Genomic DNA, 56,621 nt, shown 5'->3' with positions numbered 1-56,621 from the left:
GCTTATGGAAATCAAAGACCATACTATCTGCAAGCTTTATATTTTTAAATTTCTGTTGATAGGATTTCAATACCTCAATAACGTTGTCTGTAAATTGTAAAGTATTGCTTTCAAAGCTGTAATTATTAAAGAAAGTATACATTCCCCCCATAGCAGAGTCTGCATGGATATAAATTGGATCTATGCCATAGGTGCATTCCATTTCTACTGCTATATGCTTAATCCCCTTAATGTCATCAACCCCAAATGTATCAGTAGTTCCCATTGTGGCAAGTACATAAAGCGGAACACCGCCTTTTGCAATAATATGCTCCATTTTTTCTTTTAAATCTTCTAGATTGATTGAATGATCAGCATTAACTTTCACTCGAATCATGTTTTCTATGCCAATCCCAGTTGCTTCTACAGATTTAAGCAGACTGTAGTGCGATAGCTCTGAACAGAAACAATAGAGATTTTGCGGTACACCCTTTTGATTAGAAAACGGCTCGTAACGGGCAATGGCAAGACGCAAGGAGTTAAAGACAGCCCCTTGTCCTCCCCATGTTGTATATCCTGCGCTGATGCTTTCATCATATCCGATAAGTTTGGATAGCATTGCAGCTACTTCGACTTCTGCTTTTGCTGCTGCTGGTCCCTCCACATCCCATAGATTATTACCATTAACTAGAACCATCACCAGATTACCAAGGATACTAGCAATATTTGGAAGGGGAGCTGCATTGGCTACATAGTTTCGATTGACGAACCTGTGCCCTTCTACTAATTTTAGAAGCTCCTGAACCACTTCCTCCATCGACACTCCTGTATTCGGAACAGACGCCTTTTGAATAACGCGATTATAGTAATCCTCTGTATACTCAGGCATTTCTCCTAGCGTTAATTTGTTAGGATCTTTTAATTCATCTATTTTTGTTAAAATCGACTTAAAGAAGGACAATAATTCCTCTCTTTGAAAGTCATTCCCGTCCATACTAGGATATAATTTTTGAATTTCCTTCATTATTTTACCTCCTAATGTCTAAATAATTATAGAAATTACTGATTGCAAGTTTATGTTTTAGGTAGAAAGGGGGAATGTTAGCTATAAGAACAAATTAAGACAAGCGCAAGTAATTTTCTCATAAGAAAAAGATCCCCTCCTTTATAAACAGATCAGAATGCTCTCTTTAATCTGTTTACTAAAAGGGGATCATCCCATATTAGATAAATTATGGAGAAGCCTTATATTTTCATTCGGTAAGGCGACTATTGTCAATCTGCTACCTTGACCTTTTATTCTGGCATTTTAACTCGCTTTTACTTCCTTGGCTTTAACATCATCATTCTCTTTTAGTAGTTCGCCTACTACGTTTTTGTGGTTTATAAGATTTCTTGCTTTCTCAACAAGGTTTTGTATCGTATGAAGTTCCTCATCATTAATCTCAATTAGTTCCTCAAACATCTCCACCGATTCTCGTGAGATAGATGCAATCTCAACGATTGTTGTCATGATCTGTTGTGAAGCAGTAGATAATTCTTCTGCGTTTGCAGAAGAGTTCTCGTTGTTTTCAGCAATAATTTTTGTAGTGGATAGTATCTTTTCGAACATATTTCCAACCTCTAAAATGTCTGCATTCGTATCTTTAAATTCTTCGGTCCCCTGGTTCATTGACTTAACCACTATAGCTGTTTCTTCTTGTATATTTTTCACGATATGTGATACTTCTGAAGTAGATTGGCGAGTTTGTTCCGCTAATTTTCTTACCTCATCTGCAACAACAGCAAATCCTTTACCATTTTCGCCTGCTCGAGCAGCTTCTATCGCTGCATTCAGCGCCAGCAGATTAATTTGTTCAGAGATCTCTGTAATCACTTTAACAATACTGCTGATTTCATAAGATTTTTCTCCAAGTTTGTTTATTGCATTAGAGGTTGTATTTACTGTTTGATTAAATTGATCCATCTTTACCAAGGAATCTTTTAGTTTCTCATTTCCTTGCTGCGTTAATTCTAGCGTAGTAATGGATTGTTCTGAAATCTGATTAGATCTAACTGATAAATTTTCTATCGCTTGTGTCATTTCTTCCATGGAGGCAGCACTTTCTTCTGTGGCTACTAATTGTTTCTCTAATCCTCTGCCTACCTCGTCAATTGCTGCTCTGACAATATCAGCTTGTTCAGAAGCATATTCACCTGTTTCCGCAAGATTTACGCCTTTTTCATTCACATCTTTTGATAACGATAGCAGTTCCTTTTCTATATGGCTGAAGTTCTCAAGCTGCTGCTCATTCCCAGTGCGATTCAAAATAATTTCATCGCTACTGCCTGAAGTGTTAAATTGTGCACGACGTTTCAGTGCAACATATTGGTAAACAAAATAACCTAAAACTATCAATAGAATGACTATTATTCCTATCAAGTAAAATTCCATGATAAATTAAACTCCTACTTTCTGTTTCAATCAGAATTATATTTTATAGTTCTCTTATAATAATGTATGTTCCATCAGCTACATTCGCAGGAATGGCTTGCAGTTTGCTATTGTCTTTATACATATGAACAATATGATTACCTTCGATATCTTGGTATTTTTTCATGTTGTGATATTTTTCCATCACACGAATCGATTTAGGGTTTGTCGCTTCGCCCACAACTGCCTTCAGCCCCTGCTTCGCTGCTTTTGTAATCAATCTATTTCCTAATTGCTTAATTACTTCATGACGCTCATGTTCAGCTATCACGCCCAACATAAATAGGTGCAACATTTCCCCATTGGAGATATCTTTTCCGCTACGTCTTTTATAGTCTTCGATAAAGCGTTTATCTACGTCTTCCAGTACGTGGAGAATAACATTCATATCATAGAAAGAACCTTCGAATACATCCTCTCCGATAATTTCGGGTGCATTGGTATCACCGGCAAGTACACCTACAACATGATTATCAGTGTCTAGAGCGACCGCACAATATCCTTGATCTACAGTTGAATCCAAATAATCCTTGGTAAAAGCATAGAAATCTTTATACTCTATACTTAATTGTCCAACCATCGGTTCCTGAACCCATTTCCCTGCAACATCTACACCAATAAATGTACGGGCAAGACATTCGGCAGCTTTTTGAATCATTTCTGTTTGATTCTTTGTTAAAATTTCATATGTATACAATTCCTGTGTTGCTTGCATGTTTTAATCTCCCTTTTAACTGCAAATTTGGCGAACCGGATGTTACATAGAATGATTTACTTTATCCATAAACCTTCCCGTGAATTCAATTCTTTCAAGGGCATTCCTAATTTGCACTTGAGCAATTTTAGAAGAAGGTTTTATTACAATTGTATCTTTAAAACCTAAAGTAGAATAGAATTGCATTGTTTGTTCCAACTGCGGTACAACCTTCGAAGGTACAGGTGTTTGATGAGTTCCATCGACAACAAAAGTATAATCTTTTCTAGATACTTTATTGATCGTTTCCTGCAAATCGACCATATATCCTTCTGCATCTTCCTCCCTCATTAATCCATGCACCTGGACATGTACTTCTTTGGAATTTGCATCAATCGCCATCTTATACTTCTTTTTATCTACTACTATCATTTCGTTCGCTCCTTTTTCTATAGGCCTGATAAAAGTATAATTACCGCTTAAGTGTGAAAAAAGCTATCCTAATATAGACAAGGATAGCCAATGATATAATTTCATACTTGGCAACCCGACTATCATCATCCATACGGATATTAGACTCGTAGCTTTGCGTCCCTATCTTTCGATAAGTTTGCCTAATAATTTTGGTTTATAGTTCTAAATACACCTCACCACAACTTCACGTTCCCTTTCGCATTATAAATTACTCATATTTTCTTGTCTAATTTATAACTAATCCCCCTAATTATAGGTATATTAATTCATCAACCACCACTTAAGGATGATTTCGAAAGGTCTTATATACTATACATTAAAACAACCTGCCTCCCTTATATCGGTCAACTACAGACAATTTAAATAGAAATTGTTAAATGTTTAAAGATGTTCACGATATAGCATCCAGCTAGTTCAAAAGAATAAGAGAGTCCTCATACAAACATTTAATCAACATTCCAAATATAATTGTTAACCAAAAAATCTCACCTTTGTTTCTCAATCTCAATTGACTGGGTACTACTCGATTAGCTTTTTTCAAAACGGAAAAAAATGAGCTTTGCCTCTTGTAAAGCTGTACACTTAGTAACTGCCTATATGTCTTATTCCTACCACTCATTACTTTTACTAATATAAGAATGTTTTTATAGTGCACCACTTTAATTTTAAATGGGTGTCATGTAGTACTGAATTTAAAAAAGGCGTACCACGAAGGAACGCCTTTCAGCCACTATATATTATTCAGATTGATCTCTATCTTCTTCTCTATCATCAGTATCTTGCTCATGGTCTTGTTCCTGTTCTTGCTCTTGTTCCTCCATTTGCTCATCATCAGCTGGATCTTCATCGTCACCATCATTACATGCCGCCAACGTAAGAACTGAAACCATTCCCAATGCTACCATCCATTTTTTCAGCATTGAAACCTCTCCCTTTAAGAAATTAAGGTACATAAGTAAGATACCAGAGGACTGTTAAGAAGAGGTCAATTCATTGTAAACAGGCTGTTAATGAGAACGATCATTATTGACGCTAATCGACATGAAAGAGGCAGTTATTTAACAATTTTAGTGAGCTACAGATTAATCTGTAGCTTTTTAATTGAACTGAAACACCTAGCTCTCTTGTTATAAGAGCCTTTAAAATTGCCTAGGTTGGTCGATATATATATCGTGCATATTAATTTAATCAGAAAGGAATATCTTGGTTTGGGAGCCTTAATAGTTTTGAGTAGCTAATTAATATGTAGAGCTTTTTTTATTAGAAAGGAATTTAAATCGTGAAAATCAAAACAAAACTTCTTGGTATAATTTCAATTTTAATATTTTCCTTATCACTAATTGGAGTTTCATCCATTTTCATCAATTCTTCCATTACAGAGAAGAATGATATCTTAAAGGATAAAATGGAGTTTCAAAACAAAATCAAGCACGTCCAATATAGGTTAGCTGGCCTATCGAATGATGAAAGAGGTTTTATCATCACTGGCGAAAAGGATTTCGCTGACGGAATGGAAGAGAAATCCGAAGATATCTTCTCAACTTTAGATCAATTGGAATCACTCATCCACAATAAGGATTATTTGACGAACGTAAATGATATTCGGAATAACTTCTCAGAGTTTTGGAGTATGAATCAGGAGGTAGTATCTCAATTTGCCTCCAATCCCGAACAAGCAGAATCACTTCATTTAGGAGAAGAAAGAACATTACGGAAGGAATTACTAGATCCATCCGTAAATGAGTTAGTCGATCGATTGAATAATGATGTGAATGATTTAGAAGCAGATATTCATAGATATGGAACTGTAAGTGGATGGTTCATTAGTACAGTGACAATAATCTCCATTATTTTAGGAATCCTTTTAAGCTTGCTTCTGTTGAGATCCATCTTGGTACCTCTAAGAAGTCTAAATAGACAGCTTGAGGATATCGCACAGGGTGATGCGGACCTGACTCAAAAAGTCGCAGTTAAAAATAAAGATGAATTTGGTCAGCTTGCCTCATCCTTTAATGCTTTTGTTCACTCACTAGCAGGTATCGTAAAGCAGATCAGCAGTTCATCTCAACAGGTCGCGGCCGCATCAGAAGAATTATCGGCAACCTCCGAACAGTCTAGAGCTACCTCGGATCAAATCTCACAATCAATGAAGGAAATTGCTTTAACTAGTACAAATCAAAGTAACATGACAGAACAGAGCTCCGGATCCATAACAGAGATTTTAGAGAGCCTTTCCAATGTAGCTGACAACACAAACAGCATTTCTGAAAATGCCTCCTTTATGAAGGATAAAGCAGAGCTGGGTGCCTCTTCCGTAAATATGATGTCAGAACAAATGACTGTCATCCATCATTCTGTTAAAGAAGCTGGGAGCGGATTAGAGTCATTAGTGAGAAGCACAACAGAAATAAGTCACATGTCCTCTCTCATCACAGACATCTCGGAACAAACCAATCTCCTTGCATTAAATGCAGCCATTGAAGCTGCACGAGCCGGTGAACAAGGAAAAGGTTTTGCAGTAGTTGCAGATGAAGTCCGAAAGCTGGCTGATGAAACAAATCAATCCGCCAATCACATTAAGCATTTAGTTTCCACAATAGAAAAAGACTCAAAAGAGACCGTAAACAACATCCAGAACGTACAGCAAAATGTAAATTCAGGAATGAATTATGCTAACGAAAGCCAGCAGAAGTTTAACCAAATACTTAATCTTGTAGGACAAGTAACAGCTCAGATTCAAGAAGTAGCAGCCGCCACCCAGCAGTTAACTGCAGGTGTAGAAGTAGTGCAGCATAGCCTCTCAACTCTTGAAACAGGATCAAAAGAAACAGCCTCCAGCTCAAAGGCTATTGCCTCAGCAACAGAGGAGCAATTAAGTTCTATGGAAGACATCTCGAATGCGGCTGTTTCCCTTTCGGATTTAGCCGAAGAGTTACAGACGATTGTTAATCGGTTTACGTATTAAAAAAATCCCTCAGATAATCTGAGGGATTTTTTTTTTTACCACGGGGTTTCCTTTAATTTCAACATTTCAAGAGTTACTTGTTATTACGTAAAAATTCATCATTAGTAACATCAGTAATAAACATATGCCCCGGCGCATGCGTAATCACTAATGGAATCTTTGAATGAATCGCTGCAGATTGAGGCGTTACGCCACATTCCCAAAATACAGGTATCTCTCCTTCTCCGAACTCCGTAAATTCTCCAAAATCAGGCTTGCTGATATCGTTAATACCTATTTCTTTTGGATCTCCTACATGAATTGGAGATCCATGCATGTTCGGAAACTGTGCAGTGACATCAATTGCCTTTTGAACTAGCTCATTTTTAATCGGTCTCATGGAGACTACGACAGGCCCACTAAATTCACCTGCTTGCTTTGTTTGACGATTTGTTATGTACATCGCCACATTTTTATTCTGCTCAATATGTTTTAAAGGAACGCCTTCCTTTAGTAATGCACTTTCAAAGGTAAAGCTGCAGCCTATTAAGAACGATACAAAGTCCTCCCGCCAGATATCTTTAAGATCCTGACGCTTCTCTGTTAGTTTGCCGTTCTCATAAACAAAGTAAAGCGGGATATCACTTCGAATATCTGAACCAGCAGCAAGAGCAGACTCAACCACACCTGGTTCTAATACATCAATAATCGGACAAGACTTCGGGTTTCGGTTAGCAAACAGCAGAAAATCAAAAGCATGCTCCTTTGGTACAATTGCTAAATTGGCCTGAACATAATCACTACCTAAGCCAGAAGTATGGGTATTGTGTTCACCGTTTCGAATTTTTTCTCTAATGGTGCTTGGATTCATTTGTAATTCCCCCTGTCTGTCTATTTAATTCCAGAAATAACTTACTAACCTAGAATATATAGCTTTGTATCCTATTATCTCGGACGTTCTAATTCTTTATATTTCTCCATATATTTACCGCTATTAGCTACAAATGAATGGTAAAGTGCTTTAATTGCTAAATTTTTCTCTAAGCCCATTTCAGCTTTCAGCCTTTTTAACTCCTCATGTAACTCACTCTGTTGATTAATTAATTTTGTCATAGTTGTTTTACTGTATTTCATCTGAACACATCCTTAATTCAGTACCTTTATAATTACAACTTTTAAATAGTTAAATTCGGGATAGTTGTGCGGTACCGTAAAATCTTCTGGCAATTGGTGTTCTTCTAGGATTCTGTATCGTGTGTTAGTTTCCGTAAATGCTTTATCGATAAATGATTTGAACTTTTTCATATTGAAGCTTGCGTTATTTGTGGAAGCAATAATTATTCCACCCTGGTTTGTAATTTTCAATGCATCTTTCAGCAGCTTAGGATAATCCTTTGCAGTACTGAATGTTATTTTCTTTGTCCGCGCAAAGCTTGGCGGATCTAAAACGACAACATCAAATTTCAAATCATGCCGGTCCGCATATCGGAAGTAATCAAAGACATCCATCACCTTGATGTCCTGTGCTTCATAATCGATTTCGTTGACTGCAAATTGCTCAATCGTCTTTGGCAGGCTCCGTTTTGCTACATCCACACTTGTTGTCTTTGTTGCACCACCAAGAACTGCTGCTACAGAGAACGCACCCGTATAAGAGAATGTATTTAAAACCGTTTTCCCTTCTGAATAATGGTCACGTAATGCTTTTCGTACATTACGTTGATCTAGGAATATCCCTGTCATCGCGCCATCATTTAAATCAACCGCATATTTCATTCCGTTTTCCAAGACGATTAAAGGAAATACTCCCTTCTCACCTGAGACATAATCATCTTGTTCCACGTATTGGCCATTGGTGTTAAAGCGTAACTTTTCATATAGACCACGAACTTCTGCCACTTCATTCAATGCTTGGTATATATCTTCACGGAAAGAATAAATACCTTCACTATACCAACTCACCATATAAAAGCCGTCATAGAAATCAATGATCAACCCGCCGATACCGTCTCCTTCTCCATTAAATACACGGAAAGCAGTTGTATCTTCGGTATCGTATAAGTTCTTCCGCTTTTCAACAGCTTCACTCATTTTCTTAACAAAAAACTTTGTATCGATTTTCTCTTGTTCCTTACTAGTTAAAACCCAACCTATCCCTTTATTTTGCAGACCATAGTAGGCTGTAGCAATGTATTTGCGGTTGGAGTCAACTAAGCGCAAAATGCTACCCTCATCTACTGTCACTCCCGAAGTTTCAATCGCTTCTTTTGTGAGCAGCGGATAGCCATTCTTTATATCTTTAACCGACTTCGGTTTTACTTTTACTTCTACTACCTGTCTCATTTAGTCATCCTTAATGTTTATGATTTCTTCTTATTATGCCATTTTTTCATAGGATAAGCGAAGTAGTAAAAAAAAGGGAGTAGCAATTAGCTACTCCCCCAATAATATATCTACTACAAACCAACCTGATCGGCACCGTATGTCGCGTGCTCTGTGCTGAATCCTTCAAAAATCAATTGATCAATTAAACCCTGTCTGGAAAAAGAAGTATAATCAAGGTAGTTTTGAGCAGCCTTAGCTGCTTGTTCTTGCCAATCAACTGTGATGTTTTCTGCACCGTATGTTGCATCTTCTGTGCTGAAACCTTCAAATTCTAATTGTTCAATCAAACCTGATTTAGAGAATGCAGTATAACTAATATAGTCTTGAGCTGACTTAACCGCTTGCTCTTGCCAATCAACCGTGATATTTTCTACACCGTATGTTGCATCTTCTGTGCTGAATCCCTCAAACTCTAATTGTTCAATCAATCCCGACTTAGAGAATGCAGTATAATTCACATAGCTTTCAGCGCTATTTACCGCCTGCTCTTGAGAAACAGTTACGCTGGCTTCTTTAGCTTCCTGTTCTTCTTTCTCTTTCTGTGCTCGTTGCTCTGCTTCCTTAGCTTCCTGTTCTTCTTTCTCTTTCTGCGCTTGTTCCTCTGCTTCCTTGGCTTCTTGCTCTTTCTGCGCTTGTTCTTCTGCTTTCTTAGCTTCTTGTTCTTTCTGTGCTTGTTCTTCTGCTTCGTTAGCTTCTTGTTCTTTCTGTGCTTCTTCCTCTGCTTCTTCTTCCTTTACAGCCGTTTCTTCAGCCGCTGAGGAAGCTTTTGCTTTAACATCTTCAGAAGCAGGCGTCTCTTCAATTATTGATCCCCCAATAATCGATACGACTATAAGTGCAATCAGACAGCCACCTGATTTCGCAAAGTTCTTACGCCTGTTCCCTTTTCCTTTTCCTAAGGCTAAGACAAAAAAGAATACCATACCGGCTAAAGCTAGTAACGTTAAAATGACTAAGAATGATTCCAATGTTAACTCTCCCCTTATCCCCTATAAAAAAACAGCTTTCTAGTACATGTTTATCAACCTTTGTTCCCCTACTATCATACCATGACTAAAGGCGTGTTTTTATCAAATAATGTGTGTTATTTAAATATGTAGTGAGAATTCTTGGTTAAATTCTGTAACGGATGCCGAGCAACTTAAGAAAGGAGCGCTGATTCAAATCAGCGCTCCTTCTTTTATTACCTTTATTTTTTAAGCTTAACAGGTTTACCACTTCTCGCAGACTCCAAAGCAGCATACGTCACCTCATGCGTTAGATATGCATCACGATAATCAGAGCGGATTTGCGAAGTGTCACCAGTACGAACGGCATGAATAAATGCCTCATTTTCCCGAATATATGGATTGTCCGTATCCTTATACATTGTCTTTATGCCTTCTTGATCTATTTCTAGTTTATCTCCCTGCCAATCTAGCATACCTTTATCTGTATAAAGCTTGAGCCCAACATCTCCCATGCCACCGGGAAGGATACACGTATTCGACAGGTTAGCTACCACGCCATTTTGCAGCCGTAAACATACTGTACCAATGTCCGGCACCGTAACATTATCGTGCTTGTTATGCTGTACTTGATTGCCATACATCGCGTAAACTTCTTCAACCTCACCGCAGACGTATCTTAGTAAATCCACAATATGCGTTGTTTGTTCGATAAATTGACCGCCAGACTTCTCTTAATCTCTCCACCAGCCCACCATGGGCATCTCGCCCATCCATTTACCTAATACCATACCAAGCGCTTGGCCATTTACGTTTTCTTTTAGATATTGAACCGAATCACTGTATCGAAAATGATACCCAACAGACGTAATCAAAGAACTTTCATTCATACGCTCTAACACCTTGGCTGGGATCTTGTCCTCTGTCCCCAGCGGCTTTTCGATGAGGAAAGGAATACCGCGCTCAAGAAGCTCTAATTCAATCTCTCCCCGAACCATTGGCGGCGTAACGATATAAACCGCATCAAGCTCCTCTACGTCCAGCATTTCCATACACTGAACATACCCATTTGCACCCTCATAATCAGACGCCATATCTGCTGCTTTCTCTTTGCTTGTTCCGCAAATAGCCTGAACCTGAACCCCATCCATCTTTGATAGAATATCCGCATGCTTGCGGCTAAACCAACCTGTTCCAATCATTCCAATTTTGAGTGTCATGTTTGTCTCTCCCTTGTTTGTTGGAAGTGAGCTTAAAAAAGAAATGATAATGCTTATGTTACAGCAGCAATGGAGATAGAAAAGAAAAAGCCTCCCAAAAGTCCATTGACAATTGAGAGGCTTCTTAGATTTAAATGGATTATTTAAATAATCCATTTAAAATTTATTTTAGGCTTCAAAGTGTAGCAAAGGGGGGTAAGGACGGCCTTACATCATACCGCCCATGCCACCCATACCGCCCATATCAGGCATGCCGCCGCCAGCGTTTTCTTCTGGCTTGTCAGCTACTACTGCTTCAGTAGTTAGGAACATAGCTGCTACGGATGCTGCGTTTTGAAGTGCGGAGCGTGTTACTTTAGTTGGGTCAACGATACCTGTTTCAAGCATGTTTACCCATTCACCTGTTGCTGCGTTGAAGCCGATGCCGACGTCTTCTTTTTTAAGACGTTCGATGATGACGGATCCTTCAAGGCCTGCGTTGTGTGCGATTTGGCGAACTGGTTCTTCGATTGCACGAAGGACGATTTTCGCACCAGTTGCTTCGTCGCCAGTTAGTTCAAGACCTGCAACGTTGTTGTAGATGTTGACTAGAGCTGTACCACCACCAGCTACGATACCTTCTTCTACTGCTGCGCGAGTAGAGTTAAGGGCGTCTTCGATGCGTAGTTTGCGTTCTTTCAATTCTGTTTCAGTAGCAGCACCGACTTTGATTACTGCAACACCGCCAGAAAGCTTCGCTAGGCGCTCTTGAAGTTTTTCTTTGTCGAATTCAGAAGTAGTTTCTTCTACTTGTGCACGGATTTGTGCGACGCGGGAAGAAATGTTTTCTGGGTTGCCGTTACCTTCAACGATAGTTGTGTTTTCTTTTGTGACAACAACTTTAGAAGCGCGGCCAAGCTGTGTGATTTGCGTGTTTTTCAGATCAAGACCTAGGTCTTCTGTGATCACTTCACCACCAGTTAGTGTCGCGATATCTTCCAGCATTGCTTTACGACGGTCACCGAAGCCAGGAGCTTTAACAGCAACAGCGTTGAATGTACCGCGTAGTTTGTTCACAACAAGTGTTGCAAGTGCTTCGCCTTCTACGTCTTCCGCGATCATCAATAGTGGCTTGCCTTGCTGTACAACTTGCTCAAGCACAGGAAGTACTTCCTGGATGCTGGAGATTTTCTTATCTGTAATCAAGATGTATGGATCTTCAAGAACTGCTTCCATTTTATCTTGGTCAGAAACCATGTACGGGGAAGCATAGCCGCGATCGAATTGCATACCTTCTACAACTTCAAGCTCTGTGTTGAAGCCGCGGGATTCTTCGATTGTGATAACGCCGTCGTTGCCAACGCGCTCCATTGCTTCTGCGATTAGTTTACCAACTTCTTCGTCAGCTGCAGAGATTGCCGCTACTTGTGCGATGGACTCTTTGCCTTCGATTGGTTTGGAGATTTCTTTAAGCTGCTTGATCGCAACGTCAACAGCTTTTTCGATACCGCGGCGTACGCCTACTGGGTTCGCACCAGAAGCAACGTTTTTAAGTCCTTCGCGGATCATTGCTTGTGCAAGGACAGTCGCTGTAGTTGTACCGTCACCAGCGATTTCGTTTGTTTTGGAAGCAACTTCAGATACAAGCTGTGCACCCATGTTTTCGAATGCATCTTCCAGTTCGATTTCTTTTGCGATTGTCACACCATCATTCGTGATTAGCGGAGAACCGAATTTCTTATCCAATACGACGTTGCGGCCTTTTGGTCCGAGTGTTACTTTAACTGCATCTGCAAGTGTGTCCACACCGCGAAGCATGGAACGACGAGCGTCTTCAGAGAACTTAATGTCTTTAGCCATTAATAAAAACCTCCTAATATATCTTCTATGTTATATAAATCTGTTCTTCGGATTATCCTAGTACTGCAAGGATGTCGCTTTCGCGAAGAATTAAGTAGTCTTTGCCTTCGTATTTCAATTCTGTACCAGAGTATTTAGAGAAGATAATCAAATCGCCTTCTGCAACTTCCAGCGCAACTCTTTCTCCATTATCGGTTACACGACCGCTACCGACGGCAACAACTTTACCTTCTTGCGGTTTTTCCTTTGCAGATTCAGGAAGCACGATACCAAATGCTGTTTTCTCCTCCTGCTCTACAAGTTCAATTACGACACGATCGCCTAGTGGCTTCAACATGTGAGAAACCCTCCTTATATAATCGATAATTTGATTTTTAGCACTCGGGTTAGTGGAGTGCTAACACAGTTATTATAATAATCAAAACGAAAACGGATTGCAAGCATGACACTCTGATAGTTGTTCGACGAATTACGCTTTTCTCCTGCCAAGGTTTGGAGGAATTAACAGGGCAATTACAATGCGCACCGCTACATACTTCCCTGCTTCTTATGTTAAAATACGTAAGATGCCAACTACATAAGTAAGGCGGAAGGAGTCGTTATATTGCCAGCACGTTATTGGTTCGTCATATTGACATATATTGTGATGCAGCTCTCCTCCATACTGCTTTTGCCTTTCGTTCCTTGGATGGATGATCGAGGATTGGATCTGGCAACTGTTTCATATTGGTGGAGTGTAATCAGCTTCCTTCTCGCTGTCGTTATCGTCTGCATTTTGCTGCGAAAGGACATGCGTACTCCGGCGATGCGAAACGCTACTGGTCCCGGAATGACGATTGTCTGGATCATTATCGGTTTCTTTGGCGCTTATGCCGGACAGGTGATTGCAGGCTTGATCGAGACGTATGCTTTTGGAATCACACAAGGCTCAGAAAATACGTCCAACATCCTGGATGCAGTCCGGGAAGTTCCAGCGTTCGTACTGATTGTCGTCGTTTTCGCACCTGTATTGGAGGAAATCATTTTCCGTAAGATACTATTCGGCGAAATTTATAAGCGAACAAACTTTTTCGTAGCAGTACTTATCTCCGCACTCGTATTCGGTGCCGTACATGGAGATTTCTTGCACCTATTGCAATACTTTGTCATGGGTGTCGTTTTTGCAGCTCTATATGTACAGACAAAACGAATCATCGTACCCATCATCACACACAGCTTAATGAACCTGATGGTTGTCATCATCCAGCTCTATCTCACCCCGGAAAGAATGGAAGAAATGGAAAGAATGCAGAAACAGCTAGAAAATATGCAAATGATCATCTTTGGAGGATAAGAATTTATGATACGCTCGCCATTGCCCGCCGCGATACTCTACCTTGTAATAGGTGTCTTCTTCGTCTATTGGGCCATTCATGACGTACAGGCAGCGAAAGACTGGACGATTTTCAGCATCTTACTTGCAGTGTTCGCTGCATTTGATTTTTACACGTCGTTCCGTTATTTCAGCCTTTACTTCAAAATCAAGAAAATGAACAACAAGAAATGAGGAAAACCAGCCAATCAAGGCTGGTTTTTTCGTTCCCTCATCCCTGTATCGTATGTAAGCTTGCCACTCCACAGATTCAGGATATGCTATATTTTCCGATAATATCTCAAGGCTTTCTCCATCTATATCATGATAACCAGGTCGCTCATGCTGGACGACAAACCCTCTTGCTTCATAAAAAGGTATGCCCTTCTGATTGCCCTTTGCTACAGATACCCACTGCTCCGTGGCGTTAAACTGCTCCTTTTGCTGTTTAGTGAGGGCATCTAGCAATTTCGTTCCTATTCCCTCATTGCGTCGATCAGGATCAAGGTAAAGCACGAACACCTCTCCAACACCTTCCCCGATCATTCCACCTCCGATAGCTCCCAGCACTTCCCCATCTTCGAGCGCAACGATGTATCCGCCCCAATCCCAGCTCGATTCTGATACTTCTTTTAAGATTCTGTCGTGATTATAAAACTCTTCAATAATTCCCTGGATGTATTTTTCCGAATGTGTTTTTTTGTATGTTGCCCAGTAGCCATCACTGCACACTTTAGCTATACCTGCTACATGGTCTGGACTTGCTTGCGTTATATGTATCATAATTTCCTCCTTAGAAAGATCGTGAGTAAATGATGACTACTAAATTCGATACTTCCAGAATATACAAGAAGAATCCAGTTGGCAATAAAAGGATAGGACAGACCTTCGATATAGTCGTCGTTTTACTCCTCCGCTTCGAGCTTCATCATCGCCCCAAAATACTGCTGCGCAGTGGTAAAGCAGATAAAAGCACATAGTTCACTGATTTCTGCTTCTGTAAAATGTTCCTTCAGTATTGCGAAGGATGAATCCGGTACTTCCCCCTTATGATGGCTTTGAAATACTGTCGCAAATCCTACGGCTACAGATGTTTTCTCATCAAACAAGTCCAAATCTGGTTTTCCTTTCGCTTTGCAGTAAGCACATCCATTGTTTTGAGCTAATGTACGCCTTACTTGTTCTTTTAAATATTTGGATAGCTTCCTATCATTCTCTAAGATATCGGCTAGTTCTGACCAGGCGGTCATGATTTCCAAGTTATGTCCTAATAATTTTGTGAAGCTTGTTCTTCCGAAGTTCGACTTTGTGATTCTTGCCATGACTCCTCCTCCTTCGATATATTTAATATAAGTATTCTGGCCGCCCATTTACATATAGATTTTAAGGCGTTGTTCGACTGCAACTTATTCTTTTTAACGAATTCAGGGAGGATATCTTTTAAAAATGAAAATAGATGAAACAGATAGAAAAATTCTAACGGAATTAACGGCAAATAGCAGACTATCCATGAGCGAACTCGGACGACGGATTAATTTATCTTCTCCTTCTGTAAGAGAACGTGTGCAACAATTGGAGTCCTACGGGGTGATCAAAAGATATACACTGGAAATCGACCATGAAAAGCTAGGTCAGCCGGTTCAATGCATCCTGGAAGCAACAATGAAGAACGGGAATTATAGTGGATTTAAAGCACATATCGCAGCATTGGATAATGTGGATTTCTGTTATCGGATTGCGGGCAATGCCTGCTTTATGCTGAAAATGCGTTTCGAGAGTTTTGCGCAGGTCGAGGAATTCATTGATTCCATTGCTTCCTATGCTGTGACTGTGACACACTTCATCTTTTCACAGGTAGAAATGAATACAAACAAAAAAAGAGCAGACTGATAAGTCTGCTCTCTCCCCTACTGAAACAGATTGTCTAGAAAAGCATCTACTTTCCTTAGATCCGTCAGCTTTTCATTACATGCTTGACTGTCCTTGCATATATAGTTTCCTCTATTCACATAGGTCTCTTTCCCGCTCTTGACCCTTGTGACGAACAAGGCAACATCATCCAGGCTGTTACATAATGCACAGATGCCCTGTGTGCTGCTTTCATTAAAGACACCGGAAATGCCTTTGAGCTTGCCTTGATATTCTACGATCAAGTGCTGCTTATGTGCTCGCGTGTCGAACCATCCGATATACGACACTCTTTGATGATCCAGCGCATCCAGATCAGGCATCTGGAGCTTTTTCGCTTTCGGAAACAGCTTCTCCACCGTTTTCTTCGATACCTTCCGAAATGGAATGACATATTGCTTCAGCTCGGATAGAAATGCTTCTGCTGCTTGATCATCTTCCAATTCGAGGAGACGGTTAAGAAGTACTTGCTGCGCTTTTGTCATATCCGGCAGCATCTCTTCTACTTTTGAGAAGGCGTGGAGTTTCACCCCGTCGAGTGTATCTCTATGATTTACCGTAGCATAGGCATTGATAATATGAGACACCTGCCGCGCGATGAAGTTATATTGGTCATTCCGGATGAATGCTTGTTCTGTAGTTTTTCGTTTATCCATTTTCTGTTCGCTCCCTTATCTTTTTCATTGCTTAGATAAGTGCAAAGCCCGGACAGAAAAGGATACAATGGCGATTAGTAAACAGACTCCTCACACAAAGTATCGCCTTTCCTAATAGGCTTTGCATGAGCTGTTACAAATTCTGACGCATGAGCATTCCTCTCAGTTGCCATCAGGTATCACCTCCACTTCCAGAATATACAAGAATGGGAGTCTTGGCAATACATCACACGGCAAGATAACTCGTTTATGACTCTGACAGATAATGATCAGGATTTCTTTATCTTCGGATAACCCTTGCATTTATGCGCAGAATAACCTCGATTAATCATAAAGGAGTGTCCAGAATGAAAGAAATACTGCAGCAAGTAAAAGACAACTTAGAAAGAACGTTTGACTATCCTGATTTAAATGATTTAACTAGCAGTATTGCATTGCTGGAAACAGCTATAGAACAATATGGTGATAAAGGGACTATGCTGCAAGATGCGATTCGTTCTTTAACAAACGCACAAAATGCCAAAAACCAGCTGGAGTACGCGGGTGACATCTCTTCATCGGCATCGTTCGGACAAGCGTACACAGCTATTAATCAAGCTCTATCTTCGTATGACGAATAACAGTCATATCTCAAGCAGCTTCAAGATTGTTCATTTAAATCCTGAACAGCTTAACAGCCATCACCTCAATGCAAGACTGTTCATGGCTTAATACGTACTCCAATGAATGGTGTACTGGATTCTCTGAAAGCTTAGATGCCATAGAAAAAACCTACTGCCTATCGCAGTAGGTTCTATATTTATTTAAGAAGCAATCGGCTTCGTCGGCGTTTTCGGTGCTTGTTTTGGGTAGTGATTTCTTAGGTATGGCATTACCCAGCGATCCAGCCCGTATCGTCCGGCATTAGCTCCTGCGACTAGCAGGAAGATAGTAAGCAAGACCATTTGTGCGTTTGTGCTGACGGTGCCGCTGAACAGGAAGGCGAAGTTCATTGTAATTCCCATTAGAGCTGCGAAGTTGGTAAAGACTCCGAGAATAAGTGCGATTCCGACAAGTATTTCTCCCCACATGACGAGGAAGCTGAACAACCCTGCGTTTGGCAATGCGACCTGTTCCAGGAAGACCGCCCACCAGCCTTGCACTGCTGGATGATCTCCGCCGGCTTGTGCGACTGCGCTTTGCAGGAAGCCACTTGCATCAAAACCACCGCCGGTCAGTTTGCCAAGTCCGCCTGTTAACCAGCTATAACCTAGATAAATCCTAATTACTGCCCAAAGTGCCGCTGCTGCTTTACTATTTCGAATCCATTGTATGATCATTTTCTTCCACACTCCATCCATGAAAATAGTTTGTTAAACATTTCACATATAAGATTGAGATGGATTAGCGCTTTTCCTTCTACACTTGTAGTATAAGCGAAAAGATCAGATTACGCTCACTTTTGTGAACGTTTTCACAAATTCGCAATATTCCTTTTACAGTTTTGTGAACGTAGATAAAATGCTGTTTAAAATGGTTTTCTTTTCCGTGCACTTGCCATATCATTCTCTGACTTGGAGTTAATCTAATGAAGCTATGGACAGAACTCATTCTTCCGACAAGCCTATAGCTAGAATAAAAGAAACGAGGCATAGCCTCGTTCTTTTATTCGTATATGGCCTTACCGATACGTATCATGTGTCGGCACGAACAGATCTTCCTCAGCCTGCCGGACGACAGAGAAATGGTCGACATTATAGTGACCGTGCAGAATCTGATTGTGATGCTGGATGATTTGCTCCGCTGTCAGAACATCAGAACCGGCTGTTGAGTGACCATCTGCTACGAGTGTTACATCCATGCCTTGTACAGTTGCAGTACGAACTGCCGTGTCGATACAATGCTGGGTTTCACAGCCCATGATAACAAGATGGGTAAATCCTTCATCTTTTACAAACTCCAATAATCCTGTTCCGTAGAATGCATTTGTTGCCCGCTTGTCAAAGATGGGCGCTTTCGGCGGTGCTTGAATATCCGGATGAATCTGGAATCCAGCACCCTTCCCTTCGGCAACATCTGTATCCCGGACGAAAAGAATGGCTGCGTCTGCCGTTTGCGCTTTGCCGATGACTAGGTTGATTTTTTCAATCAGGTTCTCTTTGCGATAAACAGGTCTCTCTCCTGCTCCTCCTTCCATTAGTGCCTGCTGTGTATCGATAATCAATAATGCTTGCTTCAATAAAAGCTCCCCTTTAGCTGATTGCTATGACTCTCCTGCTTTGCGACTTGTATGCTGTCTTGGTCTGTTTCATACTGAACCGCCTCCTACTTGAAAATTAACTGTAGTATACATCACTTCCTAGTAAAATGGTGTCTTTTTCCAATCGAAAGATGTTTATTGTCTGCTCAATCCGGTTATCTATACCGTGTAAGAGAACACGTGAGGAGGATTAACATGGCAAAGAATAAATTAGCACTTCATGAAACGTTGGAAGTACACGAAGTACTTACTCTGAAACAGAGCTGCCTGGTGAAATCCTATGCATTACAATCCCTGGCCGAAGATGACACTTTGAGAATGATTCTGGATAATGATGTAACTAGTTCAGAGAAAGCAATCAAGGAATTGCAGGAAGTCCTATCTTAATAAAGGAAGGTGATTGGAATGAGTATCACGGAAAAATTGAAGACAGCAGGAAAAATGCGTGATGAGTTAATTGCGACGGAATTACTGGTTTCAGCTAAAGCCACTGTCAGAACCTATGCGGTTGCACTGACAGAAACTGCATCTCCTGATGTACGAAAAGTTTTAAAGAAACAATTGGATCAAGCAATTGATAATCACGCCAAAATCGCAGACTACATGATCAAAAATGACATGTACTATGCGCATGATGTGGACAAACAATTGAAACATGATAAAGAAAAAATCGAGAAATCTCTCGAATTAGTGAAATAAAATAAACCTAGTGCAGCCAAGGCGCTGTACTAGGTTTTTCTTTATTAAAATTGCAGTTCTTTACTTCTCCATAGATAGGTTTGAATCAGCTGATTCGTATCCTCAAGATCCTTTACCGATACGACCTGTGTTGTCTGGTCAAGATGCTCGATCGGGATATTCAAGACGCCTATCGGAATTTTAGTGGATATCTTTTTGTAACGATGTCTGAATAGGAATTCCAACTGAAATGGAATGTCATGAGCAATGGCCAAATCAACGAGCTGATTTTTCAAAGTCTGATTGATTGGAATTGTTTTGTCTGCCACTTTGATCGCAACGCCGCTTCCTAATTCGATGGCTCCTCGGCTTTTATGCGCAATTCTTTGGCGAGAGACGGATCCGATAAAAAAGGCTGCTTCTCCTTCGAGCTGATAGGTAAGCTGCTTTTTATTATGAAACGGAAAGAAGATGATGGTGATTTCCCCTTCAGCTGTATTCCACTGCTGCAGAAGATTGATTGCAATTGCCGGCGCCACTTTATTATCCAGCCCTTTCCCGACGACTCTTCCGCTTACCTCGTCCCCAAGATATAGGAAATCATCAAAAAGGGTTACATGATCACCAGGCTCAACGCCCATCTCACGCGCATCATTTTCTGAGTTCGCACCGATGTCAATCACAGCTGCATGCTGCCCTGCTTCACCTGCCATGATCACGCCCTGCACTAATCCATACTTCGTTTCCACTTGTACAGTCTGCCCCTGAGCATAGGTGAGTGAGAAATAGTTTGCATCCGCTACAAGCGCACCCGATTCCGTTATCGACGTCACCACGTAAATCTCTTCCTTTACCTCAGCGAGCAAGGTTATCTTCGGCGAATACTTTTCTCCATATTTACGGACAATAAGATTCCCCCGACTGTCAAAGTGCATCTCATCTGCGAACGGTGTAATCTTATCGACGATCTGTGAAACAAATGACTGATTGTACCCTTTGTACTTGGACAGTTCCCGAATCAATTCAAACATGTTGCCTTCCCCTTTCTGTAGGCAGCGGGACAAATACAAAAGCCTCTCGTGCAAGATGCGTCGAGAGGCTTCCTCTATTCATCTTATCTGCCGGCTATGAACCGATGGAATTAGCACAGTATCTGTTGTCAGACCTGCTGCTGAGGTTTCAATGGGCCATATCCCTCCACCTCTCTGGATAAGAAACATATACAGTTTTCAGAAAGTTTACCAGACAACGATTAGATTGTCAATATATCTTATCGGGTTACTCGGATTAACAAATGTAAATTGCTTTAGATTACCATAATATGTGCATAAGAATGATTTAGCACACAATCAAAATTAATGAACCACCTCATTGATTTTATTGGTATATTTATACATATGTATTGCGGGAGGGAGATACTTGAATCCAATACCAGAGAAACATTCTTACAATGATTACTTGAATGAATCAGATGTAATCGACTTCTCACATCCTCTGATCAAAGAGAGGATCAGAGAGCTGATTTCATCTCAAATGTCTGAAATAGAAAAAGTCAGAGCAGTATTCCATTATGTTCGAGATAGTATAGCGCACTCATGGGATATTCAAAGCAAGCGAGTGACTTGCAGAGCATCAGAAGTCCTTACATACAAAGAAGGTATCTGTTATGCAAAATCTAATTTGCTCGCTGCCATGTTAAGATCAGTAGGAGTTCCTACTGGATTTTGCTACCAAAGATTGACGCTATTTGATACACCTGATAAAGGATATTGCATACATGCCCTAAATGGAGTTTATATCAAGGACTTAAATAAGTGGATCCGTTTGGATGCACGCGGAAACAAACCTGGCATACAATCCGAATTCTCTCTGGACGAAGAGCGATTAGCATTCCGGATTAATGAAGAATATGGGGAAATAGATTATCCTATTATCTACGCAACTCCTAATGCAAAGACACTACACACTTTAGAAACAAGCAAAAATGCTCTGAATATGTATAAGAATCGATTACCTGATTTTTTATGATATTGAAAAGGATCATATAAGGAAGGACTGATTATAATGAGTTGGGAAGCCAGACGTGTCATTGCTGTTTTGTTTATTGCTATTCCTCTTTTGATCGCAATTTATCTTTGTTTTAATAGTCATTTATTATTTCAAAATAGCTTTGACATGACCGATGGTGATGTTATAGGCAGGACTCTAATAATCATCTTTACACTTTATCTTTTCACGAAGATAGGCTTCGTTATTTTTAAGAGTGCAGAAAAGCAGCCTTAATACTAAAAACTTCATACAGCATAACTAAACCCTCGAACAATTAAATCGTTCGAGGGTTCTATATATACTACTGATCAATATCACAAGCTGTTTGCTAAACAGAATAATCCGCAGGCATCCAGCTAGCTCCGACTCCGCCTCTGCCAAAATGAATTGCCATAACGGAACTGATTTCATTGCTGATAAAAACTTCAACTTTATCTCCGCATATTTCCAATGCATGCTTTAGCTCAGTAGCAAGATCAATGGAATTCACGTGTGTAATGCGAACCACTTGTTTTCCTGATTGTTCTATATCGTGCCGTAATCTTTCCAGCATCCATTTCAGCAGGCGCTTCTTCGTACGGACTTTGCCCATAACCTCTAATTTCGCGTTTTCAAAACCGATGATCGGCTTAATGTGCAATAAGTTACCGATCCTTGATGCTGTCTTCGAAATACGACCAGTACGTACTAGTGTAGTAAGGTCATTAATCGTAAGATACAGCTGCCCATGCGTTCGGTAATATTCAATTGCATCTAACAATTCATGGATTGACTTACCTTGCTCCATTAGCTCACATACTTTAATAACGATATTCTCTACTCCAATAGAAGCTGTATTCGTATCAATGACGGTGATTTTATCTTCGGCACCCTCGATTGAATCCCTTGCTATACGAGCCGAATTGACGGTACCGCTTACATTTTCTGTACAATGCAGGCTGATAATAGCATCATAACTAGCCAATAATTCTTCATAAAGCGTCGTAAATATTTCTGGTGAAGGCAGGGAAGAAGAATAGGAAGCTCCCTCATCTATAAAACGAAATAATTGTTCATTCGTAATCTCTTTTAAATCAATATAGGACTTATCATCTACGACAACATTTAAATGCGCGTAATATATAAAAGGATATCTTTGTAAATCCTCTTCTCTCAAATTCGTCAGACTATCTGTCACAATTGCAATTTTCATATATTCACCTCTAATTCAGTATAACTTGTAAATCAAATAAAGAAACAAGAAGATTAGGAAATAAGTAATAAAATCAGATAAAAAAATACATACAAATATCACATATTTCCGTTTACTGCTACTTGGGGTAAAAAAAGAATATACGCATCACGGTCTGTAAGTGTATGATCTATAAATAAATTATTAAAAAGGCTTGTTTTCTATACATATAAAATACCCCAAATTCTATTTTTTAACAGAATTTGGGGTATTTAAAACTCTTATAATTCAAAATCCTTCAGCTTTGCAGTTGGTCGAAGAACTTTCTCTGCTTCAAACACATTCAGAGCTTCTCCGTTCCTTACTTTCTTGAACCAATCATGGTTTGCAAGTGCTCCTTTACCTAGTGCAACAACATCGGCTCCCATGCTTTTGACAATATCCTCCGCTCTGGAAATATCGTCCAATTGACCATTCGCGATGATCGCTACATTTGCATATTTTTTGGCAAGTTCAATAAGTGTGATATCGCTTGAGTCAAATGCAGGCTGCCATGCTTCATATTCAGTTACATGGATATAATCAAGACCTGCTTGTCCTAGCTGACTAAAGATGATTTTCGCATCTTCTTCTTTGCCACTCCATTTATACGTGTAGTCGTTAACCTTCGATTGTGAAATTCGAATACCAACTGTGAAAACTTCTCCCACTGCTTCACGGATAGCTTTAGCAACTTCTACTAATAAGCGAACTCGATTTGCTGAGGATCCACCATACTCATCTGTCCGCTGGTTCGTATATTCAGTCAAGAACGCATCTAGTAGATATCCATTTGCACCATGGATTTCCACTCCATCAAATCCCGCTGATTTAGCACGTTGCGCAGCACTGACGAACGATTTAATAATGTCATTGATTTCTTCTTTTGTTACTTCTCGCGGCATAGAAAAAGGGCCTTCTCCAAGATAAAATGTCAGCTGCTCGCCCTTTGGCTGGACAGCTGACGGAGCGACTGTTTCACCTGCAAAGCGATTGCCCTGAGACAAAGGACCACTATGCTGCAACTGCATAAATATCTTCGCTCCCTCCTGATGTACAGAATCAACAACCTTCTTCCATGCTTCAGCTTGTTCGTCATACGCTATGCCAGGCTGATCAAAGTATGTTTGGCTGTATTTATCATCGATATAAGTTCCTTCAGTAAGGATAAGACCAAATCCACCCTTTGCGAAAGATGTGTAGTAAGATACCATTCGGTCTGTGATAATTCCTTCTGATGTAGCACTGATACGAGTCATTGGTGCCACGCTAAGGCGATTCTTTACTTCTGTATTTCCCAGTTTAGCTTTCTGAAATAGAAACTCTGTGTTTTGCATCGTAAAACTCCTTTATGTTATATGTGATTAGTTATTGTGATAACATCCTTTTCTCCCGTACAACCATTTTAAAATACCTTTACCGTTTGGTAAAATAGATATATTAGAACTAATAGTTCAATAAAATTGAACTATTGAAAGGACAGATAACGATGGAATTGCGTCATCTCATTACCCTGAAAACTATCGTTGAAAAAGATGGATTCAAAAAAGCAGCCGATCATCTCGGATATGCGCAGTCTTCCGTAACAAACCATATCAAAGAACTTGAAACAGAATTAGGCAAACCTCTATTTGACAGGCTAGGAAAAAAGGTCGTATTAACTCAATATGGTCATCATTTCCTGCCTTACGCCTCAAGAATCATTGATTTATATTCACAAGCATTGAATACTAACGACGAACCAAACGGCAAGCTTGTTATCGGCATATCAGAATCGTTGACAATCGGCCGGATACCTCCAGTTCTTCTTGCATATAAAACGCTTTATCCAAACGTTAATATATCCCTGAAATCAATTGATAATCACGACGTTACAACCACTTTGCAAAATGGAGATATTGATCTGGCCTTGGTTTTAGAGAAAGATGATTTAACTCTACCTGAACTTTATATGGAGAAATTAAAACGGGAAAAGATGGTGCTAATACGCCCAAACGAGCAAGAAGATTCTGGCACAGTATTGTACACAGAACGTTCTTGCAGCTATAAGTCTGTGTTTGAGCATTATATTAACTACAAACAAATTGATGTGAAGGAAAGCCTCGACTTTCAAAGCATTGAAGCAATTAAACAGTGTGTTAGGAGCGGTCTTGGTATTTCATTGGTTCCTTATTTCTCTGTTAAGGAAGAGCTTAACAACAAAAAATTATCAGGGGAAACAGTATCTTCAGAACATCCGTCCATCTCTACTTTCCTTGCTTATCACAAAGATAAATGGCTCTCCCCAGCTATTGTGAAAATGATTGAATTGATTAGAGCGCATGCTAAAGAGTGGGACTGATGTTTCCTAAGGAAATGAGAACAGCTTCTCGGATAGAATTGAACTTTCACTAATGAAATACAGCCAATAGAAAAAGCTGCCGGTCTCCCGGCAGCTTTTCTTATTCTGGTGCTGTTTCATGTGCCGGAGTAGTCAAATCGACTTCCTCCAGTTTATGCACCTTCGTTTTCTTTTTCACTTTAAATATGATCCAGCAAAGCAGGAATACTGGAATACCAATATAAGACGCAATCAAAGTGCCCCATTCAATTCCATCTGCTGTGAAAGCAGAGAAGCTCTGACCGACAATAACGATGATACATAGCACGAAGGCAAGAATCGGCGCTGCCGGATAGAATTTCGCTGTGTATGGTAAATCCTTGATGTCATTTCCTTGAGCAATATATGCTTTACGGAATCGATAATGACTGACAGCAATACCTACCCAGACGATGAAGCCGGCCATACCTGACACGTTCAATAGCCATGTGTACACGACACCATTTCCGAAGAAGGATGTCAGGAAAGCAACACAGCCAACTGCTGCTGTTGCGATCAATGCGTTCACAGGAACGCCGTTCTTGTTTAGCTTACCAAGGAAAGCTGGCGCTTTTCCTTCTTTCGCCAAGTTCCAAAGCATCCGTGTACTTGCATACATTCCGGAGTTACCGGCAGACAGGACAGCGGTAAGGATTACCGCGTTCATGACAGATGCAGCAAACGCAATACCCGCTTTTTCGAACACAAGCGTGAATGGGCTCAAACGGACATCGTCACTTGCAAGGCTTTCTGTTGTGTACGGAATGAGCATCCCGATAATGAAAATCGCCAAAATGTAGAACAGCAGGATACGCCAGAAAACTGAGCGAATCGCTTTTGGAATCGATTTTCTAGGATTGTCTGCTTCTCCAGCAGCTGCTCCGAGCAGCTCTGTTCCTTGGAAAGAGAAGCCTGCTGCCATGAAGACACCGATCAATGCTAGGAATCCACCATTGAATGGCGCGTCTTCTACAGTGAAGTTGGAGAATCCAGGTGAGTCGCCGCCAAGGATTCCAATAATCATCAATATACCAACAATGATGAAAATGATGACAGTAACGACTTTGATCAAGGCGAACCAATATTCAGATTCACCGAACCCTTTAACAGAAATATAATTCAATAAGAACATGATGATTAGACTGATAGCACTCCATATCCAAGATGGTGTATCCGGGAACCAGAATCCCATGATCAATGTTACGGCAACGAGCTCAGCCGCAATTGTGATGGCCCAGTTGAACCAATAGTTCCAGCCTAAAGCGAATCCGAATGATTCATCGACAAAACGTGATCCATATGTGCTGAAGCTTCCGGATACAGGCATGAATGCTGCCATTTCCGCCAAGCTTGTCATCAAGAAGAAGACCATACAGCCAATCAGCGCATATGCAAGCAATGCTCCTCCTGGTCCTGCACTGCTAATAGCTCCTCCGCTGGCAAGGAATAATCCTGTACCGATTGTACCTCCAAGGGAGATCATTCCTAAATGACGGGCTTTCAGTTCTCTGCGTAAACCCGGTTTTTTCGTGTTGTTACTCACTTTCTTTCCCCTCTCTGTTTCTTTCGTCCGTTGCGCTATAGATACGAAAAAAGGCCATCCCGGATAGTTTGCTCTATCGGAACGGCCTTTACTTATAAACAGCATCATTCTCACAAAGATAGCGCAACACGCCAGCTTTGCGACTGACGTGACAGTCCTGCCCCTATTCGAGTGCAGGCCCAGCCAGTAGGATTGGAGAATCCATCCGGCTTCGGCAGCTGTTCCTTTCCATCCTGATCAACGATATCTCCTGATCTCCCAGTCTGTACTGATAACAGCCGCAACCTCTACCTCATCAAATGATGAGGATTTGTATGCAATTAAAAAACCTTTTTAACTGTACTACACACATCGACTTATTTCAACAAGAAATTTTTTCTACATGAAGAAACACGCGGCAAGCGCGTGTCCCTGTTTTTTTATATAAGCTGTCTCTTGCTGTTTCTGGCTGGCCTGTTATCCCCTTTATTTCGCAAGGATGGCATGATCCAGCGATCGACACCGTACCGGCCAGCATTCGCGCCACCAATGAGCAGCACTAAGCCCAGGATGATAAATACCAAGTTCTGCTGAACCGCACCGCTTAATAGGAATGAGATATTCATCAATATTCCCATAAAAGCTGCAAATCCAGTAAAGGCACCAAGCAGCAGCGCCAAACCGACCAGAGTCTCTCCCCACATGACGAGGAAGCTGAAAACCTCTGCATTCGGAAGGACTATTCCTTCCAGGAAACTTCCCCACCAGCTCTGGATGACACCGGCGTCAGAGCGCGCTAATGCACCTTGGACAAATCCACTGGCATCAAAGTTTCCGCTCATCAGCTTACCTAAGCCGGCTGACAGGAACGTGTATCCAAGATATAACCTGATCACTAGAAAGACGATCGCTGCTCCCTTACTCTGCCGTAAGTCGTTGATCATATGTTTCCCTCTCCTATCGCTGCCAGAGTTGTAAACCGATGTGGTTCGGCACTTCCACAGCTCTAGTATAAAAGGAAATAAATAAGATGGAATATTTATACATGAAACGTAATAAAATAGTAATAATTTTAGAATAATTTAAATATATCTCCTAGATAGGCACTATATAGACAGATGCTGGTTTTTCGTGATTCTTAGGTGACAGGCATAAAGTCCTGACATATTAATTGGTTTTTTACAGCACCGCAAGGCGGTAATAGTAATTTGCCTTCTCTTCTTCTCCTTTTATCGTATAGTAATCAGCCATACGCAAGCTATAATAATGGACACTGTCTCTATCATCAATTGCTTTATAATAGGCAATGCCTTCTGCCCATACTGCTTCAAAATTATCGCAGTCGACGAATTGCTTATGGAGCATGGCGAACGCCCATTGGTGGTCCTTATCCTTCTCTTTCTTACTCCTGGTAAATCCAATCTGGTAGTATTTCATTGCTTCTTGGTGGTGATTAGCACGGAAGAGGGATTCGGTCAGATAGTAGAGGCTCTCCAAGTAATGAGAGCAAGGAGTGGCATGTACAGCTTGATCAAAGCAGTCGGCTGCTTTATCGAATTTTTGCTGTACAAAATAAAGCAATCCAAGATTGTGATGGACCATTGATGCTAAAACAAGAGATGTTTCATCTGCATTATGATAACAGTCGAGTGCATCGTATAAATAGGTCTCGGCTTGTTCGAAGTTTCGTATCTCCAAGTGATTCAGTCCGAGCAGCAGCTTGCATTTCGTAAGGTGATACTGCTGCTTGTAAGATGTTGCATAACGCATTGCTTTATTCGCATTCAGTACTGATAGTGCCGGTATACCAGTGCGGTAATAAGCATGCGCCAGTTTATAATAGAAATCCGCTTTTTCTTTATCCTCTGTTAGATAAAGCTCTGCATGCTCATAATACCTTATTGCGTCTTTCCATCTTTTATTTTTAAACTGAACCTGCCCTTTAAAATAATGGTAGAAATATTCATTTTGTTGAGAAAGGGAATGACCGCCCGCTTCGAACTGATCCAATAGATACCCTGCAGTCAGCAATTGTCCCAGCATCACCTGATAGCGAATAGTGAGCAGATCTGCAGTAATTAACACTTCCTCTAATCCAATGTCTTTCCTCATCGCATCAATTATATCTGCCAGCATTGCTGCTTCCTCTTGTTCTTCCCGTTTCATCACATCATAGAAGTCTTGCAGCAGCTCGCTAAAATCTTTATCTGTGACTGATAAAACCAGGCCCATAGTTACTCCTCCCCCTTATTTATATGATTCTGTTTACTATCCTAATATTAGAAATTTGCTATTTATTTTACTTCTCTATCCGATATTTATTTCCTGCCTATTTCCTAAAAACAAAAAAAGGATTGACGGTATATCACCGCCAATCCTCCTATTTATTTTGTACCATGCTTCTGATTTCTGATAAATTGACTATTCTCGGCAGCTTTACAAGCTGATTATATGATTGATCTTTAACAAACACTTTTGTTGATGAATCTTCCAGCAGGGTGTTCAACACATGCGGCTTGTCATCAAAATAATAATCCAGCTGAAGTTCTTTAATGATGTGTACTTTTTCCTCATCCTGCATGCCATAACAGAATTGCTCATCCTTGATCGGAAAACCAAGAGCACGCATCCATTCCATTGTCCTTTCGCCATGCTCCTTGGGTCTTGAGGTAATATAATAAATCTCATGTCCCTCCCGATCCAGTTCCTGCAATAGCTCGACCGCACCTGGGAAAGGCGGACAAGTAGTATAGTAGATTTCCTCCAAAGTGGAATTCCACATCTCCAAACCCTGTTCATCCGTCAATCCGAATGGTTCATGGATTTCGACACGTTCAAGCTGATGGAACACATCAAGCGGAATGTTCTGATTCAGTTTTTTATTATAAATATGAAAGGCATGCTCCCGCAGATTGATGAGCGTATCATCGATATCAAAGCCAAATTTCATTATCCTATATCCCCTTTATTGTAGCGCGGATAGCCAATGAATTTGAAATCTTGTCCGATTTTAATGATGTCTGTATCAGTCAGTTCCACTGCATCAGCCATTTTAGCGAAACCTGTTCCTTCCAGGAAAGTTGGCGCGTCTTTCCCGCCAACCAATTTTGGAGCAAAGTACAGCACAGCTTTATCAATGAGATGTTCCTCCAAGAAGGACGCATGCATACTGCCTCCTCCTTCGATCAAAACGGATGAAATAAGCTGCTCTCCTAGTGTCTTGACTACTTCCTTCACGTCTGCACGACTTGATCCGCTTGTCCGAAATATTTTTATCCCCTGTGACAATAAAGCTTTTTCTTTCTCCTCATCTGCCTGCTGGCTTGTGAAAATCCAAGTGTCTGCTAATTTATCAGTGACCACTTTGCTATCCATCGGTATGCGCAGAGTGGAGTCCAAAATAATTCGAATTGGATTCCGACCATTCGGTATTCTGGCAGTCAGTTCGGGATCATCTTCTATGACCGTATTCACACCAACAAGAATTGCCATGTTCTCATTGCGCAGCTGATGGACGTCCTGCCTGGAAGCTGCAGATGTAATCCACTTACTATCAAGTGAATGAGTTGCAATTTTGCCGTCTAAGGTGGTACCTGCTTTTAACGTAATAAACGGTTTTTTCTCTACGATGAACTTATTGAATACCTCATTCATCTTGCTGGCCTCTTCTTCCCGGACACCGATGATCACTTCAATACCAGCTTCTTCGAGGATTTTCACTCCGTTTCCTGATACAACTGGATTCGGATCAAGCGTGGCAATGACTACTTTTTTCAAGCCGGCCTCTTTAATGGCTACAGCACATGGTCCTGTGCGTCCATGATGGGAACAAGGCTCGAGCGTGACATAAATCGTCCCGCCCTTTGCTTTTTCTCCCGCCATACGGATAGCATGAATCTCGGCATGCGGTTCACCGGCTTTCAGATGGGTACCGATACCGACAATATGATTGTCGTTCACAATCACCGAGCCTACCAATGGATTCGGATCAGTTTGCCCTTTCATTGCCTTGGCGTTCTGCAAGGCCAAATCCATATAAAATGTATGATCAGTCATTGCTGCAGATCTCCTCATCGCCAAGGTGGCCGGAACGGACGATCTTCGTCTTCAGGTAATTCTCGTTGAACTCTGACACATCTCCCCATAACGCTGAGCGTCCGGAAAGCTGCATACCTGCCTGTTCCATTGCTGCGAGCTTACGCGGGTTATTCGTCATCAGTGTAACAGGTTTCGTGCGCAATACTTTCAGTACTTGGATCGCATCCGTATAGTCACGGGAATCATCCACGAAGCCAAGGCTTTCATTCGCTTCTACTGTGTCATAACCATTTTCCTGCAGGATGTAGGCCATCGCTTTACTGAACAAACCGATTCCTCGTCCTTCGTGATTAGCCAAGTAGAACAACGCTCCTGTGCCATGCTCGACAATTCGCTGCATGGACTGCTTCAGCTGAAAGCCGCAATCACAGCGTTTACTGCCAAAAATATCGCCTGTATGGCAGATGGAATGCATGCGGATCAGCGCATCTTCTGCTTCGGCAAAGTCACCATAAACCAATACACTGGACTGCTGCATTTCCGCCAGGTTCATATCAGATAATTTTTCGATTATTTCTTCATAATCCTTGGCTACTTCATCGCAATTCAGCCAGCAGTACCATTGGAAGGTAACTGTTTCTCCATAAAGGTTAACAGGCAGCTTGATAGGGCCGACAAGATAAATGGCTCCCTCTGCTGTTGGAATAAGTTCAATTTTATCTTTCAAGATCGAAATGGCCTTCGATTCTAGTTTCATTTCTGTCATCATCTTTCTCCTTTTTTATCAGTGTACGTTAAATAACTGGATTTATGTAGGCACCAGTCCGCCAATACCTTCTTCTCAAATTAAGGTGTTTCTCCTTCTTCCATCATAGTATGACAGTCAAGATCTTAGAAGTAGGCACATCAAGGTTATTTAGTATCCAAAAGGTTACTATACACCGAATGACAAGCAGGGAAAATAAAAAGGCTCCACTCCTAGAGGAGGCTGGAACCTTATTCTACACGGTTAACGATGCTACTTTATAAGGCAAAATTTTTTTCAAATCGGCCAAGGTAAGTTCTACCTGATAACCGATTTTGCCAGCACTGAAAATAATGCTTTCGAAATGTGAAGCAGCGACGTCCACGACAGTCCGGAAAACCTTTTTCATCCCAATTGGTGAACAGCCGCCGTGAACATATCCAGTAAGCGGAAGCAATTCCTTCGCCGGCAGCATACGGATCGACTTCTCCCCAACACTCGCGGCAGCCTGCTTTAGGTCCAACTCTTTTTTCACAGGTATGACAAAGACAAAATACTGATTGGATTTGCTGACAGTGACCAGTGTTTTAAACACCTGAGCTGGATTTTGTCCTAATGCCTCTGCCACCTCAGCTCCGCTTATCGCATCTGTATCAGCGTAGCTATAGGATTTGTATGGGATTTTCCTTTGATCCAGCATACGCATGACATTTGTTTTATAGTCCATCATCTCATTCCACCTCCAAGTAACCACTAAGCTTATAAATAATCCGTTTGTCATTTTGAATTTTTAGACACTCATTTTAGCTAAAAACATCTTTACTTCTAAAGGACTTTTCAATGTAATGATTTGCTTGTCCATTTTCAGGTCCATAAGCTTTTGCTGCATCTGGGGACGTTTTTTACTGGGGAACTCCCAAATCCATTTAAGGAACTGCAAATCAATTTTCTCCTTACAATCTGCCTGCATATCAGGACGTGATCGATTACGATACATGAGGCTCCTTTTCAAGACGCGGTACAGACAAAGAGTCCGAGGCATATCCAGAAAAATGATGGTATCGGCTGCTTCCAGCCGGATGTCTAGCGTGCTCTGGTAGTTGCCATCGATAATCCAGCTTTCCTGGTTTACTAATTGTGATTGAATCTGCTTTTGTTCTTCTCGCGGTGTAAGTATCCAATTCGGTTTCCAAAGAATAGCGTCCAAATGCCACACTTCTATATCCAGTATCCTTCCAATATCCATAGCCAAAGTAGACTTGCCAGATCCACTGGAACCGACTAATGCAATTCTCTTCATCGTATGCACGCTGTTACACTCCTGCTAATTCCTTCTCCAGCTCCAATTCTGAAATTACACGAATTCCAGCTCGTCTGAACATAGCTGTCGTGACACCGGCTCCAGACTGCTTCAGGCCTTGGAAAGTACCGTCATAAATCATATTGCTTCCGCAAGATGGGCTGTTTTCCTTTAATACAACCAAATCCACATCCTGCTCATTAGCGATGGCTAGGGCACGTGCTGCACCTTCTATGTACATACTGGTAACATCTGTTCCGGAGTACTCGATGACCCTTGCTTTGCCATCTAACACGTCATACCCATTCCCCCCGACGATCTCAGCTGGTTCCCTTGGGGTTACGAATCCACCTAATAATTCCGGGCACACGCTGATCGCTTTTTTCTGAGCAATCAGCTGCTCCACAATCGTATCGGTGGCTGGGGTTCCATTGTAACGTACTGGTTTTCCTGCCAAACAAGCACTTACCATAATCATACAGATTCCCCCTTACACTTCTGGTTTAGGATCATACTATGAGTATAAAACATTACTGTGCTGCCATTGTTACAGTCATTCCAAACTCTCAGCCGTGTGCTCCTGATTACATTATACCGAAGTATACTGTAAATCAAAAAGGCCTCATCCATAGGATAAGGCCATCTTCATGACAGCAAATCATCTATCTTTTCGGTATATGGTTTGAAATCAACGGAGCCATAGAATTGACCTATCAGCCGAACTGGATCTCCAAAAAAGAAATATTCATATAAAGTCTCCCTTGTGCCAAAAGAAGACATAACAAAGTCCCAAGCAAGCCGAAACAGCTTCACACGATCCTTGCCTAGTTTCGTTTTACTCTGAAGATAATGATTCAATTCTGTTCCTTTTTCTGATTTAAACGCGTGCAACGGCGGGATACTCATCATGCCGCTCGCTCCAAGCTGGTGAATAGTAGGTGCAATTTCAGGATATTTACGTGCAAATAGATTGGATGCCACTTGCAGCGGCTTTAAATCAGGACAAAACGTCCTCCATTGATCAGGTGCTGCACCTGCTTCTGCTTGCTGCAGAAGTGATTGAAGTACCTCCGCTAAAATGACAAGATTAGCTGCTTTTTCCTGAACATGCTGGTACTCTGCAATATTAATTTCCTCTATTAAGGATTGGACGAGGCCAATCGCAAATTCCAGCTTAACAATCCGGCGGATCAACACTTGATGCAAGGTGAAGGCTGCGAAATTGCTTTGGTTCTTAAAGCTGCTTGCTACTGCGACATTATCATAATAGAAAATGCGCTCCCATGGAATAAGTACTTTATCAAACAATACAATTGTATCTATCTCTTCGTACCTGGCACTCAGCGGATAATCGGCTGTACTCTTCCCTCCGGCAAATGACTCTCTTGCCACGAACGTCAAGCCGTCTGCATTACTCGGAATGGCGAATCCAAACCCTCTATCCTGCTCAAAGCCGCCTGATGACAACACTACTAGTTCATCCGTAATGCCGCCTTGCGTTGCCAAAAGCTTTGCTCCTTGAATAATTATTCCCTCAGCATTACGGTCCACGATTTTAGCAGCAATCGGCTCATCACTCTGCTCAAAATAGAAATCGGCTCTGTTCACCTGAGGATCAATGAAAGTATGTGTCATCGTCAAATCATGCTGTCTGACATATTCATAATACCTTCGCAAGTGATCAGGGAAGCAGTTATCCTTTCCTTCCAATAACGAAGCGGAAGATGCGAGTGCCATCAGTACGGTATTCATATAATCTGGACTGCGGCCAACCATTCCATTTGTCTGTTCCGCCCAGCATCTGATCATACCGCTCCGTCTTTTCAAGTCGTCCTTCGTTTCAGGTTTGAGAAAGGAAAGACCATAACGCTCTCCTGTATCACTATCTGTATATGTCAAAACATCTGCGTAAGCAGGATCATGCTGCAAATCGTACAATCCTGCTTGCGTACGCATTACTCCGCGAAATGCACCATGCTTGGAAAGAGGCTTCTTCACAATTGATTTACCATTCAATACTTTGTTGCCTAACGCATCAATACTGGTTAGATAGGCATCTCCAGTTCTGATAGCCAAACCACACCCACCCCTGTCATTTTGTTATCCAAAACGGATAAGCCGTTCTTCTCATGCAGATACTAGAGCTGTTATTCACCCTTTCGTCTTTCTATGACCGTACGTACTACTGCAAGGAAGACGATCAAGATGAAGATACCGAAAGCAAACAGCATCGAAAACATGCAAAACCCCCTCAACGAAGAGTATTCCAATCGTTCACAATTTATTCAAAACAAAGGACTTGATAATGTTTGTGAAGTATTGCACAATATAAATATAAAGAATGTGAAGTTATTCACATAATATAAATCTTAAAAAAGGTGATGATCTACATGGAAAGAATCAATAAAGTAGCTTTAGTTGGTGCGGGATTCGTTGGGAGCAGTTATGCATTCGCATTGCTGAATCAGAATATCGTGGATGAACTAGTGATTATTGATTTAAATGAGAATAAAGCGATGGGCGATGCAATGGATCTGAATCATGGTCAAGCATTCGCCCCTCGCCCGACGAAAATCGGCTATGGCACTTATGCCGACTGCCAGGATGCAGATATTGTCTGCATTTCTGCCGGCGCTAATCAAAAACCCGGAGAAACAAGACTCGATCTTGTGAGCAAAAACGTTAAAATCTTCAAAGGTATTGTGGATGAAGTCATGGCAAGCGGCTTTGATGGCATCTTCCTGATTGCCACAAATCCAGTCGACGTACTGACACATGCAGTTTGGAAATTCAGCGGTCTGCCTAAAGAACGTGTTATCGGCAGCGGTACAACATTGGATTCCAGCCGTCTGCGCTATATGCTTGGCGATTACTTCGGCGTTGCGCCGCATGATGTGCAAGCGCATATGATCGGGGAGCATGGCGATACCGAGCTTCCAGTCTGGAGCCAAGCGACAATTGGCAGTGTTCCGCTTGCAACAATGATGCAGACCGACAGCAAATATAAAGTGGAAGATTTAGATGAGATTTATGTGAATGTACGAGACGCTGCTTATCACGTTATCGAAAAAAAAGGTGCAACTTACTATGGTATTGCGATGAGTCTAGTACGCGTAACACAAGCAATCCTTGGTGATGAAAAAGCAATTCTGCCAGTTACAGCATATCTCGATGGTGAATATGGGGAGAAAGATGTGTATATCGGTGTTCCGACCGTTGTCGGCCGTAAAGGTGCACAGCAGGTTCTGGAGCTGCCATTGAACGAGAAGGAAAAAGATCAGTTCAAACATAGCGCCGGTGTCCTTCGAAATATCGTGGAAACTGCCTTCCAGACTGTGAACTAACCCAAACCCCATCAGAAAAGAGATGAGCATAACATGTGGATGCAAGCGTATGATCCGTTTGGCAATGAGTATGTTAGTGCATTGATCGCCTTTTTACCGATTCTGTTTTTCTTGGTTGGTTTGACCGCATTCAAAATGAAAGGAATACTTGCCGCGGGACTGACGCTGGTTATCAGCTTCGCCGTAGCGGTATTTGTCTTCCAGATGCCCGCACTCAAAGCATTATCTGCTATCGTTCTTGGTATCGGAAACGGTTTATGGCCAATCGGCTATATCGTCATCATGGCAGTGTGGCTGTATAAGCTGGCTGTCAAATCCGGAAAATTCGATGTGATCCGAGGCAGCATCGCAAGTATTTCGCAAGACCATCGCTTACAGCTCTTATTAATTGGTTTTAGTTTCAATGCATTTCTAGAAGGAGCAGCCGGCTTCGGCGTACCGATCGCCATTAGCGCCGCCCTTCTTACACAGCTCGGTTTTAAACCGCTTAAAGCTGCTGGTCTTTGCTTGATTGCCAATGCAGCATCCGGAGCATTCGGTGCCATCGGGATTCCTGTCATTACTGGTGCCCAGCTTGGCGGCATCAGCAGTCTGGAGCTTTCCCGGACACTTGCCTTGATCCTGCCTCCGGTCAGTTTTCTGATTCCGTTCCTGCTCGTTTTTATCCTGAACGGATTCAAAGGAATTAAAGAGACGCTTCCCGCTTTGCTTGTACTGAGCGGAACATATACAATCATCCAAACAGCAACAATGATTTTCATCGGTCCGGAGCTTGCCAATATCGGAGCTGCTCTGATCAGTATGGGAGTACTTGCCCTCTTCCTTCGTAAATGGCAGCCAAAGACTATTTACCGGGAAAAAGAAGCGGAAGTGCAAGAGGAGTCTGCGAAGTATTCACTTGGACAGGTGGTCAAGGCATGGTCACCATTCTATATTCTGACTATCGTCATCGCCTTTTGGAGTGCACCATTCTTCAAGAATTTATTTGCACCAGAAGGTCCGTTAGCAGGCTGGATTGCTTACTTAAAAATGCCATTTCTGCATCAGGAAGTAGTCAAAATTGCACCAATTGCTGTAACGGATACACCGATGGATGCCATCTTGAAGCTCGATTTCGTTTCTGCTACAGGTACTGCTATCCTGGTCGCTGTCATTCTGACTAGTCTGTTCAGCAGAAATATCAACTGGAAATGTGCAGCAAGCGGACTGCAGGAAGCAGCCAAAGAGCTCTGGATTCCAGTTCTTACAATCTGTTTTATCATGGCGTTTGCAAATCTATCAAACTATGCCGGACTAAGTGCTTCCATAGGTTTGGCCTTAGCCAAAACAGGCAGTTTGTTTCCATTATTCAGCCCGATACTTGGCTGGATCGGTGTTTTCATCACTGGCTCTGTAGTCAGCAATAACGCACTGTTCGGTACACTGCAAGTCGTCACCGGCAGCCAAATCGGTACAAGCTCAGCCCTGCTCCTATCCGCCAATACAGCCGGCGGTGTCATGGCCAAGCTCATCTCACCGCAGTCTATCGCGATTGCAACTGCAGCTGTAAAAGAGACAGGTAATGAATCAGCTTTGTTTAGTCAAACAATTAAGTACAGCTTGCTGCTGGCCGGATTCGTATGTGTGCTGACCTTTGTTTTATCTTTATTCTTGTAAAGAAAGGGTGCGCGAATTAGCGCACCCTTTTTATTATGTACCGGAGACTACGTTTGCAGCGGTTAAATTAGAAGCTATCTCCACACACTTTTATATTTTTTCTTATACTTTTCTTCCTCAACTGTCTCAATCAAATCCATTGCTGTTTGCTTGATATCTTCATCATTCAACAGGTCATACAGATGTCTCATATTCTGCAGGATATCAAAACGAATCAGCGTAAAGTTCTTTTCATCTGTCCCATTTTTAAATCGTTTTACCATAAACTCCATAACCAAGTCTTTTTGTTCAGCACCACCAAGACCGACCTTCCAAAATGATTGCAAACTATGTCTGGCAGTAACGAACTTCTCATCCTTGGTCACTTCCCAGAGCCGAGGCAAATCTGTAAGCATTCTATTTTCCGGATCACTCTTTGCTAAATTAGCTAAATATTGAGCTGATCGTGAACGTTGATGATTATCTTTATCCGTCAAACCTTCCAGCAAGTCATCCCAGACCTCATATGCCCAATCCACTTGCTTTTCTGTTGCTTGCAGTATGTATAGATATGCTTCATAGCTTTCTTGCTTGTCCTTGGATTTTGATTTTATAAATGCCTCTTTTACCTCTCTATCCATGCTGCTCCTCCTTAATCCTGGTTAAAAAATCTTTAATATCAAAAAGAAGACAGGCGGTACAAGCAGCGCTGGCAGGAAGTTCATTGTCTTGAATTTCTTTATCCCTAATATGCTTAAGCCTGATGCCATGATCAAGACGCCGCCTACTATGCTTACTTCATTCAGTAGATCTACATTCACCGTGCTTTCCAATGCTTTTGCCACTATATAAATAGAACCCTGCCATACAAATAAAACCCCTGCTGATAATGCAATTCCAAATCCAAAGGTTGACGCCAGTACCAAGGACGTTACAAAATCCAGCATACCGTTCGCAAGCAAGTAGGAATAATTACCATGCAGTGCGGTTTCTACTGGGCCTAGTATAGAAAGAGATCCAATGCAGAACAGAAGAATTGCTGTAGACAGACCTTCTGCCAAATTCGACTTGGAAAATCTCTTTACAACGTTCGTGAATCTTGCATCCAGATCCAGTTTTTCACCGACAATCGCTCCGATTGCCAAACTGATAATGAAAAGGACAGAATATTTACTGTCCGGCAGATGACCAACTATAGCATTGACACCTAATGCCAGTGCAGCTAAGCCCATTGCCTGCATGAGGATAGTTTGATATCTATCTTTCATACCTTTCTTAAAGATAGTTCCAAGTGTACTGCCGATGATGATCATTGCTACATTGAATATTGTTCCAAACATAATTTCTCCTCCAAAAACATTAGAACTTCACACCGTTTTCCGCTTGATTAGTTTAGTATGGAATAGCTTCTGGTTCGCATCCTTCTCCATAACTTGCTGGAATAGATGCTCTCCCATTTCCTCCAGCGGCAGATGCATACTTGTAATACCCATCATTCGAGCCATTGGAAGGTCATCGAATCCGATTATAGACAGCTCTTCCGGAATACGTAATCCAACCTTATTTGCATACGTCATCACGCCAGCAGCAACTTGATCGCTTGTGATAATCATCGCCGATGGGGGATCTTCCATCCGCTGCAGCTTTTTTACTATCGTCTCGCCATCCTCAAAATATAGCATCCTATCGAACACATAATCTGAACGATATGGCAGTTTTCTTGCTGCAAAGAAATCCCGGTAAGCAGCATTGCGGTTCTTACTGCTCGTCCCATCCAGCCTGCTCACGGAATAGCCGATCTTAGTATGTCCTTCCTCATATAAATAGGAGAGTGCGTCCTGGAAAGCCTGATAGTGATCGACATACGAAGATGACAATTCCTCCGGTACCTTCTCGCATACAACAATCGGTCCATACTGTTTGTAAGACTTTATCAAGGACAGCTCACAGCTGCGCGAACAGATGATGAGCCCATCGATCTGCTTTTGCCGGAGCATCTGCAATGCATCTTTTTCCCTCTCTGTTTGATAATCTGTCTGTATCAATACGAGCTTGAAGTTATATTTGAATGCCTGTCTCGCTATTCCTTTCAATAAACGTGCAAAGTAAGGATGATCCGAAAAAGGCAGCACTACACCGATTAACTCTGTTTTTCCAGTTTTCAGATGTACCGCATTTACATTCTTTTCATATCCAGTCTGTCCGATCGCCTCCAGCACAGCTTTCCGCTTCTCCTCACTCACATAAGGATGATCATTGAGCACCCGGGATACAGTCGTCACCGAGACACCGGCCATCCTGGCTAAATCCTTGATTGTCGCCATATGTACTCCCTCTCGCTATGTACTTGATTACAGTATAACGCTCCGTGTTTGAAAAAAAAACTTGACCTGGTATCGTTTTCAGCAAGTAACCTATCGTTAAAGGTGCTGGAAACCAGAGCGTAATCCTTTTGACAGAGCGTGATCTGGTACGGCACTTTTATCTGCTGACATGGCGAATGCTACATACAAATCAAAAAGGCCTAATCGGCCTTTTTTTACATGATTTCCTTTATGTAGTCATATACGTTCTTCACAATCAGTACAGTCGTTACAACAATAAACAGAATCCGTACATACCCGCTCCCGCGTCTAATCGCAAAACGTGAACCAGCAATTGATCCAAAAATACCTGATATCCCCATAATAAGACCAATAGCGTAGTGTACTTGACCCAAAATCATAAATAAAATCAGCGCGGATACATTGCTGCCGAAGTTCAACAGCTTTGCGCTTCCTGCTGCACGAAGGAAATCAAAGCCGATGAACAGGAAGGCGAACATAAGGAATGAACCTGTTCCTGGTCCGAGAAAACCGTCATAGAAACCGATAAACGTCAGGACTGCTGCAAAAATAAGCAGTCTTTTTGGCGTTAATCTTTTGTAGGTAGAAACGCTGCCCCAGTCTTTTTTTATGATCGTATAAATAGCAACAGCAATCAGCATTATTAGCATGAGCGGCTTGAATAATGCTGGATTGATAACGTGTACGGTCCATGCTCCGAGCATTGAGCCGATGAAGGATAACGGAAAGAACTTCATAACCGATTTTAAATCCAGATTGCCAGATCGATAGAACATGAGCGTGCTTGTAAATGATCCCAGCGTTCCGGCGAGTTTATTCGTTGCCACAGCGGCAGCAGGATTCAGTCCCGCAAACAGCAATGCCGGAATCGTAATCAGCCCGCCCCCTCCGACAACAGAATCAATGAATGCGGCAAGAAATCCGAAAAGAATAATGAGCAAAATTGTGTCTAATTCCAAATGCATATAGTCCTTCCTGCCCTTTCTCTAAAAGAATTTATTACTACCATAATCTTACCATAAGAGAAAAAGGCTTGTAGGTGACTTTAACGTTCAAAATTTATATCAACCCTCAGCGCAGAGATCTAGTATGAAATCAAAATCAGCAATTGAATATCTTATTGACATTCGGCTGGAATCATTCTATTATTTACCTAATTGATATTGATTATCATTATCATAAATAAAACAGCAGAAAGCAGGAATATAAAAATGAAAAAAGCACTAATTGCTATAATCGGCCTCTTCCTTCTCATTCTCAGCGCATGCGGTTCTTCAGAGGAATCTACGGCCTCTGGCAACGAAAAAGAGACAAACGAAACATTTACATATCAATCTGAAACAGGTCCAGTTGAAGTCCCTACTGATCCAAAAAGAGTTGTAGTCCTAGCATCATATGCTGGTGATGTACTTTCCCTTGGCGTTAATATTGTCGGTGTAGATCAATGGGCAAAAAGCAGCCCTGTTCTTGCAGACGGGTTAAAAGATGCGGAAACAGTAAGCGAGGAAGATGTTGAAAAAATCCTTGAACTGAAGCCTGATCTGATCATCGCTGCCGACACAACAAAGAATCTGGATAAGTTCAAAGAAATTGCCCCTACTGTCACGTATACGTATAACAAAGTCGATTACCTAACGCAGCATGTCGAAATCGGAAAGCTGCTGAATAAAGGTGATGAAGCACAGCAATGGGTCGATGACTTCAAAGAACGAGCGAAAACGACAGGTGATGAAATCAAAGCCAAAATTGGCGAGGATGCAACTGTCACTGTGATGGAAAGCTATGAAAAAGGCATGGGCGTGCTTGGAGACAGCTGGGGGCGCGGTACAGAAGTCCTTTATCAAGCAATGGGACTTTCAATGCCGGATAAAGTAAAGGAAATGACTGAAAAAGACGGCTATACGATGATTTCCTCAGAAGTACTTCCTGAATATGTTGGCGATTATCTTGTTATCAGTGAGTATAGCGATCAAGATAATTCATATCAGGAAACAGAAATGTTCAAAGAAATACCTGCTGTAAAAGAAGGACATGTTTTGACTGCAGATGCGAATGCATTCCTGTTCAATGATGCATTGACTTTGGATTATCAGCTGGACTTCTTCGAAGAACAGTTCTTGAAGCAATGAGAAAAAGAGGGCTCACTCGCCCTCTTTTTTCATGCATTCATACTTCTATTTTCTTTTGGAAAGCTCAAGTACTACATCCAAAAACTTATCAACAGCTGGTGAATGCCAGTTTTTTACGACCTGACCATCATATAGGAGTATATCGGTTTGAAACTCTCTGTATGCTTTACCAGCTTCAGAGTTCCATTTTGATACATGGCTTATTAGGAACTGCTTAAATATGACTACTCATCGTTCTTATTCACGGTCAGACTTGAGCCATCCCGCCATCTACGAACAATTCGATGCCGTTCACATAGCTGCTTTCCTCCGAGGCCAGAAACATAACCGCGTCGGCAATCTCCTCCGTCTTGCCCATGCGGCTTAGCGGAACGGTATTCTTCGCTGATTCAAGGACTTGATCTACCGCCTCGCCAAACATATCATCATAAGCAGGAGTATGAACGCCGCCAGGGCTCAGTACATTAAGTCGAATCCCTGTACCTTTCAAATCCATTATCCAGCTCCTCGCCATCTGACGGAGAGCCGCCTTACTACCTCCGTAGACACTAAATCCTGGATCGCCGATCGTACCAGCCGTCGATCCCGTTAAGATGATGGTTCCTGTCATATCTGGAAACAGTGGCAAAGCCTTTTGTATGGTGAATAAAGTACCCTTTACGTTCACTCCGAAAGTCGTGTTGTACTGCTCTTCCGTAATTTGACTTAAGGGTAGAATACTGCCAATTCCAGCGTTTGCGAAGAGAATATCCAGATGTCCTTTCTCCTGCTTAACCTTATCAAACAGTTTGTCCAAATCCTTCAAATTGGAAATGTCACCTTGAACGCCGGTAACGCGTTCACCAAGCAATTTCACAGCTGCTTCCAGCTCCATTTGTCTACGGCCGGTAATGAATACGTAGGCCCCTTCAGAAACAAATCGTTGTGCGGTCGTAAGTCCGATACCGCTTGTTCCTCCTGTGACAACTACTACCTTTCCTTCAAATCTCCCCATATCTATATGCCTCCCATAATATTTTTGTATCGTCCCAGACCTTAAAACGTTAAGTGTCTCAACTTCATCACGCATTCGTTATATGACTTCCCCATTCGCCCGTCGGTTGCAGCCAGCTGACGCTTCTATCCACAATTAGATCATCCAGTCTTCCTTCGTAATTCTTGCGGTATGGTTTAACAAATTCCTCTGCAAGCCAGCTATCTCTCGTGCCTTGCCATGTTTCATAAATGATCAAGTCATCCGGTTGATCCAGATCGTCTGATACAATGGCACTAATAAATGCCTTTTCGGTTGACATCTCCTCAATAAGGGAAGATAGCTCCTTGCGGAATTCTTCTTTTTTCCCTGGTTTAGCTTTGAATCGAATATTGAGCTGAACTTGTTGATTGGTCATGTTGACTCCCCTCCTATAAGTTTCCGTTACGCCATTTATCATAAGGCTAGATGAAGAATTCATCAGTAATGTAGATTACGCCGAAAGCATACATTCGAATGGAAATTCATACGAGTCATGAAATCAAGCTAGTTCTTTCATCGCTTTTCCAATATGAACCATGACCATTCTACGGCTGGTCACGATAATACCTTCATTAGATAGTTCCTGTAAGATAATCGATACAGCTTCTCTTGTGGCACCGATCATATTGGCCAATTCTTGATGAGTCAACGGAATATCTATTTTTAGGTATCCACTTTCTTCTATTCCGAACTTCTTAGATAGTCGGTGGAGAAAGTAAAGCACTTTACCACGTAGATCCCTGAAAACCAATTTTTCCACCAATTCCTCCTGATCTCGCAGGCGTTTGCTTATTTCTGATAAAAATCGTAAAGATAATTCAGGATACTTTCTTAAGAGAGGTTCGAATTGTTCAGTCGGAATCGAAAAAACAATCGAGTCTTCCATCGTCTCCACATAAGCCCCTGTTGTGCCTAATGAAAACGTTTCAACTTCACCGAACATGCCGCCTTCACTTAGGATGCAGACCGTGTGTTGTTTGCCGTCCGAATTGGTTTTGTACAAGCGAAGTTTACCGGCAATTACGAAAAATAAGCCCTTCCTTTCATTCCCGGGCGTCTGAAGAATAGAATTTTTTGAAAGCTTATACGTATTTGATTTTGTTACCAATTGTTCGATTTCACGGATAATTTCTACCGGTAGCGATTCAAATATCTTTATTTGTGGCAAAAATGATTCTATATTTTCCATCGCCTTATAATGTAACATTCTGCCTCTCCTTTCAATGTTGCGAATGACATCCGTTCCTCATGTAACATAATCTATAGCGGAGTGTTACATTCATCATAAACTACCTTAATTTAATCTTCTGTAATCCAGATTACAAAGCTTTTTTTCATAGAATTTAAAGAGGAGTAAGAACCTCACCAAGTTCCTCACTTTTTAAATGCGCTTCATTAAAGAGAGCCTCCCACATAAGGACACTATCCTCATAAAATACTTCCCCGTCCCTTCAAAGATCTCTCCTGCTTGAACCCCTAAATCTAAGAATCTAAGTGATTGTTTATATTTATTTTTAAACTAGTCAGTTCTGCCATCATAGTTAAATCGTCATACTTTATATTTGCGTAATAAAAACTTGCTCTATAGTCTTTAGATCCTAAAACTTTCATTTTTTCACAAATCCATTCATTGGGCTACTTTGTTTTTAGCTGTCGCATTTCATATTACACAATCCGTCAAATGAAAAAACATCCTGTCACCGTCAGGATGGGTATCTTATTATATTTTACTATAAAAGCATCTGAAGAATTCGGCCCGGGCTGGGTTATTGGAATCGGCGGCGGTGCTGGTGTTCTACGACCACGTAGAATACATGGATGCTAATGCAGTTACAAATCCATGTACTGGCACAAATCCGCGGGAGACATCTGTTGAGCAAATGAAACAGCTATATATTGCTGCCTTTGAAAGCAAAGACGTAGACTTCTAAAAAATAACCTCTGGAGCATTTGATTGCTTCAGAGGTTATTTTTTTTATTCAATTTTAAGGATTTTCCTTTTGAGCAGGCCAGTTTCCCGGGAAATGCTTTCCCCTCTAACCATCCGTTCCGTACTATCGGTTGCTTGAATTTACTTCAACCATTGGAAACTTCTTTGGCTTTTTGTTCCTGTTTCTTCCCTGTTTTATAACGCATAATGAAAGATATCGGCACCATAATGAGAATTAAGATTCCTGAAAATACAAAAGCCTCATTGATTGTCTGTAAGCTCGCCTGTTGGACTGCTTCTCCTGCAGCTGTGAGATGCGCTCGCCGCACTTCAAAGTAGATACTGAAGAACACAATACCGAAGGCGGAAGATATTTGCCGTAACACATTGTTCATCGCAGAGCCTTGGGATACAAGATGTTCTGGTATGTCGTTCATCCCTGCAGTCGTTGCAGGCATATTGCTGAGACCGAGTCCTGCACCCCGAAGCATATTGATTACCAGGATGAGCCAGAATGGTGTAGACAGACTAAGGTTTCCAATCAGAAAAGTAGCTATCGCCAAAATCAGCAGCCCCGGAGGCACTACCCAGCGCGGCCCTTTTTTATCTAAAAGCTTCCCGCCCAATGACATCATGGCCCCGCTGAATAATGCTGCCGGTAAGAATAGGAGCCCTGTCTGGATCTCACTAAGTCCGTACACATTCTGAATCAATAATGGCAGCAGGAATATCCCAGAAAATAGTCCAATGGACGCTGTCGCTGTTACAAGTATCGAAACTGTATAGCTTGGATTACGGAACAGTGAGAGCTCCAATAACGGCTGCTCTTTGCGCCGCTCATAAAAAACAAAAATCGCAATAGCTAGTATCCCCGCTGCTATCAGCGAAAGGTTAAATGGCGATACAAGCACATCCAGTGTCTGTCCGCGGCCCAGTGCGTACAAAACTAAACCGATACCAAGCGTAACGAATACAAAACCACCCTTGTCGAAGCGGCGTTTTGGATCAGCGGCTGTGGATTTCAAGTAGCGACTAGCCATCAGTAAACCGAGAAGACCGAACGGCAAATTAAAAGCGAATAGGAACGGCCATGGTAAGTAAGCAATCAGCACACCGCCAATCGTCGGGCCGATTGCTGGAGCTACCATTGCCGCTACACCATATACACCGACTGCAAGTCCGCGCTCCTGCTTCGGGAAGGCCTGGAATATGAGTGCCATTGATATCGGCATCATCAATCCACCGCCGATTCCTTGAATAAAACGCGCCGTGATGACAAATGGCAGACTGCCGGAAAAAATACCGAAGATGGACCCTGTAAGGAATACAACAAGGCCCAATAAGTAAATACTTTTTTTCCCGAACCGATCCCCAAGGTAGCCGGTGACTGGCATCGTCATCCCCATTGCAACCATGAAGATCGTCAGTATCCAGCCGACACTGACAGCATTGGCATCGAATGTAGAAATCAATGATGGCAGCGCCGGATTCAGCATACTATTGTTCAAAATAACAGTGAAAGTCCCAAAAAGGACAGCTACAACGACCAACCACTTGGATTCTAGTTTACTCACATGCATACTCCCAACTGTTTTTGCGTTTCACTCCAGTTGGTAACGCTTCCTATTTTACGACCAACACTGGGCAATTCGCTCTTTTGATCACTTCTGTACTTACACTTCCAACCACAAGCTTCTGAAAGCCATTTAAGCCTCTTGTTCCTAGTACAACCAAGTCAAACGCACCATTGTTTGCCATATTGGCAATTGTTCTACCGGCATCTCCACGTTCGATGGTACGAGTATAGGGAATATTCGCATTCTGCAGTTCCGCTTCATTTGACTGGATACGAAGTTCTCCGTCCCGGTTCCTATCATCCGGCTTTACCTGCTGCAGAACAATCTCGCTATTTTTTATATCTTGTATGACGTGGGTTACTTCCAGCTGTACAGGCTCTGTGCTGGCCTGACAGATTTTGATTACTTCTTCTGTCGCTCTCATTGAGTGCTCTGAACCGTCGACAGCCAATAGGATTTTCTCATACATACTAGCGCCTCCTACAACTATGATAGTAGCCTTTTCCCTTAAAACAGCGCTAACAAACGAGGAGGCGCTAATACTTCGATACCCGAAATTTATTTGTATGATATTTACAATATCATTAAAATTCCTTTTATAAAAGTGTGAGATGATGAAGAAAAGACTTTAGGGGGATTTTGCTTGCTTACCAAGACCATCCGTTTCCTTATCATCTTTCTCTTGCTTACCGGAGTCACTGTCTTGATATTTGCTGCTTTCAAACCTTTTAAGCAGGATGCACTTATTGAAGATACTATAAGACAGATCGAGGTGTATGCTCCAGAAGCCACTAAATCATCTGTGACAGTTACAGATAAGGAGCGGATCGATTCTATACTGAAATGCATCAACACATGCAAACGAGAGGAAATGAGTCCTGAAGCTTCCTATCAAGCCCTTGATGCCACACTGATTCTGTATGGAGCAGAAGACAATTATGAAGTCGGCGTATGGCAGGAGGGCAGTACGGTCAGCTTTGTGTATGATGGCACTATAATTGGTAGTGAGTTTGAACCTTTTCCATTGTAGAACAAGAAAAGCCGCCCTTTTTATATAGGCGGCTTTTCTTGCGGTATTGACAACTTCATATTTGCTGCAGAGGCGATTTTCTAATCGATAACCTGCATCCGTTCATTAAACTTCGTTGGATACGACAAGAAGCCTAGCAAGATACTTGTCACAATGGCTGTTGTAAGCAGCAGGAAGAGAATCAGGAGCTGGAACATAACTGCCTGGAGCGGATCTGCTCCGGCAATGATTTGACCGCTCATCATACCTGGCAGCTGAACTAGCCCGATCGTTTTTTGGCTTTCTATCGTGGGAATAGTACTTGCCTTAATGGATGCCAGCAGGGAGCGTTGAATCGCTTGCTTCGGTGTGCCGCCTAAGGAAAGGATAAGCTCTGTTTCCTCTCTTCTGGATGCCACTTCTGAAGTGAAGCGATTCAAAAACAAAATACCTAGCACCATAGAATTCCCTATAACCATTCCGCTTAATGGGATGATATATTGTGCAGTTGGAGGAGTAATCTGAAGTCCTAAAAGAATCCCTTGTGTCAGTACTTCGATTACCACGAATGTAAGCACCAGTTTCCATGTAATGCCTCTGATAGATGCACCTTTTTTTCTTGCATTTTGTACTGCTGCACCGATCATGAGCGCCACCATCAGGAAAATATAAAGGATATTACCGGAATCGAAGATAAACTGCAGTACATAGCCAACTGCAAACAGCTGGATAATGGAACGTACTGTTGCAATGACCGTATCTTTTTCGAGTCCCAGTTGTAATGTCTTAGATAAGAAAAGTGGGATAAGGACAAATATCAGAGTGAGTAACAAAGCAAGTGCATTCATTTTTTCTCCTCCATGACAAAGTGCTTAACGGCATCATTCTCTGGATGGTCAAGTATGGCAATCGGTCCTGCTTCGGCAATAGTGCCATTCATCATGACCCAGACTTCATCTGCAACCGTCTTTGCTTGTTCCAAGTTATGCGTGATCCAGATGATCGTCGTTCCATTCTCTCTATTGACCCGCTTCATCAGATTCTCAATATCCTGCCTAGAAACTCGATCCAAGGAAGATGTGATTTCATCCAGCAGTAAAATTCCCGGCTCATTCAGCAGTGTTCTAGCAATAGAGACCTTCTGCTTCTGCCCGCCTGATAACTCCCTGCTATTCTGATTCAAGATGTCAGGTTCCAAGCCTACCAACTGTATCATCCGCTCTGCCTCATCATCAGACAGCTCCTTTTCAGAGAGCTGTAATGGCAATGCCAGATTATCACGAACGCTTCCTTCAAGCATGATTGCTTGTTGGAGAACAATACCGACATGACGGCGTAAGCTCACAGGATCAAACGTTACGATTTCCTTCCCATCAATCAGGATATTTCCGCGTGAGGGTGACAGTAATCCATTGCATAATCGAAAAAGTGTCGTTTTCCCTGCGCCTGATGGACCGATTATTGCTGTAATCCTCCCCTTTGTGAATGCACCTGTAATATCGTGGAGGATATGGTTTTTCTCCGTTTCATACGTCACATTCTCTAATGTGATGGCTTCTTGATGCTCCATGCTTACACCTTCCCTTCAGCTTACATTTCTAGTTTCTCTGCCTGATCTTGATTTAGCCGTGAATGATACGATAAAAACATAAATTGATTCCAGTTTGTCTTTCTAAAGAAAAAGCACCTCTGCATGAGAGGTGCTTGAATTAATAATGCTTCAAGAAATAAACTAATGACTGCAATTCAATAGCCAAGTCGATATGGTGAACACGAATATTGCTCGGTACTGCAATACGCGCTGGCGTAAAGTTCAGGATTCCAGCAATACCGCACTCGACAAGACGATCGGTAATTGCTTGTGCAGCATGTGCTGGCACCGTCAGGATCGCTGCACTAACATTGCTGATATATTGTTCCAGATCATCGATATGGTATACAGGGACACCACCGATATTATGATCAACTTTTCCTGGATCCGTATCGAAAGCCATTTCTATTTTTGTATTGTTATTCTTCGTAAAGTTATAATTCAGGAAAGCTGTTCCAAGATTACCGACCCCGATCAGCGCCACTCTTGTGATCTCATCTTGATCTAGTGTTTTCCGGAAGAAGTTCAGCAAGTACTCTACATTATAACCATAGCCTTTTTTGCCAAGTGCTCCGAAATAGGAAAAGTCCCGGCGGATTGTAGCTGAGTCTACTTTAACCGATTCACTGAGTTCTTTTGAAGAGACTCTTGTCTTCCCCTGCAGATGCAGACTGTTGAGAAATCGATAATAAAGCGGCAGCCGCTTTGCCGTAGCTTTTGGTATTTTATTTTGGTCCATATACATGCTCATTTATCCTCCTAAAGCCTGCAGCTTCCAGAAGGGAACTTCGTGCAGCCATGCAGCTGATCAAAAAGGCCTATCGGACTAGAACGCTTTCGTTCTGTTACCTTCTGTCGTATATGATCAGCACCTATTCCTAAATAATGGAATAATGGATGCAGACAGGTTCCTTTCTCGCATCTGTAAGGAGTTGCAGATGCTGCCTGCGGCTTCGTCCTTGAATTGTTACATATGATACTTTCACAAAGTACGATTATAGTTAACAACTTATTCTAACAGATTTGAGAAGGAAAGTCTTGTACAGATTCACAAAGACATACCTTGTCTCCATTTTAACAAATTCATTTCTGATGTCCATCCGCATGAAAGCGAAAAGCGCAGGAATTCGGTGCTTGCTACTGTTTTGTCACATAGGATACACTGATAGTATGAGGTGAACAGAATGATTTTATTGCAAGCGAACAATATAACGAAACTATTTGGCGCAGACGTCATTTTATCCAATATAAAACTGGAAGTACAAACACAGGACCGATTAGCCATTGTCGGACGAAACGGTGCAGGAAAATCGACCTTGCTGAAGATCCTTGCAGGGGAATTAAGCTATGACGAAGGAAATGTATTCTTAGCAAAGGATGCCACTCTTGGGTATTTGGAGCAGCATACCGGCTTGGAGTCTGAAAAAAGCATCCTGGAAGAAATGAAAACTGTCTTTGCAGATCTTATACAGCAGGAGGAAGAGCTGCGCCGTCTGGAAGCAAGGATGGGAGATCCTGAACTTATTTCAGACGAGACTGCCTACCAGCAGCTTTTAACCAATTATGATACTAAACAGCAGGCCTTCCGCTTGAACGGAGGCTATCAGTATGAAGCAGATATCCGTTCTGTACTGAACGGTTTGAGATTCGGAGATAAGGACTTGTCCACACCGATAGGTTCATTAAGCGGCGGTCAAAAGACGCGACTTGCTTTAGGTAAGCTTCTTCTCCAGAAACCGGACGTGTTAATACTGGATGAGCCGACTAACCACTTGGACATTTCTACCTTGGACTGGCTGGAAGGATATTTGAGCAGCTACCAGGGTGCTGTCGTAGTTGTATCGCACGACCGTTACTTTCTCGACAAAACCGTCAATACCGTCATTGAGATAGCTCATAATCACTCTGTTCGTTATAAAGGAAATTACAGTAACTATCTTGAACAGAAAGCTGCCAATTTCGAGCGGGAGCTGAAGCAATACGAGAAGCAGCAGTCCGAAATTAAAAAGATGGAAGAATTCGTCCAAAAGAACATCGCACGTGCCACAACGACAAAGCGCGCGCAAAGCAGACGCAAACAGCTGGAAAAGATGGAGAGAATCGATCGGCCGCTTCATGATGCATCTTCTGCGAAACTCACATTTGATATTGATCGGCGGAGCGGAAATGATGTATTGAAGGTAAAGGACTTGTCCTATCAGTATCCGGAAAGTACCTCACCTGTCTTCGAACACGTTACCTTCCATATGAATCGTCAAGACCGCATTGCTCTTACTGGACCAAATGGAACTGGTAAGACGACTTTGCTCAAGACCATCATTGGAAAGCTGCCTGCTAAGTCCGGTCATGTGGAACTTGGGACAGGCGTCAGCATCGGCTATTACGACCAGGAGCAAACAGAATTGCATTCCTCGAAGAGTGTCCTTGCCGAGCTATGGGATGAGTATCCACTTATGGATGAAAAGGATATCCGCACAATTCTCGGCAATTTCCTGTTCACTGGCGATGATGTCCTCAAAGTCGTCAACACGCTAAGCGGTGGTGAAAAAGCACGTCTTGCCCTTGCGAAGCTGATGATGCAGAAATCCAATCTCTTGATCATGGATGAACCGACCAACCACCTTGATTTAGACAGCAAGGAAGTATTGGAAAGTGCATTAGCCGACTATCCGGGTACTATACTCTTTGTCTCACATGACCGATACTTCATGAATAAAGTTTCCACACAAGTACTGGAAATGGCGGACAAGCAGATTATATCCTACTTGGGCAACTATGATTATTTTATCGAAAAGAAACAAGAGAAGCGGGAAATTGCTGCTCTGGAGGCTTCTGCTGCAGAAACGAAGCAAACAACTGCTACACAGGAGAGCAAATCCTCTTATCATCAAGATAAGGCAGTAAAGCGGGAAATACGGAAACGGGAACGACGCATTTCGGAGCTGGAAGAGAAGATAGCCGAACTGGAGACTGAGATTGAAAGCAATGAGACTTTGCTCACAGATCCGGACATTTTCCAGGATTATCAGAAGGCCCAGGAAATCACTGAAAAGAATGAAGAACTTCAGGCAACACTTCTGGAAGTGATGGAGGAATGGGAAACACTTAGCGAAGAACAAGAAAGTTATACACAAGACTAAATGCGTTTTCATTGTTGATTTAATGGGATATACACAAGGTTATACACAATATCCACAGAATCCACAGAGTTTTTCCACTGATTTATCCACTTCTTTACCTGGTACTAATAGTGGGTTTCAATAAGTTATACACAATTCAGAATATATAATGTGAATAAAATAAGCATCGTTTTCTTCATGAAAACGATGCTTTTTTTATAACGGCATGGATGCCTTAGCATTCATTGATAGATCAGCGAATTTCTCTTGCTGATAAAGAATGGATGCAGCTGCACCAATCATGGCTGCGTTATCCGTGCATAAAGCAAGCGGCGGGATAAGCAGATCAGCTTGCTTGTCAGCAAACACTTCTTCCAAAGAAGCGCGCAGACCTCTATTAGCAGCAACACCACCTGCAACAATGACTTGCTTAGCGCCGAATGCTTCAGCTGCTCGGATCGTCTTCCCTACAAGCACATCCACTACGCTGGCTTGGAAGCTTGCGGCAACATCTGCTGGCTCCAACGTTTGTCCTTTTTGCTTAGCATTATGCAATGTGTTGATGACCGCAGACTTCAAACCTGAAAAGCTGAAATCATAGCTCTCCGGCTCGAGCCAGGCACGAGGGAAATCGATCGATTGCTCGCCTTCTGCTGCCAGCTTATCAATGCGTGGGCCTCCTGGATAAGGCAGCTGCAATGTCCTGGCTACCTTGTCATAAGCCTCACCAGCTGCATCGTCACGAGTCTCCCCGATTACTTCAAAGCTGCCATGTTCTTTCATAAGAACAAGCTCTGTATGACCGCCAGAAACCACCAATGCCAGCAGCGGGAACTCGAACTCCTGCTCCAAACGGTTGGCATAGATATGTCCTGCTATGTGGTGGACGCCAATCAGCGGTTTGCCGATGGAGAATGCCAGCGCTTTGGCGGCATTCACCCCGACAAGCAATGCGCCGATAAGACCAGGTCCCTGAGTCACAGCTATGGCATCCAATTCTTCTTTCTGGATTCCAGCTTGCTCGATAGCCTCTTCAATGACGAGCGTAATCTGTTCCACATGGTGCCTTGACGCAATTTCCGGAACAACACCGCCAAAACGCTTATGGCTCTCGATTTGGGAAGCAACAACATTGGATCTGATGATCCTGCCTCCTTCGATGACTGCCGCTGCTGTTTCATCACAGCTTGTTTCTATAGCTAAGATAAGTTCTGATGTTTTCATAAATTCACCCACATTACAATCGCGTCTTCCTGATTGTCTGTATAATAGTTTTTTCGGATACCGCCTGGTACTAAACCAAATTTCCGATATAAATGCTGTGCCGGTATATTAGATACACGTACCTCAAGAGATAAACGATAAGCCCCTGCAAGTATTGCCTGTTCCATCACATGAGCAAATAACTTCTCACCCAGTTTCTGTCCTCGAAAATTCGGCAGGATAGCAATATTCGTGATCTGTGCTTCATCGATGACGAGCCACATCCCGCAATAACCAGCAATCACACCGTCACTTTCAATGACAAAATAATTAGCAAACGTATTCTCCATTATCTCACGTTCAAAGATATCGATGGTCCATGGAGTTGCAAAAGATGCTGTCTCGATTGTATGAACAGCTGGCACATCGGCTAATCGCATCGGGCGTACGGAAACCTGTGCGCTCACTTCTGCTGCTCCTGCTGCTTTAGCCAATTTGATTCCGCCTCTGTCATACGAACATAATTCGGTACGATTTGGTGTACATCATCTGTTTTCCTTGCTGCTCCTATTTGAGCAAGTACAGAGGGACGAGCATAATGTACAGCAGTTTCCGGGATTACGGCTTGTTCACCCAGTACTTCCATGATCATACTGCGATACATGTCGATATCAGGGCTTAGGAACAATATCCTTTCCCCTTTTTCCCGCAGCTGTTCCAGCCAATTTGAGAATAGCGGATTGACGGTTTCTTCTACTTGTTCAAATGAATCACTACTACTGGTGTAAAGGGCCGTATATACTTGACCTCTGCGTGCATCGAAGAAAGGACAGATATACCCTGAGAATAGCTCTCCTTGATGTGCAAGACCTTCCAGACTTGAAACACCGATAACGTCGATGCCAAGTGCCCATGCCATTGTTTTCGCAGTTGACATACTGATTCGAACACCTGTGTATGATCCAGGTCCCTGGCCAACGACAATTCGATCCAGATCAGCAGGAGTCATTTTTGTTTCCTTCATCAATTGCTCGATTGCCGGAAGCAATCGAACCGAGTGATCACGGTGCCCATGCATGACATGTTCGCCTAGTGTCACTCCATCTTTCACAATCGCTACTCCGAGCAGCTGATTGGAAGTATCCATCGCTAATATATTCATTCCGTTAACTCCTTACAAAGCTTTTCATAACGTTCACCAATCGGCTGCAGCAAGACTGTTCTTGCTTCTCCATCATGCTTGAGCGTAAGCTCCAGTCGTTCTTTCGGCAAGTAAGCTTCAATGAATTGTGCCCATTCCACAATGGAAACACCCTCCCCTGAAAAATATTCCTCAAAACCGATATCTTCATCGCTGTCCTCTAACCGGTAAACATCCATATGATATAGAGGCAGACGTCCTTCATATTCCTTGATGATAGTGAAAGTAGGACTGTTTATCGTCCGTTTCACCCCTAGACCTGCACCAATTGCTTTAGTCAGTGTCGTCTTTCCTGCACCAAGGTCTCCTTCCATCGTGATCATATCTCCAGGCTGAAGCAGTTCGGCAAGCTTTCGGCCAAACGAATTGGTATCTTCTATTGTATGCATCTTCTTTATAATTTGGGTCATAACCGTCACCTGACTCACTTTCATTCTTTGTTCATCTATTCATCATAGCAAAATATAGCCCAAAAGCAAAAGCACAGAAACAAAAAGGCTTTCTTCGATTTGTGGAGAATACTTATACTATCAGCCAATAAAGGAGTATGCATATGGAAGCATTAGAGCAAATGTACAACTACAGCTGGAATGGTGAGATGAAATCCTATCTGGACCAAGTCGATCTGAGCGGATACCAGCATGTCTGGATCGGACGCTTCGGCGGAAGCATCGCCCATGGTGCTTATAAAAACGAGAATGCTTGTCTTATCCTTACAGGATCCGATTGGGAGCTTGCAGTTGTCATGGCGGCACAGCATACAGTAGAAAGCGCAGCCTTCATTGCGGACTCCCTCATACTCAGACAAAGGAAGATCACAGAGACGCTTGATGAAGATGTTTCAAGCGCTATAAAAAAGATAGACAGCTTTCTGATGAGTATGTTCAACAGCGTAAGATTCCGTTCTACAGCAGCTAAGGTGAACGGTAATGCTTCTTGCTTAATCGCCGTACGTAAAGCAGGTTATCTGTATTGGTTATCCATTGGGGAAAATTCGCTTTATCATCTAGTACCATCCCCAAATCACTACAATTCTGTCCAGCTGAATCAGCAAAACAGTGCAGGTAAAATTGGTGCTGATAATACGTTTGATCAAGTAGTACCCGTCTTTAATATGGGAAGTGTTCCTCTTTCAAGCGGAAGCAACCATATCCTGCTCTCCACAATCGGATTACAGTGCTTTCCTGTATCACCATATAAAAGTGCCTCCCGACTTCAGAGCGCTTTTAATAAGAGCGAGAGCATGCCGCATTTTATGCGGACAATGCTTGCAAATGCCCAGGCTGCAGGTGCAGCAGAAAGCATTACATTGATCGGATGGGAAATAAACATATAAAAAAAGCTTTAGGAGTAATCCTAAAGCTTTTGAACGTTTTATGTATGGCGGTCCGGACGGGACTCGAACCCGCGACCTCCTGCGTGACAGGCAGGCATTCTAACCAACTGAACTACCGGACCAATACTGCTACTATGTATTAGTGCAATAAAATTTCGTACAACCATTTTTAAAAAT

At 42.0% G+C, this 56,621-nt stretch carries 61 protein-coding genes, 1 tRNA gene, 1 pseudogene and 3 riboswitches (1 of these 66 running past the window's edge); of the genes and pseudogenes, 15 read left to right on the top strand and 48 right to left on the bottom strand.

What is annotated here, in order from left to right; all coding sequences use genetic code 11:
* From CHH91_RS10050 to CHH91_RS20550, 5 genes are all read right to left on the bottom strand, one after another.
* A protein-coding gene (locus CHH91_RS10050; protein WP_095223309.1) for a pyridoxal phosphate-dependent decarboxylase family protein crosses the window boundary here: on the bottom strand, positions 1–1,003 show its 5' portion. 632 nt of this gene lie to the left of the window's left edge; 1,003 of the gene's 1,635 nt are visible here — the first part of the coding sequence; its start codon is at positions 1,001–1,003; the stop codon falls past the left edge of the window.
* A 285-nt stretch (positions 1,004–1,288) separates the two neighbouring features.
* Entirely contained in the window at positions 1,289–2,413 is a 1,125-nt protein-coding gene (locus tag CHH91_RS10045) for a methyl-accepting chemotaxis protein (RefSeq protein WP_095223308.1), read from the bottom strand.
* Between the two features lie 43 nt (positions 2,414–2,456).
* Positions 2,457–3,167: a hypothetical protein gene (locus tag CHH91_RS10040; protein ID WP_095223307.1), complete on the bottom strand. Its 711-nt coding sequence runs from the start codon at positions 3,165–3,167 to the stop codon at positions 2,457–2,459.
* Between the two features lie 42 nt (positions 3,168–3,209).
* Positions 3,210–3,578 carry a hypothetical protein gene (locus tag CHH91_RS10035; protein WP_095223306.1) on the bottom strand — a complete coding sequence of 123 codons (369 nt, stop codon included), beginning with the start codon at positions 3,576–3,578 and terminating at the stop codon, positions 3,210–3,212.
* A 106-nt stretch (positions 3,579–3,684) separates the two neighbouring features.
* Positions 3,685–3,771: riboswitch (cyclic di-GMP riboswitch) on the bottom strand.
* A 586-nt stretch (positions 3,772–4,357) separates the two neighbouring features.
* Positions 4,358–4,540 (bottom strand): hypothetical protein, encoded by a 183-nt coding sequence (locus tag CHH91_RS20550; protein WP_095223305.1) that lies wholly within the window; start codon positions 4,538–4,540, stop codon positions 4,358–4,360.
* Positions 4,541–4,899: 359 nt separating this feature from the next.
* Here CHH91_RS20550 and CHH91_RS10025 point away from each other — a divergent pair, with 359 nt between their 5' ends.
* Entirely contained in the window at positions 4,900–6,585 is a 1,686-nt protein-coding gene (locus CHH91_RS10025) for a methyl-accepting chemotaxis protein (RefSeq protein ID WP_095223304.1), read from the top strand.
* 73 nt (positions 6,586–6,658) lie between these two features.
* On the opposite strand, the gene CHH91_RS10020 is transcribed toward CHH91_RS10025, so the two are convergent.
* The 8 genes and pseudogenes from CHH91_RS10020 to groES form a co-directional block, all read right to left on the bottom strand.
* Positions 6,659–7,435 carry a putative hydro-lyase gene (locus CHH91_RS10020; protein ID WP_095223303.1) on the bottom strand — a complete coding sequence of 259 codons (777 nt, stop codon included), beginning with the start codon at positions 7,433–7,435 and terminating at the stop codon, positions 6,659–6,661.
* A gap of 74 nt (positions 7,436–7,509) precedes the next feature.
* Positions 7,510–7,698 (bottom strand): hypothetical protein, encoded by a 189-nt coding sequence (locus CHH91_RS10015; protein WP_095223302.1) that lies wholly within the window; start codon positions 7,696–7,698, stop codon positions 7,510–7,512.
* Positions 7,699–7,710: 12 nt separating this feature from the next.
* Positions 7,711–8,907 carry a class I SAM-dependent rRNA methyltransferase gene (locus tag CHH91_RS10010; RefSeq protein WP_095223301.1) on the bottom strand — a complete coding sequence of 399 codons (1,197 nt, stop codon included), beginning with the start codon at positions 8,905–8,907 and terminating at the stop codon, positions 7,711–7,713.
* Positions 8,908–9,020: 113 nt separating this feature from the next.
* On the bottom strand, positions 9,021–9,917 hold the full coding sequence (locus tag CHH91_RS20265) for an Ltp family lipoprotein (RefSeq protein WP_217973719.1): 897 nt from the start codon (positions 9,915–9,917) through the stop codon (positions 9,021–9,023).
* A gap of 221 nt (positions 9,918–10,138) precedes the next feature.
* Positions 10,139–10,618: pseudogene (locus tag CHH91_RS21450) on the bottom strand (Gfo/Idh/MocA family protein); the annotation flags it as partial.
* A gap of 12 nt (positions 10,619–10,630) precedes the next feature.
* Positions 10,631–11,116 (bottom strand): Gfo/Idh/MocA family protein, encoded by a 486-nt coding sequence (locus tag CHH91_RS21445; protein ID WP_353615319.1) that lies wholly within the window; start codon positions 11,114–11,116, stop codon positions 10,631–10,633.
* Between the two features lie 207 nt (positions 11,117–11,323).
* Complete coding sequence (gene groL, locus CHH91_RS09995) at positions 11,324–12,955, bottom strand: chaperonin GroEL (protein WP_095223300.1); 1,632 nt, start codon at positions 12,953–12,955, stop codon at positions 11,324–11,326.
* 52 nt (positions 12,956–13,007) lie between these two features.
* Complete coding sequence (groES, locus tag CHH91_RS09990; RefSeq protein WP_095223299.1) at positions 13,008–13,292, bottom strand: co-chaperone GroES; 285 nt, start codon at positions 13,290–13,292, stop codon at positions 13,008–13,010.
* Positions 13,293–13,559: 267 nt separating this feature from the next.
* Between groES and CHH91_RS09985 the strand changes: the two genes are divergently transcribed.
* The gene (locus tag CHH91_RS09985; protein WP_095223298.1) at positions 13,560–14,288 is read left to right on the top strand and encodes a CPBP family intramembrane glutamic endopeptidase; all 729 of its coding nucleotides are present in this window, start codon (positions 13,560–13,562) and stop codon (positions 14,286–14,288) included.
* 120 nt (positions 14,289–14,408) lie between these two features.
* Here CHH91_RS09985 and CHH91_RS09975 read toward each other — a convergent pair whose 3' ends face one another.
* Complete coding sequence (locus CHH91_RS09975; protein WP_095223297.1) at positions 14,409–15,089, bottom strand: GNAT family N-acetyltransferase; 681 nt, start codon at positions 15,087–15,089, stop codon at positions 14,409–14,411.
* Between the two features lie 122 nt (positions 15,090–15,211).
* A complete protein-coding gene (locus CHH91_RS09970; RefSeq protein WP_095223296.1) occupies positions 15,212–15,628 on the bottom strand; it encodes a carboxymuconolactone decarboxylase family protein in 417 nt (138 codons plus the stop codon).
* A gap of 124 nt (positions 15,629–15,752) precedes the next feature.
* Here CHH91_RS09970 and CHH91_RS09965 point away from each other — a divergent pair, with 124 nt between their 5' ends.
* Positions 15,753–16,196, top strand: a complete 444-nt coding sequence (locus CHH91_RS09965; RefSeq protein ID WP_095223295.1) for an Lrp/AsnC family transcriptional regulator — start codon at positions 15,753–15,755, stop codon at positions 16,194–16,196.
* Positions 16,197–16,213: 17 nt separating this feature from the next.
* Here the strand turns inward: CHH91_RS09965 and CHH91_RS09960 are convergent, their stop codons facing one another.
* A complete protein-coding gene (locus tag CHH91_RS09960; RefSeq protein WP_095223294.1) occupies positions 16,214–16,870 on the bottom strand; it encodes a FusB/FusC family EF-G-binding protein in 657 nt (218 codons plus the stop codon).
* A 347-nt stretch (positions 16,871–17,217) separates the two neighbouring features.
* Here CHH91_RS09960 and CHH91_RS09955 point away from each other — a divergent pair, with 347 nt between their 5' ends.
* On the top strand, positions 17,218–17,490 hold the full coding sequence (locus tag CHH91_RS09955; protein WP_095223293.1) for a hypothetical protein: 273 nt from the start codon (positions 17,218–17,220) through the stop codon (positions 17,488–17,490).
* 183 nt (positions 17,491–17,673) lie between these two features.
* Here CHH91_RS09955 and CHH91_RS09950 read toward each other — a convergent pair whose 3' ends face one another.
* Both CHH91_RS09950 and CHH91_RS09945 read right to left on the bottom strand, forming a co-directional pair.
* Positions 17,674–18,189, bottom strand: a complete 516-nt coding sequence (locus tag CHH91_RS09950) for a DoxX family protein (RefSeq protein ID WP_095223292.1) — start codon at positions 18,187–18,189, stop codon at positions 17,674–17,676.
* Positions 18,190–18,530: 341 nt separating this feature from the next.
* Positions 18,531–19,088: a cysteine hydrolase family protein gene (locus CHH91_RS09945; RefSeq protein ID WP_095223291.1), complete on the bottom strand. Its 558-nt coding sequence runs from the start codon at positions 19,086–19,088 to the stop codon at positions 18,531–18,533.
* A gap of 216 nt (positions 19,089–19,304) precedes the next feature.
* Between CHH91_RS09945 and CHH91_RS09940 the strand changes: the two genes are divergently transcribed.
* Both CHH91_RS09940 and CHH91_RS09935 read left to right on the top strand, forming a co-directional pair.
* On the top strand, positions 19,305–19,496 hold the full coding sequence (locus CHH91_RS09940; RefSeq protein ID WP_095223290.1) for a spore coat protein: 192 nt from the start codon (positions 19,305–19,307) through the stop codon (positions 19,494–19,496).
* 18 nt (positions 19,497–19,514) lie between these two features.
* Positions 19,515–19,808: a spore coat protein gene (locus CHH91_RS09935; RefSeq protein ID WP_095223289.1), complete on the top strand. Its 294-nt coding sequence runs from the start codon at positions 19,515–19,517 to the stop codon at positions 19,806–19,808.
* Between the two features lie 44 nt (positions 19,809–19,852).
* Here the strand turns inward: CHH91_RS09935 and CHH91_RS09930 are convergent, their stop codons facing one another.
* The gene (locus CHH91_RS09930) at positions 19,853–20,818 is read right to left on the bottom strand and encodes a hypothetical protein (protein ID WP_095223288.1); all 966 of its coding nucleotides are present in this window, start codon (positions 20,816–20,818) and stop codon (positions 19,853–19,855) included.
* An 80-nt stretch (positions 20,819–20,898) separates the two neighbouring features.
* A riboswitch (SAM riboswitch) is annotated at positions 20,899–21,003 on the bottom strand.
* 203 nt (positions 21,004–21,206) lie between these two features.
* On the opposite strand from CHH91_RS09930, the gene CHH91_RS09925 reads away from it, so the two are divergent.
* Complete coding sequence (locus CHH91_RS09925) at positions 21,207–21,815, top strand: transglutaminase-like domain-containing protein (RefSeq protein WP_095223287.1); 609 nt, start codon at positions 21,207–21,209, stop codon at positions 21,813–21,815.
* 349 nt (positions 21,816–22,164) lie between these two features.
* On the opposite strand, the gene CHH91_RS09915 is transcribed toward CHH91_RS09925, so the two are convergent.
* Together CHH91_RS09915 and CHH91_RS09910 are read right to left on the bottom strand one after the other, a co-directional pair.
* Complete coding sequence (locus CHH91_RS09915; RefSeq protein ID WP_095223285.1) at positions 22,165–23,028, bottom strand: DegV family protein; 864 nt, start codon at positions 23,026–23,028, stop codon at positions 22,165–22,167.
* 260 nt (positions 23,029–23,288) lie between these two features.
* Positions 23,289–24,383 (bottom strand): NADH:flavin oxidoreductase, encoded by a 1,095-nt coding sequence (locus tag CHH91_RS09910; RefSeq protein WP_095223284.1) that lies wholly within the window; start codon positions 24,381–24,383, stop codon positions 23,289–23,291.
* Between the two features lie 152 nt (positions 24,384–24,535).
* Here CHH91_RS09910 and CHH91_RS09905 point away from each other — a divergent pair, with 152 nt between their 5' ends.
* Positions 24,536–25,387, top strand: a complete 852-nt coding sequence (locus CHH91_RS09905; protein WP_095223283.1) for a LysR family transcriptional regulator — start codon at positions 24,536–24,538, stop codon at positions 25,385–25,387.
* A gap of 100 nt (positions 25,388–25,487) precedes the next feature.
* Here CHH91_RS09905 and CHH91_RS09900 read toward each other — a convergent pair whose 3' ends face one another.
* The 10 genes from CHH91_RS09900 to hpaB all read right to left on the bottom strand — a co-directional run bounded on the left by CHH91_RS09900 (position 25,488) and on the right by hpaB (position 35,086).
* Positions 25,488–26,948 carry an amino acid permease gene (locus CHH91_RS09900; protein WP_286160742.1) on the bottom strand — a complete coding sequence of 487 codons (1,461 nt, stop codon included), beginning with the start codon at positions 26,946–26,948 and terminating at the stop codon, positions 25,488–25,490.
* A gap of 111 nt (positions 26,949–27,059) precedes the next feature.
* A riboswitch (Lysine riboswitch) is annotated at positions 27,060–27,246 on the bottom strand.
* A gap of 121 nt (positions 27,247–27,367) precedes the next feature.
* Positions 27,368–27,871, bottom strand: coding sequence for a DoxX family protein (locus CHH91_RS09895; RefSeq protein WP_095223282.1), 504 nt, complete (start codon positions 27,869–27,871; stop codon positions 27,368–27,370).
* Positions 27,872–28,106: 235 nt separating this feature from the next.
* Positions 28,107–29,159 (bottom strand): tetratricopeptide repeat protein, encoded by a 1,053-nt coding sequence (locus CHH91_RS09890; RefSeq protein WP_095223281.1) that lies wholly within the window; start codon positions 29,157–29,159, stop codon positions 28,107–28,109.
* 148 nt (positions 29,160–29,307) lie between these two features.
* Positions 29,308–29,877, bottom strand: a complete 570-nt coding sequence (locus tag CHH91_RS09885; protein ID WP_095223280.1) for a 5' nucleotidase, NT5C type — start codon at positions 29,875–29,877, stop codon at positions 29,308–29,310.
* The gene (gene ribD, locus CHH91_RS09880) at positions 29,877–30,983 is read right to left on the bottom strand and encodes a bifunctional diaminohydroxyphosphoribosylaminopyrimidine deaminase/5-amino-6-(5-phosphoribosylamino)uracil reductase RibD (protein WP_095223279.1); all 1,107 of its coding nucleotides are present in this window, start codon (positions 30,981–30,983) and stop codon (positions 29,877–29,879) included. The genes CHH91_RS09885 and ribD overlap by 1 nt, the downstream gene beginning before the upstream one ends.
* Positions 30,976–31,731 (bottom strand): GTP cyclohydrolase II, encoded by a 756-nt coding sequence (locus tag CHH91_RS09875; protein ID WP_095223278.1) that lies wholly within the window; start codon positions 31,729–31,731, stop codon positions 30,976–30,978. The genes ribD and CHH91_RS09875 overlap by 8 nt, the downstream gene beginning before the upstream one ends.
* 235 nt (positions 31,732–31,966) lie before the next feature.
* Entirely contained in the window at positions 31,967–32,437 is a 471-nt protein-coding gene (gene ybaK, locus CHH91_RS09870; RefSeq protein ID WP_095223599.1) for a Cys-tRNA(Pro) deacylase, read from the bottom strand.
* Positions 32,438–32,500: 63 nt separating this feature from the next.
* Complete coding sequence (locus tag CHH91_RS09865; protein WP_095223598.1) at positions 32,501–33,010, bottom strand: DNA topology modulation protein; 510 nt, start codon at positions 33,008–33,010, stop codon at positions 32,501–32,503.
* Positions 33,011–33,023: 13 nt separating this feature from the next.
* Complete coding sequence (locus tag CHH91_RS09860; RefSeq protein WP_095223277.1) at positions 33,024–33,488, bottom strand: 2-thiouracil desulfurase family protein; 465 nt, start codon at positions 33,486–33,488, stop codon at positions 33,024–33,026.
* 167 nt (positions 33,489–33,655) lie between these two features.
* Entirely contained in the window at positions 33,656–35,086 is a 1,431-nt protein-coding gene (hpaB, locus tag CHH91_RS09855) for a 4-hydroxyphenylacetate 3-monooxygenase, oxygenase component (RefSeq protein ID WP_095223276.1), read from the bottom strand.
* 314 nt (positions 35,087–35,400) lie between these two features.
* On the opposite strand from hpaB, the gene CHH91_RS09850 reads away from it, so the two are divergent.
* Both CHH91_RS09850 and CHH91_RS09845 read left to right on the top strand, forming a co-directional pair.
* Positions 35,401–36,354, top strand: a complete 954-nt coding sequence (locus CHH91_RS09850; protein ID WP_483372397.1) for an L-lactate dehydrogenase — start codon at positions 35,401–35,403, stop codon at positions 36,352–36,354.
* Positions 36,355–36,387: 33 nt separating this feature from the next.
* Positions 36,388–38,010, top strand: a complete 1,623-nt coding sequence (locus CHH91_RS09845) for an L-lactate permease (protein WP_095223275.1) — start codon at positions 36,388–36,390, stop codon at positions 38,008–38,010.
* Between the two features lie 74 nt (positions 38,011–38,084).
* Here the strand turns inward: CHH91_RS09845 and CHH91_RS09840 are convergent, their stop codons facing one another.
* The 4 genes from CHH91_RS09840 to CHH91_RS09825 all read right to left on the bottom strand — a co-directional run bounded on the left by CHH91_RS09840 (position 38,085) and on the right by CHH91_RS09825 (position 41,299).
* Positions 38,085–38,630, bottom strand: a complete 546-nt coding sequence (locus CHH91_RS09840; protein WP_095223274.1) for a hypothetical protein — start codon at positions 38,628–38,630, stop codon at positions 38,085–38,087.
* 21 nt (positions 38,631–38,651) lie between these two features.
* Entirely contained in the window at positions 38,652–39,329 is a 678-nt protein-coding gene (locus CHH91_RS09835) for a DUF554 domain-containing protein (RefSeq protein WP_095223273.1), read from the bottom strand.
* Between the two features lie 27 nt (positions 39,330–39,356).
* Positions 39,357–40,313: a LacI family DNA-binding transcriptional regulator gene (locus CHH91_RS09830; RefSeq protein WP_095223272.1), complete on the bottom strand. Its 957-nt coding sequence runs from the start codon at positions 40,311–40,313 to the stop codon at positions 39,357–39,359.
* 215 nt (positions 40,314–40,528) lie between these two features.
* Positions 40,529–41,299 (bottom strand): TSUP family transporter, encoded by a 771-nt coding sequence (locus CHH91_RS09825; RefSeq protein ID WP_095223271.1) that lies wholly within the window; start codon positions 41,297–41,299, stop codon positions 40,529–40,531.
* A gap of 246 nt (positions 41,300–41,545) precedes the next feature.
* Here CHH91_RS09825 and CHH91_RS09820 point away from each other — a divergent pair, with 246 nt between their 5' ends.
* Complete coding sequence (locus CHH91_RS09820) at positions 41,546–42,463, top strand: iron-hydroxamate ABC transporter substrate-binding protein (protein WP_095223270.1); 918 nt, start codon at positions 41,546–41,548, stop codon at positions 42,461–42,463.
* Positions 42,464–42,710: 247 nt separating this feature from the next.
* Here the strand turns inward: CHH91_RS09820 and CHH91_RS09815 are convergent, their stop codons facing one another.
* The 3 genes from CHH91_RS09815 to CHH91_RS09805 form a co-directional block, all read right to left on the bottom strand.
* Positions 42,711–43,457, bottom strand: coding sequence for an SDR family NAD(P)-dependent oxidoreductase (locus CHH91_RS09815; protein ID WP_095223269.1), 747 nt, complete (start codon positions 43,455–43,457; stop codon positions 42,711–42,713).
* A 67-nt stretch (positions 43,458–43,524) separates the two neighbouring features.
* The gene (locus tag CHH91_RS09810) at positions 43,525–43,854 is read right to left on the bottom strand and encodes a putative quinol monooxygenase (protein WP_095223268.1); all 330 of its coding nucleotides are present in this window, start codon (positions 43,852–43,854) and stop codon (positions 43,525–43,527) included.
* A gap of 123 nt (positions 43,855–43,977) precedes the next feature.
* A complete protein-coding gene (locus CHH91_RS09805) occupies positions 43,978–44,685 on the bottom strand; it encodes a Crp/Fnr family transcriptional regulator (protein ID WP_095223267.1) in 708 nt (235 codons plus the stop codon).
* Positions 44,686–45,268: 583 nt separating this feature from the next.
* On the opposite strand from CHH91_RS09805, the gene CHH91_RS20260 reads away from it, so the two are divergent.
* Positions 45,269–45,409: an iron-containing alcohol dehydrogenase gene (locus CHH91_RS20260; RefSeq protein WP_141234150.1), complete on the top strand. Its 141-nt coding sequence runs from the start codon at positions 45,269–45,271 to the stop codon at positions 45,407–45,409.
* Positions 45,410–45,554: 145 nt separating this feature from the next.
* On the opposite strand, the gene CHH91_RS09800 is transcribed toward CHH91_RS20260, so the two are convergent.
* Positions 45,555–46,988, bottom strand: coding sequence for an MDR family MFS transporter (locus tag CHH91_RS09800; RefSeq protein WP_483372396.1), 1,434 nt, complete (start codon positions 46,986–46,988; stop codon positions 45,555–45,557).
* 43 nt (positions 46,989–47,031) lie between these two features.
* Positions 47,032–47,454: a universal stress protein gene (locus CHH91_RS09795; RefSeq protein ID WP_095223265.1), complete on the bottom strand. Its 423-nt coding sequence runs from the start codon at positions 47,452–47,454 to the stop codon at positions 47,032–47,034.
* Positions 47,455–47,628: 174 nt separating this feature from the next.
* On the opposite strand from CHH91_RS09795, the gene CHH91_RS09790 reads away from it, so the two are divergent.
* Positions 47,629–48,015 (top strand): hypothetical protein, encoded by a 387-nt coding sequence (locus CHH91_RS09790; protein ID WP_095223264.1) that lies wholly within the window; start codon positions 47,629–47,631, stop codon positions 48,013–48,015.
* A gap of 80 nt (positions 48,016–48,095) precedes the next feature.
* Here CHH91_RS09790 and CHH91_RS09785 read toward each other — a convergent pair whose 3' ends face one another.
* From CHH91_RS09785 to CHH91_RS09775, 3 genes are all read right to left on the bottom strand, one after another.
* Positions 48,096–48,842 (bottom strand): ABC transporter permease, encoded by a 747-nt coding sequence (locus CHH91_RS09785; protein WP_095223263.1) that lies wholly within the window; start codon positions 48,840–48,842, stop codon positions 48,096–48,098.
* The gene (locus CHH91_RS09780) at positions 48,839–49,564 is read right to left on the bottom strand and encodes an ABC transporter ATP-binding protein (RefSeq protein WP_095223262.1); all 726 of its coding nucleotides are present in this window, start codon (positions 49,562–49,564) and stop codon (positions 48,839–48,841) included. Before CHH91_RS09780 ends, CHH91_RS09785 begins: the two co-directional genes overlap by 4 nt.
* Before the next feature lie 139 nt (positions 49,565–49,703).
* On the bottom strand, positions 49,704–50,330 hold the full coding sequence (locus CHH91_RS09775; RefSeq protein ID WP_095223261.1) for a redox-sensing transcriptional repressor Rex: 627 nt from the start codon (positions 50,328–50,330) through the stop codon (positions 49,704–49,706).
* Positions 50,331–50,769: 439 nt separating this feature from the next.
* On the opposite strand from CHH91_RS09775, the gene CHH91_RS09770 reads away from it, so the two are divergent.
* Positions 50,770–52,725 (top strand): ABC-F family ATP-binding cassette domain-containing protein, encoded by a 1,956-nt coding sequence (locus CHH91_RS09770; protein ID WP_095223260.1) that lies wholly within the window; start codon positions 50,770–50,772, stop codon positions 52,723–52,725.
* A gap of 195 nt (positions 52,726–52,920) precedes the next feature.
* Here CHH91_RS09770 and tsaD read toward each other — a convergent pair whose 3' ends face one another.
* From tsaD to tsaE, 4 genes are read right to left on the bottom strand one after another with little or no spacing between them, the layout of a single operon-like run.
* Complete coding sequence (tsaD, locus tag CHH91_RS09765; RefSeq protein ID WP_176465747.1) at positions 52,921–53,928, bottom strand: tRNA (adenosine(37)-N6)-threonylcarbamoyltransferase complex transferase subunit TsaD; 1,008 nt, start codon at positions 53,926–53,928, stop codon at positions 52,921–52,923.
* On the bottom strand, positions 53,925–54,374 hold the full coding sequence (gene rimI, locus CHH91_RS09760) for a ribosomal protein S18-alanine N-acetyltransferase (RefSeq protein WP_286160766.1): 450 nt from the start codon (positions 54,372–54,374) through the stop codon (positions 53,925–53,927). Before rimI ends, tsaD begins: the two co-directional genes overlap by 4 nt.
* Positions 54,371–55,069: a tRNA (adenosine(37)-N6)-threonylcarbamoyltransferase complex dimerization subunit type 1 TsaB gene (tsaB, locus tag CHH91_RS09755; protein ID WP_095223258.1), complete on the bottom strand. Its 699-nt coding sequence runs from the start codon at positions 55,067–55,069 to the stop codon at positions 54,371–54,373. Before tsaB ends, rimI begins: the two co-directional genes overlap by 4 nt.
* On the bottom strand, positions 55,066–55,518 hold the full coding sequence (gene tsaE, locus CHH91_RS09750) for a tRNA (adenosine(37)-N6)-threonylcarbamoyltransferase complex ATPase subunit type 1 TsaE (RefSeq protein WP_095223257.1): 453 nt from the start codon (positions 55,516–55,518) through the stop codon (positions 55,066–55,068). Before tsaE ends, tsaB begins: the two co-directional genes overlap by 4 nt.
* A 143-nt stretch (positions 55,519–55,661) precedes the next feature.
* Here tsaE and CHH91_RS09745 point away from each other — a divergent pair, with 143 nt between their 5' ends.
* Positions 55,662–56,444, top strand: coding sequence for a hypothetical protein (locus CHH91_RS09745; RefSeq protein ID WP_095223256.1), 783 nt, complete (start codon positions 55,662–55,664; stop codon positions 56,442–56,444).
* Between the two features lie 45 nt (positions 56,445–56,489).
* On the opposite strand, the gene CHH91_RS09740 is transcribed toward CHH91_RS09745, so the two are convergent.
* Positions 56,490–56,566 (bottom strand) — tRNA-Asp (locus tag CHH91_RS09740).
* Between the last annotated feature and the right edge of the window lie 55 nt (positions 56,567–56,621).

Source organism: Virgibacillus sp. 7505, assembly GCF_002272135.1.
Taxonomy (GTDB): domain Bacteria; phylum Bacillota; class Bacilli; order Bacillales; family Amphibacillaceae; genus Terribacillus.
Note: the sequence above shows the minus strand (reverse complement) of the source record. Positions and strands in the feature narration are given on the sequence as shown.

Bases quoted from the DNA above. Each gene is read 5' to 3' on its own strand.
- CHH91_RS09775 (WP_095223261.1), bottom strand. From the start codon at position 50,330: ATGTATATGGACCAAAATAAAATACCAAAAGCTACGGCAAAGCGGCTG.
- CHH91_RS09825 (WP_095223271.1), bottom strand. From the start codon at position 41,299: ATGCATTTGGAATTAGACACAATTTTGCTCATTATTCTTTTCGGATTT.
- ybaK (WP_095223599.1), bottom strand. From the start codon at position 32,437: ATGGACTATAAAACAAATGTCATGCGTATGCTGGATCAAAGGAAAATC.
- CHH91_RS09800 (WP_483372396.1), bottom strand. From the start codon at position 46,988: ATGCATGTGAGTAAACTAGAATCCAAGTGGTTGGTCGTTGTAGCTGTC.
- CHH91_RS09805 (WP_095223267.1), bottom strand. From the start codon at position 44,685: ATGTTACATTATAAGGCGATGGAAAATATAGAATCATTTTTGCCACAA.
- CHH91_RS09895 (WP_095223282.1), bottom strand. From the start codon at position 27,871: ATGATCAACGACTTACGGCAGAGTAAGGGAGCAGCGATCGTCTTTCTA.
- CHH91_RS09830 (WP_095223272.1), bottom strand. From the start codon at position 40,313: ATGGCGACAATCAAGGATTTAGCCAGGATGGCCGGTGTCTCGGTGACG.
- CHH91_RS09820 (WP_095223270.1), top strand. From the start codon at position 41,546: ATGAAAAAAGCACTAATTGCTATAATCGGCCTCTTCCTTCTCATTCTC.
- CHH91_RS10020 (WP_095223303.1), bottom strand. From the start codon at position 7,435: ATGAATCCAAGCACCATTAGAGAAAAAATTCGAAACGGTGAACACAAT.
- CHH91_RS09905 (WP_095223283.1), top strand. From the start codon at position 24,536: ATGGAATTGCGTCATCTCATTACCCTGAAAACTATCGTTGAAAAAGAT.
- CHH91_RS10010 (WP_095223301.1), bottom strand. From the start codon at position 8,907: ATGAGACAGGTAGTAGAAGTAAAAGTAAAACCGAAGTCGGTTAAAGAT.
- CHH91_RS10045 (WP_095223308.1), bottom strand. From the start codon at position 2,413: ATGGAATTTTACTTGATAGGAATAATAGTCATTCTATTGATAGTTTTA.
- CHH91_RS09835 (WP_095223273.1), bottom strand. From the start codon at position 39,329: ATGTTTGGAACAATATTCAATGTAGCAATGATCATCATCGGCAGTACA.
- CHH91_RS09935 (WP_095223289.1), top strand. From the start codon at position 19,515: ATGAGTATCACGGAAAAATTGAAGACAGCAGGAAAAATGCGTGATGAG.
- CHH91_RS09785 (WP_095223263.1), bottom strand. From the start codon at position 48,842: ATGAATGCACTTGCTTTGTTACTCACTCTGATATTTGTCCTTATCCCA.
- CHH91_RS09840 (WP_095223274.1), bottom strand. From the start codon at position 38,630: ATGGATAGAGAGGTAAAAGAGGCATTTATAAAATCAAAATCCAAGGAC.
- CHH91_RS21445 (WP_353615319.1), bottom strand. From the start codon at position 11,116: ATGACACTCAAAATTGGAATGATTGGAACAGGTTGGTTTAGCCGCAAG.
- CHH91_RS10015 (WP_095223302.1), bottom strand. From the start codon at position 7,698: ATGAAATACAGTAAAACAACTATGACAAAATTAATTAATCAACAGAGT.
- CHH91_RS09885 (WP_095223280.1), bottom strand. From the start codon at position 29,877: ATGAAATTTGGCTTTGATATCGATGATACGCTCATCAATCTGCGGGAG.
- CHH91_RS09745 (WP_095223256.1), top strand. From the start codon at position 55,662: ATGGAAGCATTAGAGCAAATGTACAACTACAGCTGGAATGGTGAGATG.
- CHH91_RS09940 (WP_095223290.1), top strand. From the start codon at position 19,305: ATGGCAAAGAATAAATTAGCACTTCATGAAACGTTGGAAGTACACGAA.
- CHH91_RS09890 (WP_095223281.1), bottom strand. From the start codon at position 29,159: ATGGGCCTGGTTTTATCAGTCACAGATAAAGATTTTAGCGAGCTGCTG.
- CHH91_RS09955 (WP_095223293.1), top strand. From the start codon at position 17,218: ATGAAAGAAATACTGCAGCAAGTAAAAGACAACTTAGAAAGAACGTTT.
- CHH91_RS09910 (WP_095223284.1), bottom strand. From the start codon at position 24,383: ATGCAAAACACAGAGTTTCTATTTCAGAAAGCTAAACTGGGAAATACA.
- CHH91_RS09970 (WP_095223296.1), bottom strand. From the start codon at position 15,628: ATGGCAAGAATCACAAAGTCGAACTTCGGAAGAACAAGCTTCACAAAA.
- CHH91_RS09865 (WP_095223598.1), bottom strand. From the start codon at position 33,010: ATGAAGAGAATTGCATTAGTCGGTTCCAGTGGATCTGGCAAGTCTACT.
- CHH91_RS09810 (WP_095223268.1), bottom strand. From the start codon at position 43,854: ATGACCAATCAACAAGTTCAGCTCAATATTCGATTCAAAGCTAAACCA.
- CHH91_RS09875 (WP_095223278.1), bottom strand. From the start codon at position 31,731: ATGACAGAAATGAAACTAGAATCGAAGGCCATTTCGATCTTGAAAGAT.
- tsaD (WP_176465747.1), bottom strand. From the start codon at position 53,928: ATGAAAACATCAGAACTTATCTTAGCTATAGAAACAAGCTGTGATGAA.
- CHH91_RS10040 (WP_095223307.1), bottom strand. From the start codon at position 3,167: ATGCAAGCAACACAGGAATTGTATACATATGAAATTTTAACAAAGAAT.
- tsaE (WP_095223257.1), bottom strand. From the start codon at position 55,518: ATGACCCAAATTATAAAGAAGATGCATACAATAGAAGATACCAATTCG.
- CHH91_RS09780 (WP_095223262.1), bottom strand. From the start codon at position 49,564: ATGGAGCATCAAGAAGCCATCACATTAGAGAATGTGACGTATGAAACG.
- CHH91_RS09795 (WP_095223265.1), bottom strand. From the start codon at position 47,454: ATGTATGAGAAAATCCTATTGGCTGTCGACGGTTCAGAGCACTCAATG.
- CHH91_RS09950 (WP_095223292.1), bottom strand. From the start codon at position 18,189: ATGATCATACAATGGATTCGAAATAGTAAAGCAGCAGCGGCACTTTGG.
- CHH91_RS09815 (WP_095223269.1), bottom strand. From the start codon at position 43,457: ATGGGGAGATTTGAAGGAAAGGTAGTAGTTGTCACAGGAGGAACAAGC.
- CHH91_RS09975 (WP_095223297.1), bottom strand. From the start codon at position 15,089: ATGATACATATAACGCAAGCAAGTCCAGACCATGTAGCAGGTATAGCT.
- CHH91_RS09845 (WP_095223275.1), top strand. From the start codon at position 36,388: ATGTGGATGCAAGCGTATGATCCGTTTGGCAATGAGTATGTTAGTGCA.
- CHH91_RS09915 (WP_095223285.1), bottom strand. From the start codon at position 23,028: ATGAAAATTGCAATTGTGACAGATAGTCTGACGAATTTGAGAGAAGAG.
- CHH91_RS09850 (WP_483372397.1), top strand. From the start codon at position 35,401: ATGGAAAGAATCAATAAAGTAGCTTTAGTTGGTGCGGGATTCGTTGGG.
- CHH91_RS09965 (WP_095223295.1), top strand. From the start codon at position 15,753: ATGAAAATAGATGAAACAGATAGAAAAATTCTAACGGAATTAACGGCA.
- CHH91_RS09930 (WP_095223288.1), bottom strand. From the start codon at position 20,818: ATGTTTGAATTGATTCGGGAACTGTCCAAGTACAAAGGGTACAATCAG.
- groES (WP_095223299.1), bottom strand. From the start codon at position 13,292: ATGTTGAAGCCACTAGGCGATCGTGTCGTAATTGAACTTGTAGAGCAG.
- ribD (WP_095223279.1), bottom strand. From the start codon at position 30,983: ATGACTGATCATACATTTTATATGGATTTGGCCTTGCAGAACGCCAAG.
- CHH91_RS20550 (WP_095223305.1), bottom strand. From the start codon at position 4,540: ATGCTGAAAAAATGGATGGTAGCATTGGGAATGGTTTCAGTTCTTACG.
- groL (WP_095223300.1), bottom strand. From the start codon at position 12,955: ATGGCTAAAGACATTAAGTTCTCTGAAGACGCTCGTCGTTCCATGCTT.
- CHH91_RS10035 (WP_095223306.1), bottom strand. From the start codon at position 3,578: ATGATAGTAGTAGATAAAAAGAAGTATAAGATGGCGATTGATGCAAAT.
- tsaB (WP_095223258.1), bottom strand. From the start codon at position 55,069: ATGAATATATTAGCGATGGATACTTCCAATCAGCTGCTCGGAGTAGCG.
- CHH91_RS09860 (WP_095223277.1), bottom strand. From the start codon at position 33,488: ATGATTATGGTAAGTGCTTGTTTGGCAGGAAAACCAGTACGTTACAAT.
- CHH91_RS09770 (WP_095223260.1), top strand. From the start codon at position 50,770: ATGATTTTATTGCAAGCGAACAATATAACGAAACTATTTGGCGCAGAC.
- CHH91_RS09960 (WP_095223294.1), bottom strand. From the start codon at position 16,870: ATGGATAAACGAAAAACTACAGAACAAGCATTCATCCGGAATGACCAA.